Consider the following 57671-nt stretch of genomic DNA (forward strand, 5'->3'; position numbering starts at 1 on the left):
GCCGGACTGGGCATGGACCAGGAGACCAAGGACCGGGCGGCGGCCCTGCTGTCCGTGGACGGTCCCGTCGACATCACCGGTCTCGGCGATCCGCCGCGGTTCGGCTTCGCCGTGTGCGGCATGCTCGCCGCCCGCTACGGCTTCGCCGTCTCCGTCGGTTCCGTTTCCCCCTACGGCGGAGTGCGTGCAGTGATTCGTGTGCCCGAAAGTCTCCTCTCGGCCGACACTCCTGCCCCGGCGGCCGGCGCCCTGGACGACCAGGACGCCGCGGCCCCGGAGGCCGCGCCCCAGCGACTGGCGCCGGTCCCCGTCGTCGGCCCCTCGCACGTGGTGGGAACGACCTCGGGAGGTCTGCCCAAACGCCGGCGGCGCAGCGGCTCCGTCACCGTGGTCCCGGCCCCCGACACCGCCGGCCAGGAGGGGGCTGCCGAGCCGGCCAGCGAGGTGACGGCGTCGCGGATCGGGGCGTTCGCGCGCGGAACTCAGCTCGGGCGGACCACGCAGACCACGGAAGGACCTGACAACCAGTGAAGATCGACCTGTCCTGGGTGCTGAACGACGTGCTCGAAGTACGCGGAGCCCGGCACGCGATCCTCGTCTCGGGAGACGGCCTGCTGCTGCAGCGCTCGGACGACATCGCGCGCGACGATGCCGAGACGAACGCCGCCGCGATGAGCTCGATGCAGTCGCTGAGCCGTGCCGTCGCGGGGTTCGTGGGAGCGGGACACGGAATCTGGAAGCAGACGCTGCTGGAGTACGACGGCGGCTGGATCTTCCTGATCGCCGCCGGCCAGGGCGCGTACCTCGCCGTGTCGGCCGCGCTGGACGTCGACATGGAGGCCGTGTCCTTCCGCATGCAGAAGACGGTGGCCGCCCTGAGCAAGGCGATGAGTGTGGGGCCGCGCTCGGAGAACGGTGCCGGGGTATGACCAGGCCCGGCGAGGAGGCCTCCGTCACCAGCGAGTTCGTCCGCTCCTACGTCATCACCGGCGGGCGGAGCCTGCCGGCCGCGGACGACCTGGCGCTGCACACCCTCGTCACCCTGGCTCCCGAGCGGACCCCTCCGCTGGGGGCCGGCCCCGAGGTGATGGCGATCTGGCAGCTGTGCGCGGGCGGCTACCTGTCGGTCGCCGAGGTCGCGGGCCACGTGGGCCTGCCGGTGGGGGTGGCCAGGCTGCTGCTGACCGATTTATCCGAGCAGGGCCACCTCCTGCGCCGCGCCGAGCCGCCCCGGGCTCAGAACGTTGACAGAGCGACCCTCGAGAAGGTTCTGAATGGACTCCAATCCCTCATCGGCTGAGACGGCCCCTGGATCCATCTACGTCTCCAGCGCGGTGACCAACGCTGCCAAGATCCTTGTCGTCGGGCATTTCGCCGTGGGCAAGACGACCTTCATCGGCTCGCTGTCGGAGATCACCCCGCTGCGCACCGAGGAGAAGATGACGCAGGCGTCCCTCCACGTGGACGACCTCAGGGGCGTGACGGACAAGACCACCACCACCGTGGCCCTGGACTTCGGCCGCCTCACGCTCAGCGACGACCTCGTGCTGTACCTGTTCGGCACCCCGGGACAGCAGCGTTTCATGCAGTTGTGGGAGGACATGGCCCGCGGCGCGCTGGGGGCACTGCTCCTGGTCGACCCGGCCCGGCTGGAGGAGACCTTCCCCGTCATCGACCTCGTCGAGCGGTACGGCCTCGAGTACGCCATCGCGGTCAACGGCTTCGACCCGGGCACGGTCTACGAGGAGGCGGAGGTGCGCGAGGCCCTCGACCTGCTCCCGGACACCCCCGTGATCTACTGCGACGCCCGCGACCGGCAGTCCTCCGCCCACGCGCTGATCGCGCTCGTCCGTCACCTGCTCACCCGAGCCGCCTGACCCGCCCATCCGCCCGGACCGTCTCCCCCCGGACCACCGGCCCGGAGCCAGCAGAAGGAACCCCATGGACCGCCAGTCAGTCCCCGCCCCCGCCGGCGCCAGATGCCCCATGCACGACGCCGCGTTCGCCGCCGACCCCCACCAGGTCTACGACCGGTTGCGCGCCCACGGTCCGGCCGGACCGGTCGAACTCGCCCCCGGCATCGACGCCACACTGGTCGTCGGTCACGAGACGGCCCTGCGCGTGCTGCAGAACACCACGCTCTTCGCCCGGGACTCCCGCCGCTGGAAGGCGCTGACCCAAGGGCACATACCCCTGGACCATCCGGTCCTGCCGATGATGGCCTACCGGCCCAACTGCCTGTTCACCGACGGCGCGGTGCACCTCAGGCTGCGCAAGGCCGTCACGGACAGCCTGGCCCGGCTCAACATCACCCGGATCCGGCGCGACGTCGAGCCCCTCGCCGACTACCTCATCGACCAGTTCTGCGAGCGCGGCCGTGCCGACCTCCTCAACGACTACGCCAAACTGCTGCCGCTGCTGCTCTTCAACAAGCTGTTCGGCTGCCCGGCGGACATCGGTGACACCCTCACCAGCTCCATGTCGGCCATCTTCGACGGCAAGGACGCCCTGCGCGCCAACGAGGAGCTCACCGCCTGCCTCATGCAGCTGATCGCCCTCAAACGCCGGCAGCCCGGCGACGACGTCACCTCCTGGCTGATCCAGCACCCCGCGGGACTGACCGACGAGGAGCTCAAGGACCAGCTGGTGATGCTCATGGGCGCCGGCGTGGAGCCCGAGCGCAACCTGATCGGCAACGCCCTGCTCCTGCTGCTGTCCCCCGACACCAGCGGACGCGACTCCGGGCTGCTGATCGAGGAGGCGATCGACCACGTGCTGTGGAACCAGACGCCCATCGCCAACTACGCCACCCACTACCCGGTCCAGGACGTGGACCTCGGGGGAGTGGTGGCCGAGGCGGGCACGCCGGTCGTCATCAGCTTCGCCGCCGCCAACACCGACCCCGCGCTCACCGAGGCCCGCCGCAAGCACAGCAAGGGCGCCCACCTGGGCTGGGGAGCCGGTCCGCACGCTTGCCCGGCCAAGGACCCGGCGCAGGTCATCGCCGTCACCGCGATCGAGAAACTGCTCAACGCCCTGCCCGACCTGATGCTGGCAGTCCCCGAGAAGGACCTGGAATGGCGGCCGGGCCCGTTCCACCGGGCGCTGGTCGCGCTGCCCGTCGCCTTCAGCCCGGCACCGGCCACCCACATCGCCTCCGCGCTGCAGAGCCGGACCGTCCCCGCCCCGGGGGAGCAGCCGCTTCCGGCGGCACCGGGCGCCGCCGCCCGCCAGGAGCCGGCCAGGAAGAAGGGCTTCTGGAGCACCTTCCTGGACATCTTCCGCGTGTGACAGCTGAGATGTGGTTGTCCCATGTGCGTCATGTGACGGGAGCAACACTGTCGGGTGCATGACGAAGGAGAGGGGAAGGGTAGGTTCCGGCGGTAACGGTAGCGCCCAGCCACAAAGGAGCTTCGCGTGACCGCCGTTGGCGTCATACGCGGTATCACCCCCACCGACCGCCGAGCCGTCATCCCCCTCCTTCGTCGCCTCCGCTCCGCCGAGGGCCGGGCCAACCCCCTCCCGGTCTGGGACGAACTGCGCGCACTGGGCGAAGTGGTACCCGCTCCCTGGGGCGGGTACTTCGTGACCGGATTCGATGCCTGCGACCAGATCCTGCGCGGCAGGGACTGGCTCGTGCCGGATTTCGCCTGGCAGCAACGCCGGCCGGACATGGCTCGCTGGCAGGACCCGGCGACCCGGGAGATGACACGGACGCTGTCCCGCCTCAACCCGCCCGAGCACACCGTGCGGCGCCGCGCCCTGGGCAACCTCTTCGACCGCGGCACCCTCGAGGCCATGCGGCCCCGGATCGTCGCCCATGTCACCGAACTCCTGGACCGCCTCGCCCTACAACTGCGGGCCCACGGCGAGGCCGACTTCGTCACCACGGTCGGCGACCGGCTGCCCATCCACACCGTCGGCCACTGGCTCGCCATCCCGGCCGAGCACTACCCGCACATCCTGGACTTCACCCACCGGCAGGTCCACGCCCAGGAACTGACCCCCACCAAGAGCGAACTGGCCGTCTCGGCCGAGGCCACCCTGGAGATGCGGGCCTACTTCACCGGCCTTGTCGCCCACCGGCGCGCCCACCCCGGCCACGACGTCCTCAGCGGCTGGATCCGCTACTGGGACGCCCAGTACCCCGACGACCGCGCGGCGGCCGACCAGATGCTGTACGACCTGACGATGTTCATCACCATCGCCTCCCTGGAGACCACCGCGACCCTGCTGACCAACGCCGTGTGGTTCCTGACCCAGGACCCGGCCCGGGCCGACTGGCTGCGCCGGCATCCCGAGCACGTCGACGACGCGATCGAGGAGACGCTGCGCTACGACCCGCCGATCCACCTCAACTCGCGCTTCGCCGCCGACGACACCGTCCTCGCCGGTGTGCCCATCGCCAAGGACACCACCGTCCACGTCCTGTACGGCGCCGCCAACCACGACCCGCGCCGCAACCCGGACCCCCACCACTTCGACATCCGCCGCAAGGGCGCCCACCTCACCTTCGGCGGCGGCGTCCACTACTGCCTCGGCTCGGGCCTGGCCCGCCTGGAGGCCCGAATCCTGCTCACCCACCTGCTGGAACGATTCCCCACCCTGCGGCCGACCGCGGGACCGACGTATGCGAACCGGATGGTCTTCCGGCGCATCACCTCCCTGAAAGTGACGACATGACCGCCCTCCCCCTCACGACCCTCCCGGCCGGTGCCGTACGGCCGACCCTGCGGACCCACCGGGAGGGTCCCGTCCTCACCGTCGAGCTGAACACCCCCGAGCAGGGCAACACCGTCACCGACGCCCTGCTGGACGACCTTCTTGCGGTCCTCCAGGACCAGGACCCGGCCGTCCGGGTGCTCGTGCTCACCGGGCGCGGTGACGACTTCTGCCTCGGCGGGGACCGCGGCGAGTCCGCCCGGCACCTCGCCCACGACCCCACGGGCAGCGCCATCCGCATGTCGGGTGCCAAGGCGCGGCGCGTCTGCGAGGCCCTGACCTCCAACCCGGCCGTCACCATCGCGCGCGTCCACGGAAAGGCCATCGGGGCGGGCTTCGCCCTCGCGCTCGCCTGCGATCTGCGGGTCGGATCCGAGGACGCGACCTTCCGGCTGCCCGAACTCGCGCTCGGGCTGCCCACCGCATGGGGCGGCCTCCTGCCGCGCCTCATCAACGAGATCGGCGCCGCCCGCGTCCGCGAGATCGTCCTCACCGGCCGCGCCATCACCGCGGCGGAGGCCCAGTCCCTGTCCATCCTGCAGAAGGTCGTCCCCGCTCACGAACTGGACGCGGCCGTCGCCGCCTGGGCCCGACCCATCGTCCGCCGCCCCCAGGCAGCGCTGCGCGTCACCAAGACCCTGCTCAACTCGCTCTCCGCGGCCTCGCGTCTGGCCGATGTCTCCGCACTGGACGCGGAACTGATGGCAGCGGTGCTCACCGAGTCGCACCACGCCCTCGGCACCGGCTGATCAACGCCTCGCCAGGCGCCGGTCCAGGGACGTCACCGCGTCACGGAAGGCGCGCCCGAGGCCCGCCCGGGCCAGCCCGAGGGCGAACCGGAACGGCGCCGACCCGTCCGCGGCGAAGGTCCACTGCACCCGGGTGCCCGTGCCCCGAGGAGCCAGGCGCCACTCCTCGGCCAGGGCATGCACGCCCGGCGCGTTGGTGGTGTCGACGCGGTAGGCATACACCTCGGGCGCCTTGGCCGCGAGCACCGTCTCCTCGAACCGCGTCCCGCCCCTGAGCCGGATCTCACGCCCCGCGCCGCCGTCGGTGGCACGGGCGAGCGTCACCGCCGAGAACCACTGCGTCCAGCCGGGCACGTCCTCCGCGAGCGCGCGGAAGACCGCCTCGGGGGACGCGGAGACCTCCCGCGCGAAGACCAGACGTACGGGCGCGGCCCCGACGAAGTCGAGGTCCACCGGGCGCAGACGACGAGCCATGGACGCAACCCCCTTGTGCCACTCCCGCCGGAGCGGTCGACCGGGCGGCCACCATAGCTGACAGACCCTCAGATGTCTGCGTCGTCTTCCCCGGGCTCGCCCGCCACCACCACCCGCAGGTGCTCGGAGATCTCCGCACGCGCCTCGGCGGGCAGGCCCGCGTCGGTCACCAGCGTGTCCACCTGCTCCAGCGCCGCGAAGGAACTCAGGCCCACAGTGCCCCACTTGGTGTGGTCGGCGACCACCACGACCCGGCGCGCGGAGTGCACCAGCCGCCGGTTCGTCTCCGCCTCGGCGAGGTTCGGCGTGGACAGCCCGGCCTCGAGCGATATGCCGTGCACACCGAGGAACAGCAGATCGAAGTGGAGGGCGGCGATCGCCTGGTCGGCCACCGGTCCCACCAGCGAGTCCGACGGGGTGCGCACGCCGCCGGTCAGCACCACCGTGGCCGCGCCCTGCCGCTGGCCCGAGGTGCGCTGCGCCGCGTGGAAGACGTCCGCGACCCGCACCGAGTTCGTCACGACGGTCAGGTCCGGCACCTCCAGCAGTTGCTGGGCGAGCGCGTACGTCGTCGTACCGCCGGACAGGGCGATCGCCGTGCCCGGGGTGACCAGCTTGGCGGCGGCGCGCGCGATGTCCTCCTTGGCGGTCAGCTCCAGACCCGACTTCGCCTCGAAGCCGGGCTCGTGCGTGCTGGCCTCGACCACCGGCACCGCGCCGCCGTGCACCTTCTCCAGCACGCCCTGGCGGGCGAGGGCGTCCAGGTCACGGCGTACGGTCATGTCCGACACGCCGAGCTTGCGGGTCAGTTCGTTGACCCGCACACCGCCCCGGCGCCGGACCTCGTCCAGGATCAGGGCGCGGCGCTGCTCCGCGAGGAGGTTCTGATTCTCACTCACGTACGCTCCGGTCCTTTCGCCGCAGTCCGTCCGACACGCCCGGTGCACCGGCCCCGACCAGGAGGTTCCGGCCGGCCGGAGATACGCGGGCGTCCCATCTTGTCACGGGTCGGGACCGGTTGCGCCATCACCTGTCACGACGCGCACATGCCACATCCGCCAGGCCCGCCCCGGGCGGTGTCACACGGATCGGGGAGATTCCGTGACGAGAGGTGTACGACACCCCCGGACCGGAGATCCTGAAGCCCGCATCGACACTGTCCTTCTGTGCGTCACGGGGGTGCGAGAACGGTGGACCACGCACAGGAACCCCGCGGCGCGGGGCAGCCGGACGCCGAGCTGGAACTGCTGGTGCACGGGGTGGGCGGCACCACTCCCGAGGCGATGCTCGGCGACCCGCGCACCGTCCGGGTCACCGGCGACGACACGGCCGCCGTCTTCCGACGCGCCGAGGACGCCGAGGCCGGGAAAGGGAAGGAACCCCTGGACCGGCCCGTCCAGGAGGCGTACGTCTGGTGCAACCTCACCTCCGGCGACAGCAGCCGCGCCCTGTGGCTGTTGCTGCTGCCGTTCATGGTGGTCAACCTCGCCCACTGGATGCGCCCCGCCGCGCCCGGCCGGCACCGCACGGTCCGCCTGTACGGCCTCCTCGTACGGCTTGCCGCCCTCAGCCTGACCGTGCTGCTGGTGGCCGCCGCCTGCGAGGTGGCCCTGGACCTCGTGGCCTGGCAGTGCGCCGGAGTCCGGTCCTGCGCCCACCGCCACTCCTGGCTGGCCTTCCTCGCACCCCCGGCGTCCGTGCCCCCCGGCGGGCACGCCACCTGGTGGAGCCTGCCCGGCCGCCGGCTCGCGCTCGCCGCACTGGTGCCGACCGCGCTGACGGCCCTGCTCTGGTACCTCTCCCGCCGGACCTGGAGCGCGTACGAATCCCATCGGCCGATGGCCTACGAGCCCGGGCCGGACAGCGACGGCAGCGCGCTGACCAGGCCCGGCTTCTGGTACGGGCGCCGCCTCGTGGCCCGGCTGCGTGCCGCGCACACCGCCGCGGCCCTGCTGACCGTCGCCGCCGCCGTCGCGGCCCCCGCGGTCCGCTTCGACCACCGGCCCGGCGGCCCCGCCGTCCTGGACACCCTCGGCCGGCTGGTCACCGCGGCCCTGCTGGCCTGGGCGGCGGCGGCCGCGGGTGTGGTCTGCCGCCGCGGCCGCAGCGAGAACCGCCTCGACCAGCAACTCGACCGCCACCTCGTACGCCTCCTGCCGCTCGGCGCGCTCGCCCTGCTGCTGCTCACCGTGGCCTACGCCGGCTGGACCCGGCCCGGCTGGCGGTCCACCGGCCGGCTGCCGGGCGACCCCGCCTTCGGCGCCCTCATGCTGGCCCAGGGGCTGCTGGTCGTCGCGCTCGCCGTCGTGGCCGGGTGCCTCCACCGCCGCAGCTGCAATCCGCGCGCCGGCATGCGGGGCCTGGGCGGACCGGCCGTCGCGTTGCTCGCCTGCGCGCTGGGCGGCGTGATGTCCGGCGGGGTCGCGCAGCGCGTCGCCGACTGGCTCGACGGCACCCACACCGCGCTCCCCGGGCCGCCGATCCTGCTGACCTGGCAGGCGTCCACCATCCCGCCGGTCCTCGCGGTGCTGCTGCTCCTCGCCGCCCGCCTCGGCCTCGGCGCCGCCCGGCTGGCCCGCGCCGAACGCGAGCGGATCCGCCACGAGCACCCCGGCGAACCCGAGGACCCGGGCCGTACCCGCGCCATCGCCCACGTCCGCGCCATGGCCACGCTCACCGACCGGGCACCCCTCGTCGTCGCCGTGCTCGCCGTGACCACCCTGCTGCTCGGAGCCGTCGCGCTGGCCGTCGCGCTGGCCACCCGGAAGACCCCCGGCGGAGCCGCCCGCCGCACCTACGACGCCCTGCAGGCCGTCGCCGAGACCTCCCAGGCCCTGGGCTCCTGGCTGGTCGGCCTCGGCTTCGTGCTCTTCGTGACCTGGGGCAGGCGCGCCTACAAGGACGCCTCGGCGCGGCGCACGATCGGCATCCTCTGGGACGTCGGCACCTTCTGGCCGCGCGCCGCGCACCCCTTCGCACCGCCGTGCTACGCCGAGCGCGCGGTACCGGACCTGACCTGGCGCATGGCCACCTGGACGCAGCGCACCGGCGGTCGGCTGGTGCTCTCCGGCCACTCCCAGGGCAGCGTCCTGGCCGCGGCCGCCGCCTGGCAGCTGCCCCCGTCCGTCCGCGGCCGGATCGCGCTGCTCACCTACGGCTCCCCGCTGGAACGCCTCTACGGCCGCTGGTTCCCGGCCCACTTCGGACCGCCCGCGCTCGCCGCCCTGCACCGCGACGTCGCCTGCTGGGGCAACCTGTACCGCAGCACCGACCCCATCGGCGGCCCCGTCCGCGTCCCCGACGACGACATGCCCGAGGTCGACCACGGCCCCCTGCGGGACCCGCTCGCCTACGGCCGCACGCCCGCGCATCCCCTCCCGGCGCCCATCCTCGGGCACTCCGACTACCAGGCCGACCCCGTCTTCGCCCGGGAACGCGCCCGCCTGCTGGGCCGGCTGCGCCCGGAGCTGCCGGGGCCACGGCCGGAGCCCACGGAGCACCGGGCCGACACCGGCTAGGCCGTGTGCTCGACGTACTCCAGCACGACTCCGCCCGGGTGCCGCACCGTCGCGTTACGACCCGTCGGCACCTCCCGCGGCCCGTCGAGAACCTCCCCGCCGTGGGCCGTCACGAGCGCGTGCAGCCCGTCCAGGTCGTCCACGAGCACCGTGCTCTGCACCTGCCGGAACGGGGCGAGGGCCTGCTCACTGCCCGCGACCAGCAGAAAGCCGCCGATGCTCGCGACCTCCACCTCGCCGTACGAGAAGCGCGTACGGACGTCCTGGCCGGTCAGCTCGCGCAGAGCGGGCAGCGCCCTGTCCAGGTCGTCCACGAAGAGCCGGGCGAGCGTCGCCAGCGCCTTCATCCGCGTCCTCCAGGAGCTCGTGCGAAAGGCCGGGGTGCCGTGGTGCTCAGGGCAGCTCCGGAAGGTCCTCCGCGTACAGCAGGGTCAGATCGTCCGTGCTGGGGTCCGCCAGCTGGGCGACGCGGCTCGCGTGCCGTTCCACCATCGCCTCGAAGGTCTGCCGGGCGGTGCGGCCGTTGCCGAACGCCGGGCCCTTCGGGATGGCCGTGAAGTACTTCAGCAGCGCCTCGGACGCGCCCGGCGCCAGCCGGTACTCGTGCTCGTCGGTCTGCTGTTCCACGATCCGCAGCAGTTCCTCGGGACCGTAGTCGCCGAAGGTGATGGTGCGGGAGAAGCGGGAGGCGACACCGGGGTTGACGGAGAGGAAGCGCTCCATCTCCGCCGTGTAGCCGGCGACGATCACCACCACCGCGTCCCGGTGGTCCTCCATCAGCTTCACCAGAGTGTCGATGGCCTCCTTGCCGAAGTCACGTCCTGCGTCCTCCGGGGACAGGGCGTACGCCTCGTCGATGAACAGGACACCGCCGCGCGCCTTCTCGAACGCCTCCTGGGTGCGGATCGCGGTGGAACCGATGTGCTCGCCGACCAGGTCCACCCGGGACACCTCCACCAGGTGTCCCTTCTCCAGCACACCGAGGGAGGCGAGGATCTCGCCGTAGAGCCGGGCGACCGTCGTCTTGCCGGTGCCGGGCGAGCCGGTGAAGACCAGATGCCGCTTGACCGAGGCCGCCTTCAGGCCCGCCTGCTGCCGGCGCCGGCCGACCTCGATCATGTCGGTCAGCGCCCGCACCTCGCGCTTGACGCTCTCCAGGCCCACCAGCGCGTCCAGTTCCCCCAGCACGTCCTTCGACGTCCGCACCGGTTTCCCGGGCTCGGCGACGGCGACCAGGGGTTCCTGCTCCGTGCTGCGCTGCCCCGGGATCGAGCCGAGCAGCCCGGGGGAGTGCGACACGGTCTGCACGGCGGTCTCGCGGACCGCGGGCCGCCGCATGCCGCCGCTCTCGTCGCTGGTGCAGTCCTCCACGACCGGGCCCGCCGCCGACGCGGCGTCCGGTCCGGCGTCGGCGAACTCGTAACCGCCGCGCGCGCAGCGCTCCGTGCGGCACTTGCGCAGCGTCGCCCGGCAGCCGTCGATCACATGGAAGCCGTACCCGGCGCTGCCGCTGACCCGGCAGTTCAGGAAGCTGCCGCGGCCGCCCGCGGAGACGTAGAAGCCGGCTTCGGCGGGGGAGTCGACCGTGCAGCGTTCGATGGTCGGGTCGGCGCCCTTGGTGACGATGACGCCGGTCTGGGTGCCGTCCAGGGAGCAGTTGTTCAGCGTGCCGCCGCTGCCGTGGTCACGGAACCACGCTCCGGTCGCCGCCTCCCGGATCCGGCAGTCGTCGAGCTGCGCGGTCGCCCCGTCGCTCACCGACACCGCCGTGTTGCGCACCTGCGACAGGTCGCTGTCCACGACGTCCGCGCGCGAACCGCGGTCCAGCACGAACAGGGCGTCCGGCACGTCGTGCACCCGGCAGGAGTCGAGGACGGCCGTCGCGCCGTCGCTGACCCACACCGCCGGATAGTCGCCCGTGCTGTCGAAGATCTCGCACTGGTGGGCGTCCACCCGGGTCCCCGGATCCCACACCGACAGGCCGTTGCGCCCGAACTGACGGACCGTCGTGCGGGTCAGCGTGAGCACCGAACGGGAGCGCAGGTCGACCGCGTTCTCCGGGATGTCGTGGATGCGGCAGTCGGCGAGCGTGAGCACCGCGTCCGTGTCCAGGGTGACGCCGTCGGCGGTGGTGCGGTGCACATCGCAGTCGGTCAGATGCGCCGTCGCCCGCTGGGTGACCTGCACACCGGAGCCGCGCACCTCGTAGATCTCGCAACCCACTGCCTCCAGCGCGGAGTTCTCGCCCGTCACGGTCACCCCGGTGCCCGACGCGTGGTGCACACGGCAGCGCTCCAGGCGCGGATGCGCACCGCCGCGGACGGCCACGCCAGCCTGCCCGGCGGCGACGACCTCGCACTCCTCGAACACCCCGCTGCCGCCGTCGAGTACGGCGACGCCGATGCCGGCCGGGTTGTCGACGGTGCACCGGCGCACGGTCGGCCGGGCGCCGCCGCGCACCTCGATTCCCGCGGCGGACCGGGTCACGATCCGCACGTCCATCAGCTCGGGCGTACCCTCCTCGACCAGCAGTGCGGGCGCCGCCGCGTCCTGGCCCTCCACGTGCAGGTCCTGCACCACGGCCGAGGCGCGCACGGTGAGCGGCACACCGTCCACGGGTGCGATCCGCACCGAACCGGGGGAGCCCTCGGGGCCACGGAGCGTCACCGCCCGCTGGACCACGAGGTTTTCCCGGTAGGTGCCGGGGGCGATGGTGAGGACGTCGCCGTCGGCGGCGGCCTCCAGGGCAGCGGCGAGCGATGCGTACTCGCCTGTGCGGCGCCGCCACCGCGACGTACCGGTGTGCGTCACCTGGACCGTGCCCTGTGCCATGGCGTTGCTGTGCCCCCACCTCGTCGTACTGATGGCTCGCTCCCTCGGGGGACCTGCCGTCGGCGCCGGGACCGCGACCGTGCTCAGCCCCTGGGGCTGGTGCGCGTTCGCGCTCCCGAAAACCTGCGCGTGCCCCTGCGGTTCGCTCACCCGCGGGTTGTTGCCGAAAGCGCTTCGGCCGGTCCACCGTAGCGTGTGCGTGCACGGTGGGTTGACCAGAGCCGGAAGGCCGTCAGCAGCCGGTGCCCGCCTTGCCCCAGTCCGGGCCCGCCCGGTCCCAGGCCTGGTCCCAGCGTGCGTACCGGCTGCGGAGCATGTGCCACAGGGTCAGCCGCCTGCCGCTCTCGACCAGGCCCGTGGCCAGCAGGGCCGCGCCGATGCCGGCGAGCACCGCGTGTGTCGTGGCGGTGAGGGAGTCCAGCGGGCGGGTCGCTATTCGGCCGTGGGGGTCGGTCCAGAGTCCGAAGTGGTCTCCCGGGTGCGGGGACTTGAGGTGCGCCAGGGCCGTGCCGTGCCGGAGGGTGCCGTCCGGCGCGGTCCAGTCCGCGAGGACACGGTTGCGGGACTCGCGTGCCGCCGTGGTGTCGGGGTCGGTCTCCAGCGGGGTCTCGCCAAGGTCACGCACCACCGTGGCCATGACGAGGTGGCGCGTGTGCCGCTGTTCGCGCACGGAGCGCTGCAGCGAGGCCTGGGCGGCGGCGCCGACCAGGCAGCCGGTCACGGGCGCTGCCACGGCCATCAGCACCAGCGCCACGAGGGCCACCCATGCCTCGGCCAGGTCGGTCGCGCGGCGCAGCGGATTGTGCCGCCAGCGCCACAGGCCACTGATTGCCCCCACGTCCCCCACCCCCTTTCGCTCCGTCATATCCCCCGGCGGAGGAGCGCATCCGCAGCCCGGAGCAAGAGAGAGCGACATCACGTCCACCGCGAGCGGTCACACACGCGGCTTCTCACGAATCTCTCATGTCCTCCCAACGACCGGGACCCGTCCCGGGTTCCCCCCGCCGGCGAACCGGAGTTGTGCGCTACCCCAGCACCCGCACCGGGTCCCCGACCCTGATCGTGCCGCGTGAGAGGGGCACCAGGTTCTGGCCGAACAGCAGCCTCGATCCGGCCTTGCGGTGCAGCGCCAGGGTGCGCAGGGGCTCCCGGCCGCGTACGGCGGTGTCCTGGTCGACGGTGGTCACGACGCAACGTCCGCTCGCCTTCGCGATACGGAAGACCACCTCCCCTATGGAGATCCGTGACCAGTGGTCCTCGGCCCAGGCCTCGGTGCCGGCGATGACGGCGTTCGGCCGGAAGCGGTTCATCGGCAGCGGACCCTCGGCGGCGTGCGCGCCCGCGGCGATCATGGAGTTCAGGGCGTCGAGGGAGGCCGTCGTGGTGACCAGCAAGGGGTAGCCGTCGGCGAAGCTCACCGTCTCGCCGGGCAGGGCGTACTCGGGGTCGACGGGGCGGCGGGTGGCCGGATCGTCCATGTGGACCAGGCGGACGTCCGCTCCCAGATAGGCGCTGCACCAGGCGTGCGCGGCAGTGGCGGCCGGGACCGCTTCGACCTTCGTGCCGAACACGTTCACCGGCACGGTTCCGGCCGGCCCGGGCACGGACACCGTCAAGGGCGCCTGGCCCGGCGCCGACAGGCGAACGCCGCCGCCGGCCAGGGGCTCGGCGGCGGCCAGCGCGAGGCGCGACTGTTCGCGCTGTGTGACGACCTTTCCCCCGTCGTCGATCAGCGTCCAGCGCCGGTCTCCGGCCAGGCCCCAGGGCTCCACCACAGCCTCCCGGGTTGTGTGACCCCGGAACGCCTTGACCGGATGAACGTGGATCGACTGCAGTTCGGCGTTTCCCATACCGCCATCGTGCCAGGAGGCACCGACAGTGACGGGGCGCCGGTCAGTAGCCGCGGTACTGCTGGTTGTTGTACGGGTCCTGGTAGGGAGCCGGGGCGGGCCGCGGCGCGGCGGGGCGCATGGCCTCGTAACCCGTGCCCATGCCCATCGGACGCTGCTGCTGCGGGGCCTGCGGGCCGGGGTAACCCCGCGGGGCGGTGGCCTGCTGCGGGATGTACGCGGCGGGCGCCTGCTGCAGGGGCGCGGGCTGCGGCATCTGCGGGTAGCCGTAGGCGGGAGCCTGCGGGGAGGGTGCCGCCGGGAGGGCGGGCAGGGCCGACGGCAGGGCGGGCAGGTTGCTGCCCGTGTCGTAGGCGGCGGGGACCCGGATCGGGGCGATCTGCGGGGTGCCGCGCTCGGCGACGAGCGAGTCGTAGATCGGGGTGTCCGGGAAGGAGGCGGAGTAGTAGCCGCCACCATAAGTGGAGCGGGGGGAGGTCATGGCACATAAGTTAAGCCCACGATGTGCTCGTTGGGGAGACCGATAAGAGGGTTGTTTTCCGTGCCTGCAGTGACCGGGGATCCCCAATCTGAGCGAATTCGGCAAAAAGGGACGTCGGGCCGCGTTTTAATCGTGTAAAGGGCGAGTTCCTGCGGGGTTACCGGCAGTTGGCCGGGGATCTTCCTGCGCCGGTCGTGGGCGTTGGCCGTACCGGCGAATAGGTTGTGCGGGTAGGGATGACCTGGACGACCGAGGGTGTCCGGAAGCCGACACGGATGGGGGCGGGCATGTCCATGCTGAAAGGGGCGAACGCGCCGGTGCCGAGCACGGCGCTGCGCGTGGAACTGGGCTGGCGCTCGGGACCCGGCGTGCCGGACGCGGACGCCTCCGCGTTGCTGCTCGCCACCGGGAAGGTCCGCTCCGACGACGACTTCGTCTTCTACAACCAGCCCGCCCATCCCTCCGGCGCCGTGCGCCACGAGGGCAAGCAGGCGACCGGCGCGGGAGTCACCGACAGCCTGTCCGTCGACCTCGCGCGCGTGGAGGGCGCGATCGAGCGGATCGTCCTCGCCGCCTCCGCCGACGGCGGAACCTTCGGACAGGTCCCCGGCCTCTACATCGAGGTGACCGACGCCGTGAGCGGCCAGGCGGTGGCCCGCTTCGACAGCCCCGGCGCGACCGTGGAGACGGCCTTCGTGCTCGGTGAGTTCTACCGCCGCCAGGGCGGCTGGAAGTTCCGCGCCGTGGGCCAGGGCTACAGCAGCGGACTCGAGGGCCTGGCAACGGACTTCGGCATCACCGTGGACGCACCCCAGCACGCCGCACCGGCCGCCGCGCAACGCCGGGCGACACCGCCCCCGCCTCCCGCGCCCGCCCCCGTGACACCGCCTCCGCCCCCCGCGTCCACCCCGCTGACACCGCCTCCGCCCCCCGCGCCGACCCCGATGGCGCCGCCCGCACCTCCCGCGCCGTCCCCCGCGCCGCCGCCTCCGACGATGCCGCCCCCGACGACGCCGTCCGCACCCGTGCCCCCTCCGGCAGCCCAGCCGGTCCGCCTGTCCAAGGTCACCCTGACCAAGACGGCGCCCTCCGTCTCGCTCGCCAAGCAGGGCGGCACCTCCGGTGCCATGCGGGTGAACCTGAACTGGCAGATGCACAAAAACCTCTCCGGCTGGGGCGGCCGGTGGGGCGGCGGGCGAGGGGAGCTGGACCTCGACCTGTGCGCCCTGTACGAACTCGCCGACGGCCGCAAAGGCGTCGTACAGGCTCTCGGCAACGCCTTCGGTTCGCTCAACCGGCCGCCGTACATCCACCTCGACGGCGACGACCGCACCGGTGCCGTGGCGAGCGGCGAGAACCTCACCATCAACCTCGATCACCGGCAGGACTTCCGGCGCATCCTCGTCTTCGTCACCATCTACGAGGGCGCCAGCTCCTTCGCCGACCTGCACGCCACCGTCACCCTCCAGCCGCAGCACGGCGCCCCGATCGACTTCTCCCTCGACGAGTGCACCGTGCCGTCCACGGTGTGCGCCCTAGCCCTGATCACCAACACCGGCGGCGACCTCCTGGTGCAGCGCGAGGCGCGGTATCTGGTGCCGGAGCGCGGAGTGAGCCCGCAGCGGACCATAGACCGCGCCTACGGATGGGGCATGAACTGGACGCCCGGCCGCAAGTGACCGGGGTCAGCCCTCGTCCGGCACGGCATCGGGCCGGGCGTACGTGCGGCCCTTCCAGGCGGCACCGCGCCCCCGGTAGTGCTGCACGGCCGAGTCGACCGTCATCAGGAGGTACAGCAGCGCGGTGAGCGGCAGCAGCGGGGCGAGCCACGGCGGCTGCCGGTAGTAGCGCAGCATCGGCACGTACGTCCCCGCCATCACCGCCCACGCCAGAGCGCCGCCGACCTCAGTCACCGCAGAGCCGCCCGCCGCGCCCACGACCACCGCGGCGGGCGGCACCAGGTACACCAGCGCCAGCCCGGCGACCGTACCGAGGAGCAGCAGCGGGCTGTGCCGCAGCTGGGCGTAGGCGCTGCGCGAGACCATCCGCCACAGGTCGTGCAGCCGCGGATACGGCCGCACGCTGTCCACCCGGTCGGCCAGCCCCAGCCAGAGGTGCCCGCCGGCGTCCTTCACCGCGCGCGCGAGCGCCACGTCGTCGATGACGGCCTGCCGGATGCCGTCCGGGATGCGCGCCTCCTCCGCCATGCCCGCACGCAGCAGGACACAGCCGCCCGCCGCCGCTGCCGTACGCGATCCCTTCCGGCCGATCCACCGGAAGGGATACAGCTGCGCGAAGAAGTAGACGAACGCCGGGACCACCAGTCGCTCCCACGCGCTCTCCACCCGCAGCCGCGCCATCTGCGACACGACGTCGAAGCCCCCGGCAAGGGCCGCGGCCACCAGCGTGCGCAGGCTGTCCGGCGCGTGCGCGATGTCCGCGTCCGTCAGCAGCAGATACGCGGGATCACGCGCGCGTGCCAGGCCGATGCCGTGCCGGACCGCCCACAGCTTGCCCGTCCAGCCCGCCGGCGGCTCACCCGGCGAGGCCACGGTCAGCGGCAGCCCGCCCTGCCGCCGGGACAGCTCGCGGGCCAGCTCCCCGGTGCCGTCCGTGCTCCCGTCGTCCACCAGGAAGACCTCGGCCCGACCCGGATAGTCCTGCGCCAGCAGCGACGGCAGGCTCGCGGGCAGCACCGCGGCCTCGTCCCGGGCCGGTACGACCACACAGACCGACGGCCATGCGTCCGGTTCCCGGCGAGGCGGCAGCCGGACGTCCGTGCGCCAGAAGAAGCCCTGGCACAGCAGCATCCAGCACCAGGCGGCCAGCGACACGACGGTGATCCACATCAGGGCGCTCACGCCCGCAGTGTGCCCCACCCGACAGGCCCGCAAGGCCCGATCGTCTATCGTGGCCGGGTGAAGATCGCGCTCATGGACTCCGGAATCGGCCTCCTGCCCGCCGCCGCCGCGGTACGGCGGCTGCGGCCCGACGCGGATCTCGTGCTCTCCTGGGACCCGGACGGGATGCCCTGGGGGCCGCGCACCCCGCAGGACATCACCCAGCGGGCCCTCGCCGTGTGCGAGGCCGCCGCCGCCCACGGGCCCGATGTCCTGATCGTCGCCTGCAACACCGCGTCCGTGCACTCCCTGCCGGTACTGCGGGCCCGCTTCGAACCGGATCTGCCGATCATCGGTACGGTCCCGGCGATCAAGCCGGCCGCGGCGGGCGGCGGGCATGTCGCGATCTGGGCGACCCCCGCCACCACCGGAAGCGCCTACCAGCGGAACCTGATCGAGCAGTTCGCCGCCGGTGCGGCCGTCACCGAGGTGGCCTGCCCGGGCCTCGCTGACGCGGTCCACCACGCGGACGAGAGCGCGATCGACGCCGCGATCGCCTCGGCCGCCGCCCGCACCCCCGAGGACGTGACCACCGTCGTCCTGGGCTGCACCAACTACGAGCTGGTCGGCGAGCGCATCCGGGCAGCCGTCCAGCGGCCCGGCCGTCCGCCGCTCGCACTGCACGGCTCCGCAGGCGCGGTGGCCGCGCAGGCCCTGCGCCGGATCGGCGCGGAGCCGGCCCCGGCCGCCGTCGCCGACACCACCCTCACGGTGCTGCTCAGCGGCCGCGGCGCCACGCTGCCCGACACGGCGCTGTCGTACGAGGAAGGCCGTTTCCTGCAGGCGGTCACCTCCGTCCGCTGACCGGCCGCCGGCGCCGCCCGCGCGCCGACCCGCGCTGGTCCACCCGGGGCAGTCACCGTCTGCCACGCCCTCCCCGCGCAGCGAAACCTGAGTAACCTCATAATCATGAGGGACCCCCGCCACGCCGATGACGGCCCGCAGCCCGAGGTCTGGACCGGGCGCGCCACGAACCGGGTCCAGTGGCTGCTGGCGCTGGTCGGCGCGGCGTGTATGGCGCTCGGCATCGAGCTGGCCGTGGACTCGGCATGGACCTCCGGTGTCGCCCCACTGGCGATGTCGGTCGTGGGCTGCATCGCCGCCGGTCTGCTGGTCCTCTTCGGCACGCTCGCCTTCGTGCACGTCGACCTCAGGCTCGACAAGGAATGCGTCGAGGTGCGCTGCGGCCACATGGGGCTGCCGCGCCGGCGCATCCCTCTCTCCCATGTGGCAGGCGCCGAGTTCACCGCCCTCGTCACCCCCCGGCACTGGGGCGGCTGGGGCTACCGGTGGCGCCCGGAGAAGGGCACGGCCGTGGTCGTACGCCGTGGCGAGGGCGTCGTGCTGAGCCTGTGGGACGGCCACACCTTCACGATCACCGTGGACAACGCCGAGTCGGCGGTACGGGTCATCAGGGAGCGGCTGCGGACGATCACTCCGGGGTCGGGCCGCTGAGGTCGCGCGCCGCGTAGCGGCGGGGGGAACGACACCGCTCAGGGCCGGGGCGCCGCTCCGTCGCGTGCCCATGGCCGTGCCGTCGCCCAGCCGGCCAGCAGCCCGGCGCCCACGGTCACGGTGGTGAAGCTGAGCGCGTCGCTCGCCACTGCGAGCACGGCCAGCGCCGTCAGGGCCGCTCCCGTGGTCAGCGCGACCGGGGTGGAGCGAGGAGAGCGCCACAGCGCGTGCAGCACCCAGCAGAACGCGGCGACGAACAGGAGCACCCCGACGACGCCCTGCTCCGCCGCCGACTGGAGCAGGGCCGAGTGCGGCTTGCCGTCGGCGGACAGGGTCTGCGCGGTCGTGCCGCCCAGCTCGCCGAACCTCCCCGGGCCGACGCCGAGCCCCCGGTTCCGGCCCGCCAGGTGCAGGGCGTCCTGCCACAGCGCGACCCGGTGCGCGCCCAGCCGGCCTTCGAGCACCCGGGTGAGACCGCCCGGCAGCACGTCGGCGGCGAGGGCCCAGGCCGTTCCGGCCGCCAGCGCCGCCGCCACCGCCAGGCCCAGCAGACTCGCGCCCCGGCGGGGCACCGAGCCCGCCGCGAGCGAACACAGCAGTACGGCCGCACTCGCCACGCACCCGGCCACCGACCCCAGCACCGCCCCGGCCAGCACGATTCCGACGGCCGGCAGCCGCAGCACCAGCCTCAGCTCCGGTACGGGCGTTGCCCAGGCGGCGCAGCACGCGGCGCCCGTGGCCAGGGTCAGCAGGGCGGCGGTGCCACCGGCGTGGCCGAGCGGAGCGGCGTACCGGGGACCTGCGGAGAGAGCGGGCAGGGCCACGGTCAGGGACAGTCCGGCCGCCGCCCCGGCGCACGGCGCGGCCACCGGCAACAGGGCCCCGGAGACCCGGCCGACGGCATGACCGGCGGCCACGGCGAGCACTGCGAGCAGGACGCCCTCGGGACGTCCGTCATGTGCCGCCGCGGTGATGAGCGACCAGCCGGCGCAGGCGCCCAGCAGGATCATGCCCGCACCGTCAGAAACGTTTCGTCTGACGTCCGCCGCGCCCGCATCCACACCGGCCGCGGACCTCGTCGTCCCCGTCGCCCCCACGGCTGCCCCTTGTCCCCGGTCCCCAAGCCCTGCCTCAGGCCACGGCCGGGCATGGCGCCGGATCCGGCCGCACTGCCGAGGCTGGGCTCACCGTAGCGGCTGATGACCGGATTGGGCACGAGATGCGGCGGAAAGTGGTGGTGGGGCGGCGGAAACGTCATGTGCCAGGGGCCGGTGCCGGGACTGGTGCTCGTCGTGGGGGAGCGGGTCGGTGCCGCGGCGAGCAGCGCAGGGCGGCGACCCGCGACGACCACGGTCCGCGGAGCCGGTCCCGGCCCTCGAACCGCGCTGTCGGGGGCCCAGGTGGCCGCCGTACACTCACCCGGGTGACCGTCACCGCAACTTCCGTGGACCAGCCGGATCAGCTCCAGCCGTCCCCCGCGCCCAGCGCGTTCCGCGGCCGCCTGCTCCGCCTGGTCCCGGCCCTCGCCTCCGCGCTCTGCGGAGTGCTGCTCTACGTCAGCTTCCCGCCGCGCACCCTGTGGTGGCTGGCGCTGCCCGCCTTCGCCGGTTTCGGCTGGCTGCTGCGCGGCCGTGGCTGGAAGGCGGCCCTCGGCCTCGGCTACCTCTTCGGGCTGGGCTTCCTGCTGCCGCTGCTGGTGTGGACCGGGGTGGAGGTGGGTCCCGGGCCCTGGCTGGCTCTCGTCGCCATCGAGGCGGTCTTCATCGCCCTGGTGGGCGTCGGTGTCGCCGCCGTCTCCAGGCTGCCGGCCTGGCCGGTGTGGGCAGCCGCCCTCTGGATCGCGGGCGAGGCGGTACGCGCGCGCGTGCCCTTCCGGGGCTTCCCCTGGGGCAAGATCGCCTTCGGACAGGCGGACGGGGTCTTCCTGCCACTGGCCGCGGTGGGCGGCACACCCGTGCTCGGCTTCGCGGTCGTCCTGTGCGGATTCGGCCTGTACGAGGCCGGCCGGCTGATCGCCGAGGGGCGCCGGACCCGGGTCCTGCGGCGAGGCGCGGCGGCCGCCGCGCTGCTGAGCGTGGCCGTCCCGGTGGCGGGCGCGGTCGCCGCCCGGCCGCTGGTGAGCGACAAGGCCGAGGACGGCACCCGGACCGTCGCGCTCATCCAGGGCAACGTCCCGCGCTCCGGGCTGGAGTTCAGCGCCCAGCGGCGGGCGGTGCTCGACTACCACGTGCGCGAGACGCTCAGGCTCGCCGCCGACATCAAGGCGGGCAAGGCCCCGAAGCCCGACTACGTGCTGTGGCCGGAGAACTCCTCCGACATCGACCCCTTCACCAATCCCGACGCGGCCGCCGTCATCGAGGGCGCCGCCAAGGCCGTCGGTGTGCCCGTCTCGGTCGGCGGGGTCGTCGAGAAGGACGGCAAACTGCTCAACGAGCAGATCCTGTGGGACCCGGTCAAGGGACCGACGCAGACCTACGACAAGCGGCAGATCCAGCCGTTCGGCGAGTACCTCCCGCTGCGTGGTCTCGTCGGCGCGGTCAACAAGAACTGGACCGGAATGGTCCGGCAGGACTTCAGCCGCGGCAGCACCCCGGGCGTGTTCGACATCGACGGCGCCAAGGTGGGCCTGGACACCTGCTACGAGGCCGCCTTCGACTGGGCCGTGCGGGACACCGTGACCCATGGCGCGGAGATGATCTCCGTGCCGAGCAACAACGCGACCTTCGACCGCAGCGAGATGACCTACCAGCAGCTCGCCATGTCCCGGATCCGCGCTGTCGAGCACAGCCGCACCGTCACCGTGCCGGTGACCAGCGGTGTCAGCGCGGTCATCATGCCGGACGGGAAGATCACCCAGAAGACCGGCATGTTCGTGCCCGCCTACCTCGTCCAGAAGGTGCCGCTGCGCACGTCCAAGACCCCCGCGACGCAGCTGGGCATTCTCCCGGAGATCGCCCTGGTGCTGGTCGCCGCGGGCGGAGTCGGCTGGGCGACCGGGTCCGGGCTGCGCCGTCGGCGCACCGGTGGCGCGTGACCGTACGACCGGCGTAGGACTCCTGAACCGGGCCGTACGCCCCCTGGACCGCCAGGAGAGTGCGGGCCGGGCCGGTTAGGGTCGGGCCCATGGCTACTCCTGACTTCATCCGCACCCTCCGGGCCACCGCCGGCCGGCAACTGCTCTGGCTTCCCGGGGTCACCGCGATCGTCTTCGACGACGAGGGCAGAGTGCTCCTGGGCCGGCGGGCCGACACCCGCAAGTGGTCGGTGACCGGGGGGATCCCGGAGCCAGGCGAGCAGCCCGCGGCCTGTGCCGTGCGGGAGGTCTTCGAGGAGACGGCGGTGCACTGCGTGGCCGAGCGGGTCGTCCTCGTCCAGGCCCTGCAGCCGGTCACCTACCCCAACGGTGACCAGTGCCAGTACATGGACATCACCATCCGCTGCCGCGCCGTGGGCGGCGAGGCCCGGGTCAACGACGACGAGTCCCTGGAAGTGGGCTGGTTCACGGTGGACGCGCTGCCGGAGCTCCACGAGTTCGGCCGCTTCCGGATCAAGCAGGCCATGTCCGAGGCACCCACATGGTTTGACCCTACGACCGTGGGCTGAAGTATGGGCGGCCACCACATGTGGTGACGGGTGGGGGCCACTTAGGGTCGGCACATGACCTCGTCCAGCCCCCCACTCGGCCTTCGCCCCCAGCCCCTCCCCCTCCCCCTCGACCTCGGCGGCCGTACCGCCCTCGTCACCGGTGCTGCAAGCGGCATCGGCCGCGCCTGCGCGCTGCGGCTCGCGGCCGCCGGTGCGCGGGTGCGGGCCGTGGACCGGGACGCGCCCGGCCTGGCCGAGCTGGCCCAGCAGGCGGAACGGGCCGGTGACCTGCCCGGGACCGTCGAACCGCACGTCGTGGACCTGACCGACCTCGATGCCGCCGAGCGCGCCGCCGCCGGCGCCGATGTGCTGGTCAACAACGCGGGGCTGCAACTGGTGCGCCCCATCGAGGAGTTCCCGCCCGAGGTCTTCCACACCGTGCTGACGGTGATGCTGGAGGCGCCGTTCCGCCTCATCCGCGGCGCCCTGCCGCACATGTACGCGCAGGGCTGGGGCCGGATCGTCAATGTGTCCTCCGTCCATGGTCTGCGCGCCTCTGCCTACAAGTCCGCGTATGTGGCGGCCAAACATGGTCTGGAGGGCCTGTCGAAGACGGCCGCTCTGGAAGGCGCCGCCCACGGGGTGACCTCGAACTGTGTGAACCCGGCCTATGTGCGCACGCCCCTGGTGGAGAAGCAGATCGCCGACCAGGCGCAGGCGCACGGTATCCCCGAGGAACGCGTGCTGTCCGAGGTCCTGCTCAAGGACAGCGCGGTTCAGCGGCTCATAGAACCGGAGGAGGTCGCGGAGGCGGTGGCCTACCTGTGCAGCCCGCAGGCGTCCTTCGTCACCGGAACCTCGCTGGTCCTCGACGGCGGATGGACGGCCCACTGAAGCGTCCTGCTCTGCCCGGCCGGGGAGTTTTCCACAGGCCTGACGGGCCGGGCGGGCGATGCGGAATCCTGTGACCATGTCTCGCGATCACGTTCAGTCGGCGCCCAGCGGCAGCACCGAGGCCGCCTACCTCGAGCTGCTCGCCCGCGATGCCTCCCCGGAGGCCTACGAGCAGCCGGTGCTGCTCGCCCGCGCCGAGGGCGGTCCGGCCGAGCGGATCGCCGCGCTGGAGCGGGCCAAGCTGCTCGCCCTGCGGGTCCGGTCCGAGCTGGAGGGGCGCCGGCGCCGCGAGGCGGAGCTGTCCGCGCTGTTCGAGACCGCCCATGACCTCGCGGGTCTGCGTGACCTGGACGCCGTCCTGCAGGCCATCGTGCAGCGCGCCCGCTCCCTGCTCGGCACGGACGTCGCCTACCTCACGCTGAACGACCCGGCGCGCGGCGACACCTACATGCGGGTCACCGAGGGCTCGGTCTCCGCCCGCTTCCAGCAGCTGCGCCTCGGCATGGGCGAGGGACTCGGCGGACTGGTCGCCCAGTCGACCCGGCCGTACGTCACGGACGACTACTTCAAGGACGCCCGCTTCCAGCACACCCTCACCATCGACGCGGGCGTTCGCGACGAGGGCCTGGTCGCCATCCTCGGCGTCCCCCTCATGCTCGGCCCGCACGTCATCGGCGTGCTCTTCGCCGCCGACCGCAGGGCACGGGTCTTCGAACGCGAGCAGATCGCCCTGGTCGGCTCCTTCGCCGCGCTCGCCGCGGCCGCCATCGACACCGCCAATCTGCTCACCGAGACCCGCGCCGCCCTGGCCGGCCTGGAGCGCGCCAACGAGATCATCCGGGACCGCAGCGCGGTCATCGAGCGCGCCTCCGACGTCCACGACCGGCTCGCCGAACTCGTCCTGCGCGGCGGCGGGGTGCACGACGTGGCCGCCGCCGTCTCCGAAGTCCTCGACGGCACCGTCGAGTTCAGCGAGGCCGACGCGGCACCGGCCGAAGCACTGGAGGCGTCCCGCGCCGAGGGACACGCCGTACGGCACGGCAACGACTGGATCGCCGCGGTCGCCGCGGGCGGTGAACTCCTCGGCGCGCTGGTCCTGCGCGGGCATCCCGGCCTCGACCCCGTCGACCAGCGCACCCTGGAGCGCGCGGCGATGGTCACCTCGCTGCTCCTGCTCGCCCGCCGCTCGGCGGCCGAGGCCGAGCAGCGGGTGCGGGGCGAGCTGCTGGACGACCTGCTGGACGCGCGCGACCGCGATCCGCGCCTGCTGCGCGAACGCGCCGCCCGACTGCACGCGGACCTGGACGCCACCCATGTCGTCCTCGCCGCACGACTCGACGGCCCGGCCGCCGACGCCGAGGAGGAGGCCGCGGCCCGCCGCCGCCTGTGGTCGGCCGCCTCCCACCTCGCCGCGACCCGGCACGGCCTGGCCGCCGCACGCGACGGCGGCACCGTCCTGCTGCTGCCGCTCGCCGCCCGCGACACAGCGACGGATCTGGCCCGGCGCGCCGCCCGCCAGCTGGGCACGGCCGTGCACCAATCCGTCACGGTCGGCGCCTCCGCCCCCGTCACCGACCTCGCCACCCATCCCGAGACGGTCGCCACCGCCTACGCCGAGGGTCGCCGCTGCCTGGAGGCGCTGCACCTGCTGGGCCGGGCCGGGGACGGCGCGGCGGCCGAGGACTTCGGCTTCCTCGGCCTGCTCCTCGCCGGCGAACGGGACATATCAGGCTTCGTCGACCGCACCATCGGCCCGGTCGTGTCCTACGACGAGCGACGCGGCACGGAACTGCTGCGCACCCTCGACGCGTACTTCGACTGCGGGATGAGCCCGGCCCGCACCAAGGACGCGCTGCACGTCCACGTGAACACCGTCGCCCAACGGCTGGAGCGGGTGGGCCGGTTGCTGGGCGGAGACTGGCAGACCCCGGCCCGCGCCCTGGAGATCCAACTCGCGCTGCGGCTGCACCGGTTGGCGGCCCCGGACAGACGCTGACCCCCGTACGGGCACCGTACGAGGGCCGGGCATCGGATGTGCGCGCGGGGTGCGACGGCGGCGGGCGGGGGGCGGGGGCGGGGGGCGACGGCGGTTGAGCGGCCCCGCGCCGGCCGGGCGGAGCGCGAGGGCGGTCGGGCGAGCCGCGCCGGCCGGTGCGAGGCCGAGCCGACGGGCACGTCCTCGCCCCCGCCTCCGCGGCCGTTCCGGTCAGACCGTCCTCGCCTCCGCGGCCGTACCGGCAGCGGCGGACTCGCCGCCCTCGGCCTCGATGCGGGCGAGATCCCGGTGCCGCGTCTCCCGGGCCACGCCCACGGCGATCAGGGTCAGCACCGCGGCGGCGATCACATACAGGGCGATCGGAGTGGAGCTGCCGTAGTCGTCGAGCAGGGCGGTGGCGATGAGCGGGGCCGGCGCGCCGGCCGCCACGGAGGCGAACTGGGCGCCGATGGACGCGCCCGAGTACCGCATCCTGGTTGCGAACATCTCGGCGAAGAAGGCGGCCTGCGGCGCGTACATCGCGCCGTGCAGCACGAGCCCGACGGTCACGGCCAGCACCAGGTAGCCGAACGACCCGGTGTCCACGAGGGAGAAGAACGGGAACATCCACAGGCCGACACCGGCCGCGCCGAGCAGGTACACGGGCCGCCGCCCGACCCGGTCGGACAGCGCGCCCCAGGCCGGGATGACGGCGAAGTGCACGGCGGAGCCGATGAGTACGGCGTTGAGCGCGGTCTGCTTGGAGACCCCGGCCGAGGTGGTGGCGTAGACGAGGATGAAGGCGGTGATGACGTAGTAGCTGATGTTCTCCGCCATGCGAGCGCCCATCGCCACCAGCACGTCCCGCCAGTGGTGCCGCAGCACGGAGACGAGCGGCAGCTTCTCCGCCTCCTGTGTGCGCCGGGACTCGGCCCGCGCCAACGCCTCCTTGAACACGGGCGATTCGTCGACGGACAGCCGAATCCACAGACCGATCAGCACGAGCACGCCGGAGAGGAGGAAGGGAACCCGCCAGCCCCAGGCCCCGAAGGCGTGGTCGGAGAGTACGGCGGTCAGCAGCGAGAGCACACCGGTGGCGAGCAACTGCCCCGCCGGCGCGCCGGTCTGCGGCCACGAGGCCCAGAAACCGCGCCGCCGCGGATCTCCGTGCTCCGACACCAGCAGGACGGCACCGCCCCACTCACCGCCGAGTGCGAATCCCTGGACGAGCCGCAGCGTGGTCAGCAGCACGGGCGCGGCGGCCCCGACCGTGGCGTGCGTGGGCAACAGCCCGATGGCGAACGTCGCCCCGCCCATCATCACGAGGCTCAGCACCAGCAGTTTCTTCCGCCCCAGCCGGTCACCGTAGTGCCCGAACACGAGCGCCCCCAGCGGGCGGGCCGCGAATCCGACCGCATACGTCAGGAAGGACAGCAGCGTCCCGACGAGGGGATCGGAGTCCGGGAAGAACAACTTGTTGAACACCAGCGCGGCGGCGGAGCCGTAGAGGAAGAAGTCGTACCACTCGATGGTGGTGCCGATGAGGCTGGCGGCGACGATACGGGGGAGGCTGGCGGGGGGTGGGGGAGCGGTTGTTGCTTCGGATGCCATGTGCGCCACTTCCTCGTGTGCGGTGGGGACGGGTAGGTGTTGGCACACCGTAGGAAGATGCAGGTCAGGGGCACATGTGGTGGGGCACCATAGTTCGGGGGTTGGCTATGCGTGCGGCCACCATGCTGGATCACGGAAGGGCGGTTCAGGGGCTTGGACGTAGTCGAAACGAGTACTGTCCGGGACGCGTGGTTCGACGCGATTTGACGGCGTGGTGCTTACCAACGGCCCACGTCATCACCCGTGCTCGCCCCTCCCGTGCTGACTTGGTGCTGACTGCGCTCCGTTGAACTCGGACATCTTGGGGCCGATCGGCTCAGGGCCGTTGCGTGGTAGGCGACCTGAACGAGAGGTCGACCCCGCTTTGCCGCTCGGCTCTGCGGGCAAGGACAAGGCGTTGCGCCTGCACGTGGTAGGCGTTCGGCCCAGCAGATTCTTCGTCTGCTGGTGGTACAGCGCAAGCAGCTCGCTGACCTGCGAATATGGCAGCCGTGGGGATCTTGCCGGGACTGCTGGCCCGGGAATGGTCCGGGATCTTGACCGATGCAGACCTTGGGGCTGCGGCTCTGTTGGATTGGCCGTAGGTGCCCGCTCCGAGCTGACGGTCCCACCTGGCACATGTCGTAGAAACCGTCTTCGGGCGTCCACGTCAGTCCAGGCAGGGTGCGTAATACCAGGTCAGGGCGTCGCGGTCCGGGGGAGTCGGAGTAGTTGGTGACAGACGTGTGACAGCGCCTGTGAGAGAGGCGTTCGACGGCAAGCCCCTGCAGACGCGGCCGGCGGGGGCTTCCGGGCGGGTGTGCTGCAGCTCCGGCGTCGGCGTCGTTGCCTTCGGGTTCTCCGCCCTGCGCCCTCGCGTCGAGTGCTCGGCAAATCGGGCCGGGGCCCTTGGCGACCAACAGTCACAGCCTTCGCCCCTGCAAAGTAGAACGCCCCTGGAGGTGTCTGAGGCGATGCCTGCCCCCGCCGAGGGGCGCACGGGCTTCTCGTCCGCGGGCTGTTCATGGTCGCGGAAACTGCGACCTGTTCCGCCTCATGGACGCTGCCGGCCGACATCGTCCGCACCCTGCAGGCCCGCGAGGTGCGGGTGGACCGCGAGATGCTCGCCCTCGGGTACGCGGGCGTGTACTCCGGTTTCCTCCGGCATGCCGTTGCCGCGGCGCGCCGTCACGGCCTGGACACCCGGGCGATCCCTGTCGAAGCCGGCCGGCGCAGGATGGTCGGCGGCCAGGCGGGCATGATCACGGACATTGTGCTCGACCTCGCGGCGGCCGGTTGCGTCGACTGACGTGAGTGATCGGTGCGGTGGCTGTGGCGGCCCGGCGGGGCCGGTGCCACCGCTGTCCACGTCAGAGGGCGGACGGCGATGTCAGCGGCTCGTGTCGGCGTCACCTTCGTCATTCGGAGGGTCTCCCTGTCTCCTGCCGCCCGGAGGGGAGCCGTCCCCGTGCTCTTCCAGCAGCTCGAGAAGCGCGGCGTCCGCTCTCCTCTGATCTTCCTTCGTCAGCTCGACCGGTGCGTTGTTGTAGACGGTGTAGCGATCTGGATCGATGATGTTGGCGGCCCTCAAGCTGAACGTCAGCAGGGGGCGCCAACCCTTGCGGTGGCCGACCCGAACTTGGAGCTGGGCCTTGTAGTCACGGGCCTCCGGGAGGAATCCGGAAAACGGTGCCTCGAACTCGAGGAAGAGTTGTTGCGCTTCTCTGCCGGGCACGACGAATCCGGCGGGCAGCTTCGTCTCCTCGTCCGGCCCCGGTTGGAGCCGGGACGTGGAGGACACCCACAGGAGCGGCAGATGAGAGGCGGGCTCATCGGGGAAGGTCAGGATGAGGTCCTGCACGACGATCGGTTTGGGACCGGTGTTGTGCAGGACGAGCGGCAGTCTTAGGCGTGCCGTGGAACCGTGGACGATCGCCGCGAAGGAATGAGGTTCCCACGCCTTCAAGCGTCCCTGTCGGGCGTTGAGCCACCAGAACGACGCGACGGTGAAGAGCAGTGCGCAGACTGATACCACACTGGCGCCGGTAAGCGATGAGGACGCGATCTCATCCGCCGCGACCATCAGCGGAACCACAGAGTCAGTCTGCCAGCTCCGCCGTGGGCTCGCTAACAGGACGAGTGGCCGCCGACAGTCTCCCGGAACGGGTCAGAGGCCGGCGAGGAGTACGAGATACCAGGCGACCAGGGCCGCGCATGTCACCGCGGGGAGGAGCTTGGTCAGCCCGTCGCCCTTGCGTACGTGCGTCGTCACGGCACCGGCGAGCAGCATCAGCAGCCCGATACCGGCCAGGCCGCCGCACAGCGGTACGACCGGGCCGAGGGCCACGCCGATGGCGCCCGCCAGCTCCAGCCCGCCGATGACCCGGTAGGCCGCAGTGGTGAAGCCGGCGTGGGCGGCCAGCTCGGGCATCGGACCCAGGGCCAGGATCTTGGCCGCGCCCAGCAGGGCGAAGATCAACGCGATGAGACAGGTCAGCGAGGCGGAGAGGATCACGAGACGCCCTCGGGGGTGTGCGGACAAGGGGCCTGGCGGCGTTCGGCTCCCAGGCCGGCGAAGTAGGCGATCAGGTCGGGGTTGTCGACCGCGGAGGGATTGAGGACCTGCTCGGCGGGTGCGCCCTGAAGGAGGCGCTTGACCGGGACCTCGAGTTTCTTGCCGGTCTTCGTGTGCGGGATGGCCGGCACGGCGAGGATCTCGTCGGGGACGTGGCGGGGTGAGGCGCCGGTGCGGATCGCGTCGCGGATCTTCTCGCGCAAGGAGTCGTCCAACTCGCTCCCGTCGGCGAGGACCACGAAGAGCGGCATCCAGTAGCCGCCGTCGGGTTCCTCCGCACCGATGACGAGGGCCTCGGCGATCTCGGGGAGGCGTTCGACGATGTCGTGGATGTCGACGCTGCCCAGGCGTACGCCGTTGCGGTTGAGCGTGGCGTCGGAGCGGCCGTGCACGATCACCGAGCCGTGGGAGGTGAGAGTGATCCAGTCCCCGTGCCGCCACACGCCCGGATAGGCGCCGAAGTAGGCGTCGCGGTAGCGGCAGCCGTCAGGGTCGTTCCAGAAGTACAGCGGCATCGACGGCATGGGGCGGGTGACGACCAGTTCGCCGACCTGGTCGACGACCGGCCGGCCCGCGCCGTCGTACGCCGCCAGCGCCACGCCGAGGTTGGGGGCCGACAGTTCACCCGCCCACACCGGGGTGGTGGGGGCGCTGCCGGCGAAGCCGGAGACGACGTCCGTGCCGCCGCTGGTGGAGGCCAGCTGGACGCCTGCGCCGACGTGGTCGCGGACCCAGGGGTAGGCGGAGGCGGGCAGGGCGGAGCCGGTGCAGCCGATGACGCGGATCGCCGACAGGTCGTGCACGGCGGGGTCGACGCCGAGCTTGGCCATGGCCAGCAGGTACTGGGGACTGGTGCCGAAGACGGTGACCTTGTGGCGGGCCGCCAGTTCCCACAGGACGTCCGGGCGCGCCACCGGCGCAGGGCTGCCGTCGTAGGTGCAGGTGGCGGCACCGGTCAGCAGGGTGGAGACGACCAGGTTCCACATCATCCAGTGGGTAGTGGTGTACCACAGCAAGCGGTCTCCGACGCCCAGGTCGCAGTGCAGGCCGAGGATCTTGAGGTGTTCCAGCAGGACGCCTCCGTGACCGTGGACGATGCCTTTGGGTAGCCCGGTGGTGCCGGAGGAGAAGACGATCCACAGCGGGTGGTCGAACGGCACCGGAGTGATGGTGAGGTACTCGGTGCGGCCGGCCGCGTCCTCCCAGGGAACCGTCAGCCTCGCGGCCGGGGTCGCGGGCCACGCGAGGCCCAGGTGATCCACGAGGATCCTGGCCTTGAGCGTGGGAAGGGCGGCGGCGAGGTCGAGGGAGGCTGCGCGGCGGTCGTGGCGGGTGCCGTTGAAGAGGTAGCCGTCCGCGGTGATGAGCACGCTCGGTTCGAGTTGGGCGAAGCGGTCGGCGGCGGCCTTGGGTGCGTAGTCCTGGCCGCACACCGACCACACCGCGCCGAGGCTGGCCGTGGCGAGGAAGGCGATGACGGCGTGGGGGGTGTTGGGCAGGTAGCCGACCACCCTGTCGCCGGGTCCGACGCCCAGGTCGCGCAGTGTGGCGGCGACGGAGGCGACCTGGGCGCGCAGCTGTCGTCCCGTGATCTCGTAGGCGGCTCCGGTCTCGTCCAGCGCGGTGATCGCGGGTGCGTCCGGGTGCAGGTTGCGCAGGGCGTGGTGGGCGTAGTTGAGGGTGGCGCCGGGGAACCAGCGGGCGCCGGGCATGGTCTCCTCGGCCAGCACTCGCTCGTACGGTGTGGCGGCGTCGATGTCGAAGTACTCCCACACCGCGGCCCAGAAGCCTTCCAGGTCGGTGACGGACCAGTGGTGCATGGCCTGGTAGTCGGTGGGGTCCTGGATGCCGTCGGCGCCCTGGTGTCGGGCGGCCCAGCGGGCGAAGTCCGCGATGCGGCTGCCGGCGGCCGCTTGGAGGTCGGGCGGAAGGAAGGGCTCCGGGCAAGGCGTGGCGTGCGGGGTGGTCATGGTCTGGTGTTCCTCGTCAGCGTGCGGGCGGGGCTTCGGCGGGGCGGCGGGCCGTGTGCAGTAGGGGAGCCCAGGCGGTGGCGTCGGTGAAGTGGCCGGTGCCGGTGGGGACGGTGTCCAGTACGACGCGGTCGGGGCGCAGCAGGGCGGCGTCGGCACGGCCGCGTGCCAGCCAGGCGGCCAGGGTGCCGTCGTCGCCCAGGTCGCCGACATGGATCACGGATGCGCCCAGGGCCGTGGCCACACCCGTCATCCGTGCCGTGGGCGGCACGGCGGTCAGCACGGCGAAGGAGTCCCCGAGGATGTCGTCGAGGCGCTCTCGCGTGCCGTCGTACAGCACCCAGGGCTGTGGGCAGAAGGTGCCGGCCAGTGAACGGCCGGTCAGCCGGGGGCGGCGTCGTACGAGCGGGCTGGCGGTCAGCGCGGGGCTGAGATCGCGGCTCACCGCCGCGGTCACGCCGGGGATGCGGCAGGCCGCGCCCACCACAGCTCGGCGGATGGCCGCACCGCGGTCCTGTCCGCCGGTCATGGCCCAGCCGACGGCGACCGCGACACGGATCACGTGGCGGGCGTGCGGCTTGCGCTCCCGCTGGTAGGTGTCCAGCAGTCGGTCGTCCGCGCCCTGTTGCAGAACGCGGGCGAGTTTCCAGGTGAGGTTGTGGGCGTCGCGCAGGCCGGAGCACAGACCCTGCCCGACGAAGGGCGGGGTCAGGTGGGCGGCGTCGCCCAGCAGGTAGACACGCCCCCTGCGCCACCGGTCGGCGAGACGGGCCTGGAAGGTGTACTGCGCCTGCCGTATCACCTCGAAGTCGTCGCTCTGCGAGGCCGGCAGGTCCACCCAGGGGGCGACCAGCTCGCGCAGGCGCTCCCATCCGTCCGGGCCCTGCAGGTTCTGGTCGTCGGCCAGCCGGAACTCCCAGCGGTAGCGGTCCTCGCTGATGCGCATGAAGGTGGCCGGCCGGGTGGGGCAGCAGATCTGCTCGGCGCCTTCCCAGGTCCGCACCGGGCGGCTGGTGCGCACGTCGATGACCCGCCAGCTCTCCTGGAAGTGCAGGTCCTCCCAGGCGGCGCCGATGGCGTCACGGGTGAGGCTGCCCGCACCGTCGCAGCCGAGGACGGCATCGGCCCACAGGTGCTCCTCCTCGTCACTGCCGCCGCGCCGGAAGGTGACCCGGACGGGACCCGTCGGATCGTCGGGTGCGTCGGTGTTCGGCGTGCCGGACTCGGTGACGGACACGACCTCCACCCCGCTCCACAGCTCGCACTCGGGGCGGCGCGCCAGGGCGTCGCGCAACAGACGTTCCAGGTCGGGCTGGTTGAACATGCTCAGCTGGGGGAAGCCGTGGTGTCCGTGCATGGACCGCGGGAACTCGCTGATCACGCGGCGTCGGGCGTCCAGCAGCCGTAGCCCGGGAGCCGGCCGGGCGATGGCGGCGAACTCCTCGTGCACGCCGACGCTCTGCAGGATCCTGCGGACCTCGTCGTCCACGACGACAGCACGCGGCAGGGGGTAGATGTCCCGGTGGCGTTCGAGGAGCAGGCTGGGCACTCCGTGCCGGGCGAGCAGGAGCGCGGCCGTGACTCCGACGGGTCCCGCCCCGATGATCACCACCGGTCTGCGGGTGGTGGCGCTCACGTCGCGTCCGCCACAGCGGTCCGCTGCTCGCCCAGGTCGATCCGCCCGTCGGGGGTGGCGATCGAGGCGGTGACGAGGTCACCGTCGCGCAGATACCGGGGGTTCTTGGCCTGGCCGTTGAAGAACGCCTTCCACTTCAGCGCGGGCGGCAGCAGCGCGGCGATCTTCTCGACCGGCTTGGGCGGGGCTTTCAGGGCCGTGCCGCCAGGAGTGCCGGTGAGCAGCAGGTCGCCCGGGTCGAGGGTCTGGAAGCGGGCCAGCAGGGTGAGCGCCTGCGCGGGCCGCACGATCATGTCGGCGAGAGTGCGGTCCTGGCGCGTTACGCCGTTGACCGACAGCCGAAGCCGCAGGTCGATCAGACGGGCGAAGTCCTCGGGCTCCAGCAGGGCCAGATACGGCCCCGTCGGGGTGAAGGTCGGGTAGGACTTGCTCTCGTAGAACTGGGTCTTGGTCAGCTGGACGTCGCGGGCGCTGACGTCGTTGGTGAGGACGAGCCCGGCGACGTAGTGCGGCAGGTCCGTCTCCTCGACGACGGTGCCCACCGGCAGGGTTGCGCCCATGACGAGGCCGAGTTCCACCTCGTAGTCGAGGAACTTCACGTGCGCGGGGCGGACGATCGTGTCGTGGGGCCCGCTGACCGAGCCGGACGCCTTGCGGAAGAAGGTGGGCGGGATGTCACCGGTGAATCCCGAGTCCTTGGCGTGGCTGCGGTAGTTGACCATCTGGGCCACCACCCGGCAGGGGGTGGTGACCGGGGGCAGCGCTACCAGATCGGCGACGGGCGTGCCGATCTCGCCGGAGGCGGCGGCCTCCCGGACGGCGGCCCGGTCGGCGAGCAGTTCGGCGGTGGTGACCGCCTCGGTCTCGATGCGGACGGCCCGCTCGTCGCGGACGACCCACCAGCCGTCGGGGGTGCGCAGCACGTTGGTGCTCATGAGCTCATCGCTTTCATCAGGCCCAGCAGGCGTGCGGGGTCGAGTTCGTTGTCGCCGCGCAGGGCCGTCATGACCTCGCGGAGCTTGGCGGGGGAGGGGCTGGCGCCCAGGAAGTCGCGGGTGACGGGCGGCCCCCACTGGGCCAGGCCGCTCGCCGACATCGGCGCCCAGCCGGGTTCGAGGTCGCAGGAGAACAGGTCGCCGTCGGCGAAGTGCTCCAGCATGAAGCGGTCGGGGTCGCGCCAGTAGTCGAAGAGCTGGCTGCCCTGGATGTGCCGGCCGATCCCCCAGCTGCGCCGGTAGCCGCGCTCGGCCAGGTACTCCCCACCGGCCGCGATCGAGTCGAGGTCGGTGACCTGGTAGGCGGAGTGGACGTAGCCGGTACCGGGCCCCAGGTGCAGGGCGAGAGTGTGGTGGTCCACGGGCAGGCTGCCCTGGTCGCAGCGGATGAACGCCATGGTCGGCCCGCGCCCGCGCTGCCCGTCCAGGAACAGGAAGTCGGACACGATCATCCCGAGGGTGTCCAGATACCAGTTCAGGGCCCGCATGAACACCCGTGTCTCCAGCACCACGTGCCCGAGGCGCTGTATACGCGACGGCTCGCGGGGCGGCCGCTGGGTGGCGTTCGTACGGCGGTGCTCGGTACCGGTGTTGAGGATCAGCGGCTGCTGCTCGGGCAGCGCGGGCAGCTGCTCGGCGCAGTGCACGACCCGGACCGGGAAGCCGGAGGGATCGAGCAGGGTGACCGACTGTCCGCCGCCGGGTACGTCGATGTCCCGGACGGTATTGCCGGTGGCTGCGGCCAGCCGGTCGAGATCGGCGCGCTCCGCCGCGCGGAACGCCGGCCCGGCGAAGCGGGACGCCTGCCCATGGCGGATGACCATGCACGGGGAGCCCGCGAAGGTGCCGCGCAGCCACAGTTCCCGCTCGGTGCGCGCGGCGATGGCGAACCCGAAGTCGCGGGCGAACACCTCGGCCCGGTCCAGGTCCGGCTTCTCGAACTCCAGCCAGGCCAGGTCGGCCACCTTGATGACGGGGTTTCTCGCTCGTCCGGGGTGTTCACCGCGTAGGGCGCCCAGCTCGCTGTGGAGATCTTGGTGGGGCGTCTGCAGATCGGCCCTGTTAACGGGGGTGTGGGACATGGTGCCCTCCAAGCAACACTGCCGTAATGAGGAAATCATCAACTTTGCCGTCGCTCATCGTCAATAGAGCAGAGCCAAAGAATTGAGGTAATCATCATTCATGGGGGTGTCATCGGCACGGTTGTTACACTCGTCGTATGCCGACGTCAGCCCCGCCCCGCAACCGCTTCGAACGGCGCCGCGCCGAGACCCGTCAGGCACTCATCCGTGCGGCGCGGCAGATCCTCGCGGAGACCGGGGACACCAGCGCCAGCATCCAGGCCATCGCCGAGCGCGCGGACGTCGGTTTCGGCTCCTTCTACAACCACTTCGAGTCCAAGACGGCACTGTTCGACGCCGCTGTGACGGACGCCCTGGAGGAGTTCGGTCAGGTCATCGACGAGCATGTGGAAGGCATCGACGACTCCGCCGAGCTCGTCGCTGCGGGTTTCCGCCTCACCGCACGGATGGCGGACTCACACCCCGAACTCATGCGGATCCTGCGCGACCGCGGCCTGGCCCACATCCACTCCGATCGCGGCCTGTCGCCACGAGCGCTTCGTGACCTGGAACGCGGCATCGCCTCGGGACGCTTCACCGGCACCGATCCCACCATGGCCCTGTCCGCTCTGGGCGGGACCCTGCTGTCCCTGGTGGCGCTGAGGCTGGCCCGCCCCGACCTCGACGGCGACGAGGCCGCCTCCGACCTCGCCGCGATGGTCCTGCGCATGCTGGGCCTCTCCTCGGAGGACGCCCGTGAGGTCACCCGGCGCCCGCTGCCGGGCCTCGACTGAGGAGTCGGTGGGATCTGCGCCGCCGGCCAAGGCGCGGGGGGCCTCGTACGACGGCACCGTCGCCCTGCAGGCCGGGCCACAGCGAGACACGATGCGGTGGACACCGGTTGCACGGGGCGGCCCCTGCCTGCGGACCGGATCACCTCCGGTGGCATCCGCCCGGATCCACGCTGCTGTCGCCAGTCGGATCCGTCGTGATATCGGCCAAGGGCCCGCGGCGGTTGCCATGATCATCGACCTCTCAGTCGGAGCGCCCGCCCCGCTCGGCGGTATGCACGGCGGTGCGGTGGCCCTCCCGTGTGCCTCTGGCGGCCGGGCGCCAGTGCCGCCAGAGGCACAGCCCACGGGCGTGCTTGTCGGGGCGCGCCAGTCACCCCTGTGAGCTGGTCCACTGCTCCTCGAGGGCCGCGGCGACCTCGGCCGGTTTCTGGATCGGCGTCCAGTGGCTGCTGTCGAGCCTCAGGAAACGGGTGGCGCGCACGGAAGCGGCCATCTTCTCGCCGAACTCGATGGGGCAGACTGGGTCGAGCGCCCCCCAGAACACCAGGGACGGTCCGGCCAGGTTCGCCAGATCCGGTTCCCACTCCGCACCGACCGTCAAGGCGGAACGGTATAGCTTGAGAATGCTGTCGCGCATGGTCTCGTCCACGCGGCCGGCTGTCTGTTCGGCCAACTCAGCCGGGATCTGGAGATTGTCGGTCAGGTCCCTGGCGAACGCGGCGGCGTCGTACTCCATGGCCCAGCGGTCGCCCGCGACGGGGTCCTGCCACAGCTTGGCCAGCGGATGCCAGTCGTACTCGGCGCTGACCGGACCGTTGCTGCCGGCCCACGTGCGGATCAGATCCGGCCGTACGGAAGCCACGCGCGCGGTGAGGAGGCAGCCCCAGTCATGGCCGACCAGGTCGACTGGCTCACCGATTCCTTCCAACCGCTCGATGAGCCAGGAGACGTATTCCTCCTTGGTGCAGGTGAAGCCCTCGGGCCGCGGCGAACCGAAACCGGGCAGGTCCCAAGCCTCCACGTCGCTGCGGGTCAGATGCTCGCGCACGCCGTCCCACACATGGTGGGTGTCGGGTACGCCGTGGATCAGAATGGCAGGCATGAATGAACTCCCACAGGGGGTGAATCTCCGGACAGAAGTGGAGCGACGACACAGGGAGGAGGGGGAATGGGGACGCCGAGGGCGGCATCGGGTCACCGAGGCGTAACGCTTGAGGACCATTGGCCTGGGCCAAGCACCGTCCCCTCCGGGCCGGCTGACCGCGCAGGTGGATGGTGAACTGGCCGCAGCGTATGCGTCCGGGGCAGGAGAGTGGACCCTTGGACGCGCCGGCTCTACGCCTGCCCGAGGGGACCCCAGTGGCCAGGCAGCGTTCCGGGAGTCGCCCTTACTCGCGCAACACGGCTCGAACCCGGCGCGATGCGATGTGTGGTGCTACTCCGGCGGCGACGAGGAACGCGGTCACCGCAGCCTCACCCGCAGGGTCCGCCCAGGCGGAGGTGGTGTTCTCCTCGGCGAGGGCCAGCATCAGGGCTTCCAGCGCCTGAGCGAGGATGGGCGCGGGGACGTGGTGCGCGAACACGCCTTCGTCCTGGCCACGTCGTATGGCCGCCACGGCCTCTTCGCGAGCGGGTGCCAGAGTGGCGCGGATCGTCTCCTCTCCCAGATGGTGTTGCCCCAAGGAGATGAGCATGCGGTACTGGTCGCCCACCGCCCATGCCGCAAGGGCCATCCGCGTCATCGTCTCCAGCGGGTCGGCATCTGGGACACGGGTTGCAGCGAACGCCTGTCGCAGTGCCCGTGCTGCTTCCTGCGTCAACTCGGCGATCAGCGCTTGACGGTTGGAGAAGTGACCGTAGAGGGTGCGTCGTGCGATGCCGGCCGCCAGGGCGATGCTGTCGAGACTTGCGTCGGGGTCGTCCCGCAGTTTCTGCCGGGCAGCGGCGAGGATGCGTCGGCGGTTCGAGCGAGCGTCGCTGCGTTGCGGAGTGCGGCGCGGGGCGTCGGTCGTGTGCATGGCTCCATCTCCACGGGTTCTGGCTGCGGGAAAGCCGCGGGCGCCGGTGCACCCTCACACACCGGCGCCCACTCACCCCTGCCCAGGGTGGCTTGTTGTCCTGCTGACGGGCGTCAGGGGACGAGGATGAGGCGGATCGGGTCGCCGATCTTGTTCTCCAGCCGGTGGACGGCGTCGGCGGCCTCGATGAGCGGGATGTGGTCGGTGATGGAGGGGGCCAGGTCGAGGCGGCCGGCCGCGGTCAGCTGTACCAGCTCGGAGACGGACTCGGGGAAGCCGCCGTAGTGGCCGCGCACCTGCTTCTGCAGGTAGTTGAAGGTCAGGCCCTCGGTGATGGTCAGTGGCCGGGGTGTGATGCCCACCAGGATCAGGGAGCCGCCCAGGCCGAGCACAGAGGCGGCCTGGTCGCGGACGGCGGGGACCCCGGCGCAGTCGAAGGCGAAGTCGAGGCCGCGTCCGCCGGTGGCTGCGCGGACCTGGTCGGCGAAGTCGGGGGCTGCCGGGTCGAGCGCGAGGTCTGCGCCGAAGACGAGGGCGCGCTCGCGGGCGCTGGGCAGCGGGTCGACGGCGATGATCGGGGCGGCGCCGACCAGGCGGGCGAGGCGTACGTTGTGCGCGCCGACTCCGCCCACGCCCCAGACGCCGACGGACTGGGCGGCCCGGACGCCGGCGGTGGCGACGACGGCGGCGTAGGGGGTGGAGACAGCGTCGGGGATGATCGCGGCCTGGTCGAAGGGGAGGCTGTCCGGGATGGGGATGAGGGTGTCCTCGCGGGCGATCACGTACTCGGCCCAGCCGCCGTCGTAGTCGATGCCGGCGGTGAGCATCTGGGTGCAGGGGCGGTGGCGCACGCATCCGGCGCACTTGCCGCAGGTCTTGCCGGCCTCCAGGGTGACGCGGGTGCCGACGGGCAGGCCGCGCTTGAGGTCGGGGCCGAGCGTGTGGATCACACCGGAGACCTCGTGGCCGACGGTGACCGTCTCGGAGGTGGCGAACAGCGGGACGAGGGAGCCGTCGAGGAGGTGGACGTCGGAGAGGCAGACGCCGGCGGCCTTGACCTCGATGAGGACCTCGCCCGGGCCCGGCACGGGGATCGGGACCTCTTCCACGGCGAACTTCTTGCTGTCCAGGTGGAAGCGTCCGGCGAGCATGGTGTCCATGAAGATCTGCTTTCGGTGAGCGGCACCAACCACGGGTATCCAGGGGTGCCATGGGGTGTGTCTGGAGGGGCTTGTGGCGGCCGGGAGGCGTACGGCCGGCAGCGGGGGTGCCGCACGCCTCCCGGCGGTTGGGGTCAGCACGCCTTGACGGCGTGCGACGGTCAGGCGAAGACGTCCTGCTGGTAGCGCTCGTCGGCCTCGAGCTGGGCGAGCCACTGTTGGGCGGCCTCGTCGTCGCTGCCGGTCTTCTGGCGGTGGATGGCGGCGAGTGCCTCGCGGACGGCGGGGGCCATGCGGCGGCCGTCACCGCAGACGTAGATGTACGCGCCGTCCTGGATGGCCTGCCACACCGTGTCGGCGGCACGGGCGATGGCGTTCTGCACGAAGCGGGCCGGGTGGCCGGTCACCGCGGAGAAGGCGGTGTGCACCTGGGCTATGCCGGTCTGCTCCCAGTCCTGCATCTCCTGGCGGTAGAAGTAGTCGTGCTCCGGGTGGCGGCAGCCGACGAACACTTGGGACAGGCCGACCTGGGTGCCGTTCGCGTGCTGGGTCGCCCGCTCCTCCAGGAAGCCGCGCAGCGGTGCGATGCCGGTGCCGGGGCCGATGAGGATCAGTGGCGTGGCGGGGTCGGCGGGCGGGGCGAAGGTCGGGGAGGGCACGCGGACGTAGCCGTAGACGATGTCGCCGGGATCGAGGGCCGCGATGTAGGCGGAGCAGGTGCCGCGGTACTGGCCGTCGCCGGACAGGGCCGGGCCTTCCAGCAGGCCGACGGTCAGGCGCACGTGGCGCGGGTTGGCGGACGGGGCGGAGGAGATGGAGTAGAAGCGGGGACGGATGGGGCCCGTCATCTCCAGGAAGACCGCCAGCGGCAGCTCGACGGCCGGGAAGCGCTCCAGCAGGCCCAGGACGGAGATGCGCTTGCCGAGGATTTCCTTGCTGTAGCGCTCCTCGGCCTCCTCCGTTTCGGCGGTGTACGCCAGCAACTGCGGCCGGGTCCACGGGCACTCGGTGTACTCGGCGAGCGTCTGGATCTGGGAGCGAGTGGCCACGTCCTGCAGCTCCAGGAACTCGGTGAGCAGGATGCCGGCGGTGACCGGGGTGCCGACCGGCAGGTGGGTGCGGCCACCGGCCGGCTGGTCGAGCCGGAGCACCTGGTCGTAGTCGACGCCGAGCCGCCTCAGCGCGCGCTCCACCAGGGCGAGTTCGTTCTTGGCGAAGACGGCCAGGTGGTTGCCGGTGTCGTAGGTGACGCCGTCGGGCAGCTCGACGGTGATGGACTTCGCGGACGGGCGCGGCGGCTCGATGGCGAAGTCCCACAGGCCGGTCGCGTCGGCCACGAGCTCGTCGTTGGCCACCACGGTGAGCGGGTACGCCTGCTCGGAGACGATGGCGGGGCGCACGTCGGACTCGGTGAGCAGCTGGACCTCGTAGCGGGGGCCGCTGGCCTGGGAGGTGTCGGCGGCGTACTCCTCGGCCAGGGTGGCCCACAGGTTGTCCATCCACCGCGTGGCCATGCCGTCGAAGTCACCGGCGGCGTCCGCGATGCCGCGCTCGACGATGGGGGTGGCGCCGGCGGCCAGCAGACCTTCCTCGATCCGCTTGGGGAATGCCTGGTAGGTGGCCACCCACTGGGTGTTGCCGGCGCCCAGCAGCGCGTACCGCACGTTGGACAGTGAGCCCTCCGGCAGTCCGGCGGCGAGCAGGTCGTCGAAGTGCTGGGCGTTGTCGGGGGCCTTGCCGTTGTAGCTGGCGGCGACCACCACGAGCAGGCCCTCGGTGGGCAGGTTGTCGCCCAGCTCGTCCAGGCTCACCAGCGTGGTGCCGAAGCCGGAGCGCTCACTGCGGTCGGCGATGGTGCGCGCCAGGTCCTCGCAGGAGCCGAGGCTGGAGCCGTAGGCGACGGTCAGGTTCACACCGACACCGCTGACCACTGCCTGCGCCTGCGTGTCGCCGGTCTGCAGGTCCGCGGCGCCGAAAACGGTCCGCTCGTGCTCCTGACGGCGACGGACGATCAGCTCGAAGTTGCCGGGCTTGCGCGTCAACGCCTCCCGCACGTCCATCTTGTAGTCGCTGGTGTCCGAGAGCTTGAACTTCTGCAGCACCAGCGCCAGGGCCAGGCGGGCCTCGGTGAGCGCGAACTGCCGGCCGATGCAGGCACGTACGCCGTTGCCGAACGGCTTGTAGGCGTGCGGGTGCTGCTGAGCCCGGTTCTCCGGCAGCCACCGGTCGATGTCGAACTCGTCCGGACGCTCCCACGCCTTGGGGTGGGTGTGCAGCGGGCCTTCAAGGATGCTGACCCGCGTGCCCTTCTTCAGCTCGTAGCGGCCGCCGATGACGGTGTCCTCGATGGGCGCCTTGGCGATCATCGGGATGGGAGCCCACAGCCGCAGGGTCTCCTCCAGGATCCGCGGGATGACGTCCAGCTGCATGATCGTGTCGTAGTCCGGGACGGTGTCGCCGGGCATCAGCCGGTCCACCTCGGCATACGCCTGGGCCAGGACATGCGGGTTGCGCATCAGCGAGTACGTGGCGAACGACAGCAGACCACTGGTGGTCTCATGCCCGGCGATCAGGAACGTCAGCACCTGGTCACGCACGTTGTCGACGTCCAGCCGCTTGCCGGTCTCCGGGTCCGTGGCCTCAAGCATCAGGCCCAACAGGTCGTCCTCACCGCTGCCCTTGCCCTCCTGGCGCTCCTTGATCACCCTCTCGACCAGCTCGCGCATCACCTGGATGTTCTCGCCGTACTTCTTGGCATCGGCCCTGCGCAGCTTGGTCATCATCGGCAGCTCCTGAGAGCGCCGCATCGACTCGGTCAGCGCGCCCAGCATCGCGTTGAGGAACGGGTGCAGCTCCTCCTTGTCGAAGGACTCGAACCGGTAGCCGAACCCCGACAGGGCGATGGTGTCGAGCGTCAGGCGGGTGTAGTCGTCGGTGATGTTGACCGGCTGACCCTCCCGGCGCTCCCACTTGCCCGCCAGGTTCTGGGCGATCTCCAGCATCTGCCCGGAGTAGTTCCTCATGGCCCGCTGGCTGAAGGCCGGCAGCAGGATCCGGTGTGCCCTGCCCCATTCCTCTTCGTGCTGGTGGGCCGTGAACAGGCCGGCGCCGGCGAAGTCCCGGATGTGGTGCAGCGGCGTCTTGTCGATCTGCTTGAAGAACCGCGTCTCGTCGCTGACCTCGGCCACCAGGTCCGGGTCGTAGACGAAGACCTGCTCGATGCCGGCGATGTCCATGCCGTAGATGCCCTCGGGGAACTGCTTGGACAGCTCACCGAAGTACTCCACCGGGTTGGTGTCGGGGATCTGCGGCGTGTTGCCGAGCAGGGGGATCCCACGCGGGGACCGGATGGGGCGAAGGTCGTTCGCGGAGTGCGTGGTCATGTCTTGCTCCTCTGCGCGGAGGGGGTGGAGGGGGATGGGCAAGGGCGCGCTGCGCAGGTCGATGCCGTGGCGCCGTACGGAAACATACGCCGTATGGAATTAGAACCATACGCGGTACGGAAAGTGGAGTGCAACCCCGGGAGCCCAGGTGGGGCTGTGGTGAAGCTCATTTTCATACTCCGTACGGAACTGGTACCGTACGAGGTATGGAAAAGAAGGTGAGACGTCCCCCGCGGGGAACGAGGAAGAGAGACGTACCTCTGACCGAGGCCGGGATCTACGTCGCCGCCCTGCGGCTGATCGACGCGGACGGTGTCGAGGCGCTCACCATGCGCAAACTCGCCACCGAGCTCGACGCGAATCCGATGTCGCTGTACCACCACGTGCCGAACAAGGAAGCCGTGCTGCGCGGCGTGACGAGAATGGTCGGAGCGCAGTTCCGCACCGTGACACTGGAGGACGCTCCCTGGCAGGAGCGGATCCGGCTGCTCGCCATGGACTTCCGGGCCCTGGCGCACCGTCACCCCAAGCTGCTGGCGTACTCGTTCAGCCACCAGCCGGACTTCATCCAGCCCGACGATCCGTTCTGGACCGCTCTCACCGCCATCGTGGCGGCTGCCGGTGTGCCGCAGTCAGAGGTCTCGAAGATCGCCGCACTCGTGGTCGCCGTCGTCATCGGTGTCCTCACCGCAGAACTCAACGGCGCACTCCACCAGTGGTCGACCCTCAAGCCCCACGGCCCTGAAGCCGACGAAGACGGGGCCGCGGACGCAGACCCTGGCTCTACGGGTGCGGCCCCTGAAGGCCCTGACCAGGACCACATGTTCCGCCTCGTGATGGACACGCTGATCACGGGCCTGGAAAGCCGGCTCACCGCCGGTCGTGACGGCCGGCACGCCGGCCATTGAGCCAGTCAGCCTCAGACGCTGCGCCCCAGGCGCTGGCCCCTGAGGCGCGCCCGCAGTCGGGCGATATCAGGCTGCGACACAGGGGAGCCACCCCGTCACACCGGGTGAGACCGCCCAGCGGGGTGGCTCCACATCCAGCCTCTACACGGCAGCCGTATGTCAACGCTGAACCGTGAAATGACCATAGTGGGTTGGCTTGTTCCTGGTCTCTGTCCTGAAGGGGGAGACCATCGGCCTCGTCGAGCTGAATCACCCGCGTCATCCGTTCACCGAGGCGGCTACGCCGCCGAGTGCTCCCGCCCATGAGCGCGAAGTGGCGCCCCGTACCGGATGAGACCTACCCGATCTCTCGATCCGTTCTTTTCTCTCTTCCTCCATCCCCCATCCGGAGGGCTGCCCCCATGTCCCAGAACGCCACCGTCGGTGCTTGCGGCGCCGAGACCGCAGCTGAGAATGTGCCCGACCCGTCGCACCGGCGTCGCTGGTGGATCCTGTTGGTCATCTCCCTGTCGATGCTGATGGGTGTCCTCGACGGCACCATCGTGAACATCGCCCTGCCGTCCGCCCAGCACGACCTGGGCTTCTCGGACGCCGACAGGCAGTGGGTGGTCACCGCCTATGCGCTGGCCTTCGGCAGTCTGCTGCTGCTCGGCGGCCGGGTCGCGGACCTGGTCGGGCAGAAGGCGACCTTCCTGGTGGGTCTGGCCGGCTTCGCAGCCGCCTCCATGGTGGGAGGAGCGGCAAACGGTTTCGCCATGCTCGTCATCGCGCGCGCCGTCCAGGGCCTGTTCGCCGCCCTGCTGGCCCCGTCCGCACTGTCGCTCCTGATGACCACCTTCACCGATCCGCGTGAGCGGGCGAAGGCGTTCACCGTCGCGGGATCGGTCGCGGGTGCCGGCGGAGCCATCGGCCTGATCCTCGGCGGAGTGCTGACCCAGTACCTGGACTGGCGCTGGACCATGTACGTCAACGTGGTCTTCGCGGGGGTGGCGTTCGTCGGTGGTGCCGCGCTGCTGCACCGTATCCCGCGCGACACGTCCTCCAAGCTCGACGTCCTCGGCACTGTACTGGTCTCCATCGGCCTGTTCTGCCTGGTCTACGGGTTCTCGAACGCCGAGACGCACGGCTGGGGTTCGATTGCGATCTGGGGCATGCCGGCGGCCGGCGCCGTACTGGTTTCCGTCTTCGTGTGGTGGCAGACCAGGGCGGCGTACCCGCTGCTGCCCTTGCGGGTCCTCCTGGACCGAAATCGTGGTGCTTCCTTCGCCGCCCTTTTCGTCACCGGCGCCGGCATGTTCGGCGTGTTCCTGTTCCTCACCTACTACCTGCAGCAGAGCCTCGGCTACAGCACCCTGAAGACGGGCTTCGCCTTCCTGCCCATGATCGTGGCGTCCTCTTCCGCCTCCGCGGTGGCCAACAACGTCCTGGTGCGGCGCATAGGTCCCAAGCCGGTGGTTCCGCCGGGGATGGCCACCGCGGCCGCCGGCCTGATGTGGATGACCACGCTGGACCTGGGCAGCGGATACATGACGCAGGTGCTGCCCCAGCTGGTGCTCGTCGGCATCGGGCTGGGCACGGTGATCGCGCCCGCGATGAGCCTGGCCACCTCCGGTATGGCCGCGGCCGATGCCGGAGTCGCGTCCGCCGCCGTCAACACCGTCCAGCAGGTGGGTGGTTCCATCGGCGTCGCCCTGCTCAGCACGATGGCCTCCGACGCCGCCACGAACTATCTCTCCGGCCGTGCCCCCCAAGGACCCCGGCGTCCTGGCGCAGGCTGGTCTCGAGGGCTACTCCACGGCCTACTGGTGGTCGACAGCCGTCTTCGTGTTGGGTCTGGTGGTGACCGTACTGCTGTACCGCCGTGGCGTGCCGCAGCACGACGAGAGCGCCGCACCCGCCGTTCATATGTAGCGGGACAAGCAGTGCTTTGAGGGCCCACCTTCGAGGCGGGTGAACAGGGTCTTTGCGGTTCCCCTCCCCTGCTCAATGGATGTCCCATAGTGGCTGCGACTCGGGTTCTATCAGCGGAAGGTGTACCAGGTGGGAGATCGAACAGATCCGCGTCTATTGCGTAGTCGTGAGGCCATGGTCGCGGCGGCCACCGCGTTGCTCACGGAAGGTGGGCTGGAGGCCGTGACACATCAAACGGTTGCGACTCGTGCCGGCGTCGGCAGGGCAACCGTCTACCGGCACTGGCCGAGCCTTCTCGACCTCCGCCTGGCCGCGCTGGAGGCCGGCATGCCCCCTCTCCCTCCGGTACCCGAGGAGCTTCGGGCCGCTTCGGGCAACGATCCGCGAGCGGAGCTCATTTACCGTCTGAACGTGCTCGCCGAGCGTTGGGACGACGAGCAATCGGGGGCCGTCCTTGCCGCGGTCCTAGGGGGCTCACGGCACGACGAAGGTATGCGCCGCCTCCGGGAGTCACTGCTGAACCAGATCGCCGACGCCCTGCGTCCTGCGGTTGCCACAGCCGTCGAGCGCGGCCAGCTCCGGCCCGACATCACCCCCGAGACATTCGCCATGGCCACCGCCGGGCCGCTGTTCTTCGAGCGTTTCTTCGTCGGGAACCACCTGGGGCGCGACACCGTGAACGCCGTCGTGGACGCCGCTTTGCGAGGTTGGTCCTAAGGTGTAGCGGCTTGCGGCAGCGAAGCAAGCCGGGCCATCCGTCCGACAAGGTCTCCGGCCTTCAATTCTTCGCAGCCGGTTACGCCTTCCTTCCGCAGCGGCTTCGCCGACCATGTTTGCCGATGCTCTGCTCGCCTGGACGATGTACATGGCCCCGGTCTCGTAGGGCTCCAGGAACCGCAGCGTCTGGCAGTGACCAGGACGCTGGGCGCCAGCGTTCGGGTCGCTCGCTCCGGATCACGGACCCGCTCGGACCTCGGCGGCACCGCCTGGAACCAGTTCCTCCGCTGACCTGCCGGCGCGCGCGGTCCGGGTCTGCGGCCGGCGGGCGAGATCTCTTCATCGGAGCAGCCGCCCGTCCCAGTAGCCGTCCATGAGTCGAGCAGTTCAGCAGGCTCGGCCAGCACTCCGGCTGACCTCAACTCGGCCGTCGTCCACCAGCGGGCTTGCGGGACGAGCGCGAAGCGGACCAACGGCGGCCGGACTTCCGCTGCAGGGCGCACCCCGACGACGTAAATGCCTTCAGGTGCGTCCCTGCGGTAGTGCCTGCCGATGAGCGGCGAGCTACAGAGCGCGGGAAGGTGGGCGATGCGACGCAGGTAGCGGGTTGCCGCGTGACGGCTGGTCTCACCGGGGCGGGTCGGCCGCGGAGTCGCGGCGAACATCCTGACTGAGGCCGGCATCGACCCGGCCGCCCTCGACGCCACGACTGCGGATATCCACTCACCATGGCGGTGAACACCGAGGCGCAGACGTCAGTGTGCCTGCCTCGGGTCGCACCCTGACAGGACTCACCCTTCGGCGAGGAAGTGCGCCGGCAAGCGGTCGAAGTCGCTGTGGCCGAGCTCGGCCCCCCGGGGCACCACTGCCTCCGTTTCCTGCAGGAACGCCTTGAATTCCTGCGCTGGGGCTTTGAGCAGGGCCGTACCGGACGGCGGGTTGAGAAGGATGTACAAGTCGCGGCGGCCCTCCTCGCCGGTGGGCCATATGCGAACGTCTCCCTCGCCGGCGGGGCCCTCCAGGCCGTCGATCAGCAAATCGCGCCCGATGATCCATTCCGCCGGCTCGTCGCTGTCGACATCGGTGGTGAATGCGGCATGGACCACATAGGGATCACTCGGCTCGTACCGCAGATTCATGATCATGGGCAAGGACGTCGCATGAGCGCCGACAAGCTTCACAGGCATCCCCTGGATCACAGTTCTCAATGACTTCATTGGGTCTTACTCCTGGTGCTTTGAGTCATCCGGGGAGGGCCATCGGAAGGGCTGTCGTCGGATTCAAAGAGGCTGCACAGACGGAGACGTGGCCAACGGTGGTTGCCGGACAAAGGGCGCCCTTTGTCTCAGCGATCGACGCTGAACCGGTTGTGGTGGTAGTGAACCGACTCGTCACGGTCCCCACCTCGACGCCGGCCGCGGTTGCCGGGGCCCGGTCACGCAGGGCAGAGCCGTCCTTGGACCGGAACGGCACGCTGCCCGAGTCCGAGGAGACACATATGACCACACAGGTGCCCTGCTCATGGGTCGGTATCGATGCCAGCAAGGGCCACCACTGGTGGGTCGCCATCGACGACACCGGAACCACCATCGCAGGGCCGCCGGATACCGGCCCTTCTGGCCGCGTCACTCGTCGCAGGCCGACCGTCAGCGCAAGGGTGAGTCCACGGTGGGCGTCAGCAGGGTCTCGTCGAGGCCGACGATCTGGCTGATGTCGAAGCCCTCCATGTCCGCGCGGAGTTCAGGACTCGACAGGTACGCATCCAGGCGCTCCTGAACGTCGTCGGCGTCCCTGTAGGAAACGAGGGCGTACAGCCGGGGGGTGTCGCTTCCGGGCGCCGCGGGCACCGTCCAGACGCCGTGGGTGGTGATCCGGTGCTTGGCCATACCGGGAATGTGCCGGGCCCAGATCTTCTCGTAGGCGGAGAGCGCGTCGGAGCTGCGCAGGGTGTAGACGCGAAGCTGGTACTGCGACATGACACTGGTTCCTTTACTTCTGAGCATGGATGGTCGGCGGTCAGCCTCGGGGGAGGAGGTGTGCCAGTTCGGCATCCCAGTCGATGAGTCCGGACTCGGTACCCCGTGGCACCAAAGCCTGGGTGTCCTGAAGGAAGGACGAGATGTCCTGCACGGGGACCTCGAGCAAGGCGGTGCCTGCGGAAGAACCGAGGGCGATGTAGATCGACTCGTCACCCCGCCCTGCGGCCGACCAGATCCGGACCTCCCCATCACCTGCGCAACCGTTCAGGCCGTCGGCCAGAAGGTCACGCCCCAGGACCCATTCGACCGGCTCGTCGCTGTGGACGAAAAAGGCGGCACGGACGACGTAGGGATCTGCAGGCTCGTACCGCAGCCGCATGCACAAGGGCTGTGAGTAGGTGCGCGAGACGACGAGCTGCGCGGTCACCGCCCGAACCACGGTCCTCGAAGACTCCATGGGCATTCACTCCAAGGCACCCCCCTTGCCTCGGCTGCGCCCCGGCGCTCGTGGCGACAAGCACGCATCGAATCAGGAGGTGTTCAGCAGGGCCCGGGCGCCGGACAGCATCGGCGGACCGTGCGGGTCGTGGCGTCGCGGCAGTTGAAGCGACGCGCGCCTGTGGCACGTGGTGTGGTGGTGCCGCAGGCAGGTTCAGAGGGGGAGCAGGATGCAGGCCCTCGCTCGATCGCCCGCCCGGGCGGCGGTCAGGGGACCGCTGATCCGTGACCAGCGGTCGCATCCCCGCGCCGACAGGCATTGAGGTGAGAGGTACAGCCTCCGCTCAGGGGCACAGGCGGGACCCGTCCTACCGGTCACCGTGGTTCCGGCCGTAGTGGTCCCATCCGTAGGAGTCCCAGCCACCGTGGTTCCGGTCGTAGTGGTCCCAGCCGAAGTAGTCCCGGTCACCGCGGTTCCAGTCGTGGTGGTCCCAGCCCCGGCCGTCGCTCTCGTAGCGGTTCCAGTCGTGCCGGTAGGACCTGTCGGACTTCCACCCGCGCCCCTCATCGTCCCAGCGGTAGCAGCGACCGTCGCGGCTGTGCCAGAGGGAGCCGGCGACATGGTCGTCGTGGTGCCAGCCACGCTTTCCGTCCCAGCAGTAGCCCTGCTCAATCAGGTAGCCCACGCCGTGGTCCCAGCGGTAGTCGGCGGGGTTGACCTCGGCCGACCGCTGGACGTGTACGGAGGCGGGAGTCGCGGCCGAAGCGGTGCCCCCGGCACCGACAACGGCGACACCCGCGACCGCCACGGAGGAAACGGCGACAGCAATCCGCTTCGTGAGCTTTTTCATGATCTTTCCTTCCGGTTGGTGCGATCTGCACCAACGGCTGCTTTTGCAGGCGATGTGAGGCGCCTGGCGTTGTGTGGCGTTGTCCGTCAAGCAGTTCCATACGTCGTATGGAATTGCCCTGCCAGGATAACCATACGACGTATGGAAATGGGTGGACAGTGACAGTGACTCGGGTCACCCGGACCACCTGGTCGAAGGAGACGCACCCGAACGCTTCTCAGTAACTGGAGCGTCGTTGCCGGGAGTTCATCTCCTTCCCCCTCACCCTGCCGGCCCGAATACCAGCTCTCGATCACAAGGCATGCAGGGCCTCAGCTCTGGCCCCATGCTGGAGAGGAGGGGGGTGTGACAACGGAGGAAGAAGTGGTGGAGATGCGGACCGTTGTCGACCTCACACGCTGCCAGGGCTATGCACAGTGCGTGTTCCTCGCGCCGGAGGTGTTCCAGCTGCACGGCGAGGAGGGGCTGCTGTAGGCCACGGCCGTGCCCGACGATCAGGTGGAGCGTGTGCGCCAGGCCGCGGCCGCGTGTCCGGTGCAGGCGATCCTCCTGGGGGAAGAGGTGAGCACTGGTGCCCGGTGACCTGAAAGACGGCCGCATCGTCATCGTCGGCGCCTCGCTGGCCGGGCTGAGAGCAGCCGAGGCGCTGCGCGAGGAAGGATTCACGGGTTCACTGACGGTGGTGGGGGACGAGCCCCATGCGCCCTACGACCGGCCGCCGCTGTCCAAGCAGGTGCTGCTGGGCCAGGCGACGGCGGACACCCTCGAGCTGCCGATGCGCCGGGACCCCGAGGCCGAGTGGCGGCTGGGCGTGCGCGCCACCGGTGTGGACCTGCTGGCCAAACAGGTGCTGCTGGCCGACGGCGAGTCGCTGCCGTACGACCGGCTGCTGATCGCCACCGGCACCCGGGCGCGGCCCTGGCCCAACCCGGAGGAGGGCGCCCTGGACGGGGTGTTCACCCTGCGCACGCGCGAGGACGGGCAAGGCCTGGCCGAGCGGATGGCCGCCCGGCCGGAACGGGTACTGGTGATCGGCGCCGGCTTCACCGGCTCGGAGATCGCCTCCGCCTGCCGGGAACTGGGACTTGAGGTGACCGTCGCCGAACGCGGTCCCGCACCCCTGGTGGGCGCGCTCGGCGGCACCCTGTCCAAGCTCGCCGCCGTCATGCAGCAGCGCGCCGCGGGCCTCAGGACAGGCCGAGCATGTGCAGGAGCATCTCGGCCATGCTGTCCGAGGCTTGCCTGTTGTCCGCTTCGGGCCGGGTGAGTCACAGCTCCAGTAGCGGCGGCAGAGCCCCATGATCTCCGGGTGCGATCCGGCCATACGGGCGCACGTTCGGCTTGCCCGTGAAGTGGTGGAGCACCGACGAAATGCGCTGGTCATGCCTTACGCGAGGCTGGAAGAGATCGTTTCCCGCGCTGGCGGGTCGATTTTCCCGCACGCCAGGTCCCAAGCTCGGTCAGCGGTGGCAGCAGGCCGCGAGGTGTATGCGGAGCAGCGTCGCAACAGCGAGTGCGATGTCCTGGGGGCCTGCGCGCGAAAAAGGAGTAGAAAGAACATATGCGTCTGCGGGGTGTCTGGCGGGACCGGCTCCCGGAACAGCGGCGCGGTCTGTTGGTGACGGCGCTGGCGCTGATCGTGGCCATCGCTGCGGTGGACATCGGTATCGGGACCAGTGTTCATCTGGGCCCGCTGCTGGTCATCGCGCCGACGTTGACCGCCGCCTTCGCCGGTCCGCGGCTTACCGCTCTGGTCGGGGCTCTGGCGGAGGTCGCCTTGGTGATCATCGCGATTTTCCACGGCGGGCTGACCACGACCAACCACGTGGCGCAGCTGATCGCCCTGGCTGTGCTGTCAGCTCTGGTGGTCTTCGTCTGTTATGTGCGGGAGCGGCATGCCCGGGAGCTGAGCCGGTTGCGGTCGGTGGCTGAGACGGCGCAGCGGGTTCTGCTGCGGCCTCCACCTCGCCGGATCGGGCCGTTGCAGGTGGCCTGGCTGTATCTGGCCGCCGAGGACGAGGCCCGGATCGGGGGCGACCTGTTGGCGGTCGCCCGCGCCGATCACCCCTGCACCCGGGTACTCATCGGCGACGTACGAGGCCATGGTCTTGCCTCCGTCGGCGAAGCATCGGTGGCGATGAGTGCGTTCCGTGAGGGCGCGCACCGGTACCCCTCCTTGCCCGAGCTCGCCACCGCCGTCGAAGAGAGCATCTGCCGGAACCTGGAGGAGGTCGCCGACACCGCGCACGATGCCGGCGAGCACTTCATCACCGCCATCATGATCGACATCCCCGATCAGGGCCCACAGGCTGAGATGCTCAATTGCGGCCATCCGCCGCCCCTGCTGATCCGCGGTGACCAGGTATCTGCCCTGAACTCCCGCCGTCCCGCACCCCCATTGGGCCTGCGTGCTCTGTGCGTACTCAACGACCGGACCGACTGGTTCGCATTGGAACCGGGCGACATGCTGCTGCTCTACACCGACGGCGTGATCGAAGCCCGCTCACCGACCGGAGCCTTCTACCCGCTCGCCGAACGCGTCGCCTCCTTCCCCGCCTCAAGCCCCGACGCCTTGCTGCACCACATTCACCGCGACCTGCTCGCGCACACCGGCGAGCAGCTCACCGACGACGCCGCTTTCCTGATCATCGAACGCACCCCGTCACACCATCTGCACCGGCCGCTCGTCGCGTCCCATGCCGACGCTCGCACTCGTCCACAGCCAGCTGGCCGTCACGGTCTGGCCGGCTGAACACGTTCCGCGCATTCCCCCACCCCGACGAGCGAGTTTCGCCGGTTGCCCGGGGTTGGAGAAGGAGCCGAGACCCACGTCCGCGCACTCAAGTGCCCGCCAGGTCTCGGAGCGACGGCGTTCGAAGCGATTCCAGCATGACTGGCATCGGCCTGCCTGACGCCTCCGTCCGGCGCGCAGCGGGGGACGACATGTCCCCGACAGCATTTGATCGTTTAGTCAGGGGGCTTGACGATGAAAGGATTACATCTGACTATTTCATCATAAATGGGCGGAATGTCGTACCCAGACCACGCCCCACGTGTGCCGCTCGACCGGACAACGCCGTTCATCACCGCTGCACACAGGGCCGCAGCACTAGCCGACGCCCTCTTCACCTCCGCACCGATGGGATGAACTGCGATGACGTACATCGACCACACCCCCTTCGCCGAGCCGGTGAGCCTTCCTGAGGTGCCCGACGCCGCGATAGCGATGATCGATGCCGAGGGCATCGTCGTGGGGTGGACGCACGCCGCCCAGCAGCTCGTCGGCTATACGGCCGGGGAGGTCGTGGGCCGGTCCGCCGTACACGTGCTGCCGCCTCCCGAGGACGCACGGCGGGCTTCGGCGTTCTCCGAGCAGTGCCGTGAGCGGGGCGGCTGGTCCGGCACCGTCGCGATACGCCACCGCGACGGCCACACGCTCAGGATGACGCTGCGGGTCTCGCTGCTACGGGGGCAGGACGCCGGCACCCGGTGGCTGGCGTCCGTGACGGACATAGGTTCCCTGTCGTCGGGGGCGACCGGGGGACCGGTGCGGGAGTCGCTCCTTGCCCGAGCCCCGATCGGCATCGTCGTTTATGACGCGCAGCTGCGCTGTGTCTGGGTGAACGACGCCATGGAGCGGCACGACGGCGTGCCTCGTCACCGACGCTTCGGACGCGGTCTGAAAGACTCACTGCCCGCCGTCGAGGCCGAAGCGCTCAAGGTCGTGATGCGACAGGTGCTGGAGAGCGGCACGACGACGGTGCACGAGTACCGTGCGTGGCCGCCTGCGGACCGGCCCCGGGAGCATGCGTTCTCCGCCTCCTTCTTCTGTCTCCAGGGCGCGGACGGCACCCCGTTGGGCGTGTGCTCCATGACCGTGGACGTCACCGGAAACAAGCGGGCGCGCGAGCGCCTCGCCATCCTCAGCGAGGCCAGCACGCACATCGGCAGCACCCTCGACGTGATGCAGACCGCCCAGGAACTGGCAGAGCTCACCGTGCCCCTGCTGGCCGACCACGCCCTGGTCGATCTCGTGGAGTTCGTTCCGTTCGGCGTCGAGCCGCCGGCACGGACCGGCACGACGGGTGGCCGACCGCCGCTGCTGCGCCGTGCCGGTCTGGCCTCCGTCGACCTGGGTCTCCTCGAGTTGCCGTGGGTGCGTGAAGAAGTGGTCCACCCCCACCCGGACTCGCCGTTCTTCGCCGCCATGCGCACGGGACGGTCGTACCTGGAGCCGATGCTGGACACCCATTCCGGCCCCTGGGTCGACCATGACGCGGTGCGGGCGCAGAAGGTACGCGACAGCGGCGTCCACTCCTTGATGGTCGTACCCATCCGTGCCCGGCGCTGCGTGCTGGGACTGGCGCTGTTCGGCCGTTCCACGGAACAGGCGCCGTTCCAGGAGGACGACCTGCTCCTCGCCGAGGAACTGGTCACCCGGGCCGCGCTCTGTTTGGACAACGCGCTCCAGTACGCGCGCGAGCGCACCGCCGCTCTCACGCTGCAACGCGACCTGCTCCCTCACCGGGTGCAGGGCGGTGCTGCCGTCGAGGTCGCCTCGCGCTATGTGCCCGCCGACATGGACCACGGTGTGGGGGGTGACTGGTTCGATGTGGTCGAGCTGTCCGGCGCACGGGTGGCCCTGGTCGTCGGCGATGTGGTGGGACACGGCATCAATGCCGCGGCGACCATGGGCAGGTTGCGCACCGCCGTGCGCACGCTTGCGGACCTCGACCTGCCCCCGGACGAACTGCTGGCGCGCCTCGACGACACGGTCCGGCGACTGAACGACGAGGACGCCGACGACACCGACCGGGTTCCCGCGGTGGTCGGTGCCACCTGTCTGTACGCCGTCTACGACCCGGTCTCCCGACGGTGCACGATGGCGCGGGCCGGGCATCCGCCGCCCCTGGTCGTCGACGCACAGGGCGGGGTCACCGTCCCCGACCTGCCGGCCGGAGCCCCGCTGGGCCTCGGTCTCGGCCTGGTGCCTTTCGAGTCAGTGGAACTGGAACTGCCCGAAGGAAGCGTGCTCGCCCTCTACTCCGACGGCCTGGTGGAGTCCCGCGGCGAGGACATCGACGTCGGCCTGCGGCGTCTGGGCTCCGCCCTGGCGCTGCCCGGTGCCGCCCTGGAGGACCTGTGCTCGCGGGCGATGGAGACCTTGTCGGCGCAGGCACCGGCCGACGACGTCACCCTGCTCCTTGCGCGGACGCGTGCCCTGCCACCCGCCCAAGTCGCGTCCTGGGATCTGCCGAACGAACTCGTCACCGTCCCGACGGCCCGGCGTCTGGCCGCCCGTCAACTCCGTGAATGGGGTCTGGAGCCGCTGGTGACGGCCGTGGAGTCGCTCGTCAGTGAACTGGTCACCAATGCGATCCGCCACGGCGACGGCCCGATCCGCCTACGGCTCATCCAGCACCGGGTGCTTACCTGCGAAGTCTCCGACACCAACACCGGTCAGCCACGCTCCCGCCATCCCGGCAATCTCGACGAGCACGGCCGCGGCCTTTACCTGGTCGGTCGGCTGTCGCGCAGGTGCGGTTCCCGCTCGGTAACAGACGGCAAGGTCGTCTGGGCCGAACAGGACCTGCCATCCCCAACAGGTGGCCGCTGAGCGCCGACAGCCGCCACAGGATCCCCATCTGCCGTAGTCGTGGAACCTCGTAATGAAAGCCAGAGACATGGACCCATCGGATGTTGAAATCGCCGACCCGGCAGGCGCCTTTCGAGGTGCGACGAGCCTCTTCGGCGCCGGCCCCGGCGGCCGGCCGCCCGCCTTCGACGGTCTGGCCGCGGCCGTGCTCGACGATCGGGGCACGGTGGTGGGGTGGACCGGCACAGCACAGGACCTGACCGGGTTCTGCGCCGACGAGGTCCACGGCCGCCCCGTGCGGGAGCTCGTGGCCGACCTCCCGCACGACCTGCGCAGGGCCGCACACGTGCCGGCGACCGGCCGGGTACGACTGCGTCACCAGTGCGGCAACACGATCGACGTCACATACCGGACCACACGGGTGAGCGGCTCGGCGGACTTCCTCGTGCTCGCAGCCCCCACTCCTCACGTCGCCGACCATCGGCACGGCGCAGCCCTCCTGCGCGCACTGTCCGCGCAGAACCGGATCACGATCGCCCTGCACGACACGGATCTCACCACCGTGCAGACGAACGCCGTGCCGGACACTCCCGACGGCCGTCCCATACAGCCCGGCGCCCGACTGAGCGACGTGCTGTGCGCCGAGGACGCCGAGACCATCGAAGTGGTACTGCGGCAGGTGCTCGAGACGGGCGTCCCGGTGATCCACAGGCACCAGCGAGTGAGCTGGCGACACCATCCGGCGCGGCGACACGCGCTGTCGCTGTCCGCCTTCCGACTGGAGGACGCGCGAGGACGCCCCGCAGGAGTCGCAGCCCTGTACATAGACGACACCGACCAACTGCGTGCCCGCCGACAGCTGGATCTTGCCCACGCGGTCGCCGAGCGGGTGGGGGGCTCCCTGGACGCCGTGCGGACCGCCCAGGATCTCGCGGACGCCCTCGTACCCCCCTTCGGTGATCTCGCAGCAGTCGACCTTGCGGACGCCGTCTTCGACGGTGGCGAACCCGCAGAGCGGCTGGGGGGCGGAGATCCGCATCTGCGCATCGCTGCCCTGGCGCCGGCCACCGCGGACTGGCCGCCCGGCATCCAGCGCGGCAACCTCGTCCCATCCCTGTCCGACCACCCCCTCCTGCGCCGCTTCCAGCACGGCGAGACGGTCGTCTACGACCGGGACGACTACATCGCCCTGATCGGCGGCCCACATCCGGCCGAGCAGTTCCTCCCGCACGACATCCAGGCGGTGATGGTGGCACCGCTGCACGCCCGCAGCCTCATCCTCGGCGCGATCGTGGTCTGGCGCACCGGTCCGTCCGAACCGTTCACCGAGGACGAGGTGGATCTCATGAGGCAGATCGCCTCACGGGGAGCACTCGCCATCGACAACGCCCGCCGCTACACGCGCGAGCACAGAGCGGCCATGGCCCTGCAGCAAAGACTCCTTCCCCCGGCCACGACCGACACTCCGGCAGCCGAGACCGCCGGCGTTTACCTGCCCACAGACCGTGGGGGCGGCACCAGCGGCGACTGGTACGACGCCATACCCCTGCCCGCTCTCCGGCTGGCCCTGGTCGCCGGAGACGTGATCGGCCGCGGCATACCCGCCAGTGCCACCATGGGCCGTCTGCGCGCTGCCATCCAGACCCTCGCCGACCTCGAACTGGAGCCGGACGAGTTGCTCACGCGTCTCGCTGACCTGGTCCAGCGCCTCGCGGCGGAAGCACCTCCTGGCGACCATGACGTCATGGGCGCCACCTGTCTGTACGCGGTCTACGACCCGGTCACCCGACGCTGCGCCATGGCCAGTGCCGGGCACCCGCCGCCCGTGCTCGTACGGCCCGACGGGCGTGCCGAAGCCGTCGACATTCTGCCGGGGCCACCCCTCGCCGTCTGCGGCATGCCGTACGAGACCACCACGATCGACGTCGAGCCGGGCAGCGTCCTCGCGCTTTACACCGATGGCCTGGTCCAGCAAGCCACACACGACGTCTGCGACGGGCTCCAGCGGCTGACCGATGCCCTCGCCACCTCCTGCCGCCCGGACCGCGCGCTGGAGGAGACCGGCAGGACCCTCCTCGGCAATCTGGTGGACGAAGCACCGCGTGACGACGCGACCCTGCTGCTGGCACGCACCCGCGCCGTACCGGCCAAGGACACCGCCCACTGGCAGATACCGGCCGATCCGGCTGCTGTCTCGGACGCCCGGGAATGGGCGACCCGCCAACTCACCGCATGGGGGTTGGACGATCTCCTCTTCCCCACCGAGCTCATCGTCAGTGAACTGGTCACCAATGCCATCCGCTACGGTCGTCCGCCGGCGGAGCTGCGACTGATCCGGCACAACGTTCTGGTCTGCGAGGTCACCGACTCCAACACCGCCCAACCCCGTCTGCGCCGCGCTCGCACCACCGACGAGGGTGGACGCGGCCTGTTCCTCGTTGCCCAACTCGCCGAGCGCTGGGGCTGCCGCCACGGCCAGAACCACAAGACCATCTGGTCCGAACAGCCCCTCGCGCGGGCCCACTGATCACGTGCTGTGGCCATCTCACTCCGTTGCAGCCGCGTAGGCGGCTCCGGCATGTCTGTCACGCGGCCGTCCGGGCGCGGGAGGCGAGCTGGGATGCAGGAAGGTGCGGCACGGGCCCATGCGCGGG

45 protein-coding genes and 4 pseudogenes (1 of these 49 running past the window's edge) are annotated in these 57671 nt (G+C 71.1%); 25 read left to right on the top strand and 24 right to left on the bottom strand.

What is annotated here, in order from left to right; translation table 11 throughout:
• The 7 genes from LMU33_RS04160 to LMU33_RS04190 form a co-directional block, all read left to right on the top strand.
• On the top strand, nt 1-531 hold the end of the coding sequence (locus tag LMU33_RS04160) for an ATP-binding protein (protein WP_228617437.1). It extends 681 nt beyond the left edge of the window; the window shows 531 of its 1212 coding nt (coding positions 682-1212); the start codon falls outside the window, past its left edge; its stop codon occupies nt 529-531.
• Complete coding sequence (locus tag LMU33_RS04165) at nt 528-929, top strand: roadblock/LC7 domain-containing protein (protein ID WP_228617438.1); 402 nt, start codon at nt 528-530, stop codon at nt 927-929. Before LMU33_RS04160 ends, LMU33_RS04165 begins: the two co-directional genes overlap by 4 nt.
• On the top strand, nt 926-1300 hold the full coding sequence (locus LMU33_RS04170) for a DUF742 domain-containing protein (protein ID WP_228617440.1): 375 nt from the start codon (nt 926-928) through the stop codon (nt 1298-1300). The genes LMU33_RS04165 and LMU33_RS04170 overlap by 4 nt, the downstream gene beginning before the upstream one ends.
• Nucleotides 1275-1877, top strand: a complete 603-nt coding sequence (locus LMU33_RS04175) for a GTP-binding protein (protein WP_228617441.1) — start codon at nt 1275-1277, stop codon at nt 1875-1877. Before LMU33_RS04170 ends, LMU33_RS04175 begins: the two co-directional genes overlap by 26 nt.
• A gap of 109 nt (nt 1878-1986) precedes the next feature.
• Nucleotides 1987-3291 (top strand): cytochrome P450 family protein, encoded by a 1305-nt coding sequence (locus LMU33_RS04180; protein ID WP_228617635.1) that lies wholly within the window; start codon nt 1987-1989, stop codon nt 3289-3291.
• A gap of 126 nt (nt 3292-3417) precedes the next feature.
• The gene (locus LMU33_RS04185) at nt 3418-4683 is read left to right on the top strand and encodes a cytochrome P450 (RefSeq protein ID WP_228617442.1); all 1266 of its coding nucleotides are present in this window, start codon (nt 3418-3420) and stop codon (nt 4681-4683) included.
• Nucleotides 4680-5471 (top strand): enoyl-CoA hydratase/isomerase family protein, encoded by a 792-nt coding sequence (locus tag LMU33_RS04190; protein WP_228617444.1) that lies wholly within the window; start codon nt 4680-4682, stop codon nt 5469-5471. Before LMU33_RS04185 ends, LMU33_RS04190 begins: the two co-directional genes overlap by 4 nt.
• Here LMU33_RS04190 and LMU33_RS04195 read toward each other — a convergent pair whose 3' ends face one another.
• Nucleotides 5472-5945 (bottom strand): SRPBCC family protein, encoded by a 474-nt coding sequence (locus tag LMU33_RS04195; protein ID WP_228617445.1) that lies wholly within the window; start codon nt 5943-5945, stop codon nt 5472-5474. It abuts the gene before it with no gap.
• Between the two features lie 68 nt (nt 5946-6013).
• Entirely contained in the window at nt 6014-6844 is an 831-nt protein-coding gene (locus LMU33_RS04200) for a DeoR/GlpR family DNA-binding transcription regulator (protein ID WP_228617447.1), read from the bottom strand.
• A 291-nt stretch (nt 6845-7135) separates the two neighbouring features.
• On the opposite strand from LMU33_RS04200, the gene LMU33_RS04205 reads away from it, so the two are divergent.
• Complete coding sequence (locus LMU33_RS04205) at nt 7136-9463, top strand: hypothetical protein (RefSeq protein WP_372477869.1); 2328 nt, start codon at nt 7136-7138, stop codon at nt 9461-9463.
• On the opposite strand, the gene LMU33_RS04210 is transcribed toward LMU33_RS04205, so the two are convergent.
• The 5 genes from LMU33_RS04210 to LMU33_RS04230 form a co-directional block, all read right to left on the bottom strand.
• Nucleotides 9460-9810: a VOC family protein gene (locus LMU33_RS04210; protein WP_228617449.1), complete on the bottom strand. Its 351-nt coding sequence runs from the start codon at nt 9808-9810 to the stop codon at nt 9460-9462. The two genes, LMU33_RS04205 and LMU33_RS04210, sit on opposite strands and share 4 nt — an antisense overlap.
• 46 nt (nt 9811-9856) lie before the next feature.
• On the bottom strand, nt 9857-12295 hold the full coding sequence (locus tag LMU33_RS04215; RefSeq protein ID WP_228617451.1) for a right-handed parallel beta-helix repeat-containing protein: 2439 nt from the start codon (nt 12293-12295) through the stop codon (nt 9857-9859).
• Nucleotides 12296-12527: 232 nt separating this feature from the next.
• Nucleotides 12528-13133 carry an Rv1733c family protein gene (locus LMU33_RS04220; RefSeq protein WP_228617453.1) on the bottom strand — a complete coding sequence of 202 codons (606 nt, stop codon included), beginning with the start codon at nt 13131-13133 and terminating at the stop codon, nt 12528-12530.
• 187 nt (nt 13134-13320) lie between these two features.
• Nucleotides 13321-14145: an MOSC domain-containing protein gene (locus LMU33_RS04225; protein ID WP_228617454.1), complete on the bottom strand. Its 825-nt coding sequence runs from the start codon at nt 14143-14145 to the stop codon at nt 13321-13323.
• A 43-nt stretch (nt 14146-14188) separates the two neighbouring features.
• On the bottom strand, nt 14189-14626 hold the full coding sequence (locus LMU33_RS04230) for a DUF6643 family protein (RefSeq protein ID WP_228617456.1): 438 nt from the start codon (nt 14624-14626) through the stop codon (nt 14189-14191).
• A gap of 293 nt (nt 14627-14919) precedes the next feature.
• Here LMU33_RS04230 and LMU33_RS04235 point away from each other — a divergent pair, with 293 nt between their 5' ends.
• Nucleotides 14920-16305 carry a TerD family protein gene (locus tag LMU33_RS04235; RefSeq protein WP_228617637.1) on the top strand — a complete coding sequence of 462 codons (1386 nt, stop codon included), beginning with the start codon at nt 14920-14922 and terminating at the stop codon, nt 16303-16305.
• 6 nt (nt 16306-16311) lie between these two features.
• On the opposite strand, the gene LMU33_RS04240 is transcribed toward LMU33_RS04235, so the two are convergent.
• Complete coding sequence (locus LMU33_RS04240) at nt 16312-17475, bottom strand: glycosyltransferase (protein WP_228617638.1); 1164 nt, start codon at nt 17473-17475, stop codon at nt 16312-16314.
• Nucleotides 17476-17544: 69 nt separating this feature from the next.
• Between LMU33_RS04240 and LMU33_RS04245 the strand changes: the two genes are divergently transcribed.
• Nucleotides 17545-18330, top strand: coding sequence for a glutamate racemase (locus LMU33_RS04245; RefSeq protein ID WP_228617458.1), 786 nt, complete (start codon nt 17545-17547; stop codon nt 18328-18330).
• Between the two features lie 105 nt (nt 18331-18435).
• The gene (locus LMU33_RS04250) at nt 18436-18981 is read left to right on the top strand and encodes a hypothetical protein (protein ID WP_228617460.1); all 546 of its coding nucleotides are present in this window, start codon (nt 18436-18438) and stop codon (nt 18979-18981) included.
• Nucleotides 18982-19019: 38 nt separating this feature from the next.
• Here the strand turns inward: LMU33_RS04250 and LMU33_RS04255 are convergent, their stop codons facing one another.
• On the bottom strand, nt 19020-19991 hold the full coding sequence (locus tag LMU33_RS04255; RefSeq protein WP_228617462.1) for an O-antigen ligase family protein: 972 nt from the start codon (nt 19989-19991) through the stop codon (nt 19020-19022).
• A gap of 413 nt (nt 19992-20404) precedes the next feature.
• Between LMU33_RS04255 and lnt the strand changes: the two genes are divergently transcribed.
• The 4 genes from lnt (at nt 20405) to LMU33_RS04275 (ending at nt 25456) form a co-directional block, all read left to right on the top strand.
• On the top strand, nt 20405-22015 hold the full coding sequence (lnt, locus tag LMU33_RS04260; protein ID WP_228617464.1) for an apolipoprotein N-acyltransferase: 1611 nt from the start codon (nt 20405-20407) through the stop codon (nt 22013-22015).
• A gap of 89 nt (nt 22016-22104) precedes the next feature.
• Nucleotides 22105-22584 (top strand): NUDIX hydrolase, encoded by a 480-nt coding sequence (locus LMU33_RS04265; protein WP_228617465.1) that lies wholly within the window; start codon nt 22105-22107, stop codon nt 22582-22584.
• Between the two features lie 54 nt (nt 22585-22638).
• Nucleotides 22639-23460 (top strand): 3-hydroxybutyrate dehydrogenase, encoded by an 822-nt coding sequence (locus LMU33_RS04270; RefSeq protein ID WP_228617467.1) that lies wholly within the window; start codon nt 22639-22641, stop codon nt 23458-23460.
• A gap of 76 nt (nt 23461-23536) precedes the next feature.
• Nucleotides 23537-25456, top strand: a complete 1920-nt coding sequence (locus tag LMU33_RS04275; protein WP_228617469.1) for a helix-turn-helix domain-containing protein — start codon at nt 23537-23539, stop codon at nt 25454-25456.
• Nucleotides 25457-25666: 210 nt separating this feature from the next.
• Here LMU33_RS04275 and LMU33_RS04280 read toward each other — a convergent pair whose 3' ends face one another.
• Complete coding sequence (locus tag LMU33_RS04280) at nt 25667-27046, bottom strand: MFS transporter (protein WP_228617471.1); 1380 nt, start codon at nt 27044-27046, stop codon at nt 25667-25669.
• A 1017-nt stretch (nt 27047-28063) separates the two neighbouring features.
• On the opposite strand from LMU33_RS04280, the pseudogene LMU33_RS04285 reads away from it, so the two are divergent.
• Nucleotides 28064-28334, top strand: a pseudogene (locus LMU33_RS04285) (4-hydroxy-2-oxovalerate aldolase family protein); the annotation flags it as partial.
• Nucleotides 28335-28415: 81 nt separating this feature from the next.
• Here LMU33_RS04285 and LMU33_RS04290 read toward each other — a convergent pair.
• The 6 genes from LMU33_RS04290 to LMU33_RS04315 all read right to left on the bottom strand — a co-directional run bounded on the left by LMU33_RS04290 (nt 28416) and on the right by LMU33_RS04315 (nt 35283).
• The gene (locus tag LMU33_RS04290) at nt 28416-29120 is read right to left on the bottom strand and encodes a hypothetical protein (RefSeq protein ID WP_228617473.1); all 705 of its coding nucleotides are present in this window, start codon (nt 29118-29120) and stop codon (nt 28416-28418) included.
• Between the two features lie 72 nt (nt 29121-29192).
• Entirely contained in the window at nt 29193-29540 is a 348-nt protein-coding gene (locus tag LMU33_RS04295; RefSeq protein ID WP_228617475.1) for a DoxX family protein, read from the bottom strand.
• Nucleotides 29537-31570 (bottom strand): acetoacetate--CoA ligase, encoded by a 2034-nt coding sequence (locus tag LMU33_RS04300; RefSeq protein WP_228617477.1) that lies wholly within the window; start codon nt 31568-31570, stop codon nt 29537-29539. Before LMU33_RS04300 ends, LMU33_RS04295 begins: the two co-directional genes overlap by 4 nt.
• 16 nt (nt 31571-31586) lie before the next feature.
• The gene (mhpA, locus tag LMU33_RS04305) at nt 31587-33206 is read right to left on the bottom strand and encodes a bifunctional 3-(3-hydroxy-phenyl)propionate/3-hydroxycinnamic acid hydroxylase MhpA (protein ID WP_228617479.1); all 1620 of its coding nucleotides are present in this window, start codon (nt 33204-33206) and stop codon (nt 31587-31589) included.
• Nucleotides 33203-34141 (bottom strand): fumarylacetoacetate hydrolase family protein, encoded by a 939-nt coding sequence (locus LMU33_RS04310; protein ID WP_228617481.1) that lies wholly within the window; start codon nt 34139-34141, stop codon nt 33203-33205. Before LMU33_RS04310 ends, mhpA begins: the two co-directional genes overlap by 4 nt.
• On the bottom strand, nt 34138-35283 hold the full coding sequence (locus LMU33_RS04315; protein WP_228617482.1) for a VOC family protein: 1146 nt from the start codon (nt 35281-35283) through the stop codon (nt 34138-34140). The genes LMU33_RS04310 and LMU33_RS04315 overlap by 4 nt, the downstream gene beginning before the upstream one ends.
• A gap of 137 nt (nt 35284-35420) precedes the next feature.
• On the opposite strand from LMU33_RS04315, the gene LMU33_RS04320 reads away from it, so the two are divergent.
• Nucleotides 35421-36056, top strand: coding sequence for a TetR/AcrR family transcriptional regulator (locus tag LMU33_RS04320; RefSeq protein ID WP_228617484.1), 636 nt, complete (start codon nt 35421-35423; stop codon nt 36054-36056).
• A 370-nt stretch (nt 36057-36426) separates the two neighbouring features.
• On the opposite strand, the gene LMU33_RS04325 is transcribed toward LMU33_RS04320, so the two are convergent.
• From LMU33_RS04325 to LMU33_RS04340, 4 genes are all read right to left on the bottom strand, one after another.
• Entirely contained in the window at nt 36427-37158 is a 732-nt protein-coding gene (locus LMU33_RS04325; RefSeq protein ID WP_228617486.1) for an alpha/beta fold hydrolase, read from the bottom strand.
• Nucleotides 37159-37444: 286 nt separating this feature from the next.
• Complete coding sequence (locus LMU33_RS04330) at nt 37445-38074, bottom strand: TetR/AcrR family transcriptional regulator (protein WP_228617488.1); 630 nt, start codon at nt 38072-38074, stop codon at nt 37445-37447.
• A gap of 113 nt (nt 38075-38187) precedes the next feature.
• A complete protein-coding gene (locus LMU33_RS04335) occupies nt 38188-39234 on the bottom strand; it encodes a zinc-binding dehydrogenase (protein WP_228617489.1) in 1047 nt (348 codons plus the stop codon).
• A 161-nt stretch (nt 39235-39395) separates the two neighbouring features.
• Nucleotides 39396-42617, bottom strand: coding sequence for a bifunctional cytochrome P450/NADPH--P450 reductase (locus tag LMU33_RS04340; RefSeq protein ID WP_228617490.1), 3222 nt, complete (start codon nt 42615-42617; stop codon nt 39396-39398).
• A 206-nt stretch (nt 42618-42823) separates the two neighbouring features.
• Between LMU33_RS04340 and LMU33_RS04345 the strand changes: the two genes are divergently transcribed.
• The 3 genes and pseudogenes from LMU33_RS04345 to LMU33_RS04355 all read left to right on the top strand — a co-directional run bounded on the left by LMU33_RS04345 (nt 42824) and on the right by LMU33_RS04355 (nt 46153).
• A complete protein-coding gene (locus LMU33_RS04345; RefSeq protein WP_228617492.1) occupies nt 42824-43525 on the top strand; it encodes a TetR/AcrR family transcriptional regulator in 702 nt (233 codons plus the stop codon).
• Between the two features lie 401 nt (nt 43526-43926).
• Nucleotides 43927-45436: pseudogene (locus tag LMU33_RS04350) on the top strand (MFS transporter).
• Between the two features lie 174 nt (nt 45437-45610).
• Nucleotides 45611-46153: a TetR/AcrR family transcriptional regulator gene (locus tag LMU33_RS04355; protein ID WP_228617493.1), complete on the top strand. Its 543-nt coding sequence runs from the start codon at nt 45611-45613 to the stop codon at nt 46151-46153.
• 791 nt (nt 46154-46944) lie between these two features.
• On the opposite strand, the gene LMU33_RS04360 is transcribed toward LMU33_RS04355, so the two are convergent.
• The 4 genes from LMU33_RS04360 to LMU33_RS04375 all read right to left on the bottom strand — a co-directional run bounded on the left by LMU33_RS04360 (nt 46945) and on the right by LMU33_RS04375 (nt 49421).
• Nucleotides 46945-47370, bottom strand: a complete 426-nt coding sequence (locus LMU33_RS04360) for an SsgA family sporulation/cell division regulator (protein WP_228617495.1) — start codon at nt 47368-47370, stop codon at nt 46945-46947.
• Between the two features lie 429 nt (nt 47371-47799).
• Nucleotides 47800-48129, bottom strand: a complete 330-nt coding sequence (locus LMU33_RS04365; protein WP_228617496.1) for an NIPSNAP family protein — start codon at nt 48127-48129, stop codon at nt 47800-47802.
• 40 nt (nt 48130-48169) lie between these two features.
• Nucleotides 48170-48559: an SsgA family sporulation/cell division regulator gene (locus tag LMU33_RS04370; protein ID WP_228617498.1), complete on the bottom strand. Its 390-nt coding sequence runs from the start codon at nt 48557-48559 to the stop codon at nt 48170-48172.
• Nucleotides 48560-48938: 379 nt separating this feature from the next.
• Complete coding sequence (locus LMU33_RS04375; RefSeq protein WP_228617500.1) at nt 48939-49421, bottom strand: hypothetical protein; 483 nt, start codon at nt 49419-49421, stop codon at nt 48939-48941.
• Between the two features lie 372 nt (nt 49422-49793).
• Between LMU33_RS04375 and LMU33_RS04380 the strand changes: the two are divergent.
• The 5 genes and pseudogenes from LMU33_RS04380 to LMU33_RS04400 all read left to right on the top strand — a co-directional run bounded on the left by LMU33_RS04380 (nt 49794) and on the right by LMU33_RS04400 (nt 57544).
• Nucleotides 49794-50003: pseudogene (locus tag LMU33_RS04380) on the top strand (ferredoxin).
• Nucleotides 49993-50619, top strand: a pseudogene (locus tag LMU33_RS04385) (NAD(P)/FAD-dependent oxidoreductase); the annotation flags it as partial. The pseudogenes LMU33_RS04380 and LMU33_RS04385, both read left to right, overlap by 11 nt.
• 363 nt (nt 50620-50982) lie before the next feature.
• Nucleotides 50983-52173, top strand: a complete 1191-nt coding sequence (locus tag LMU33_RS04390) for a PP2C family protein-serine/threonine phosphatase (protein ID WP_228617502.1) — start codon at nt 50983-50985, stop codon at nt 52171-52173.
• 402 nt (nt 52174-52575) lie between these two features.
• The gene (locus tag LMU33_RS04395) at nt 52576-55038 is read left to right on the top strand and encodes a SpoIIE family protein phosphatase (RefSeq protein ID WP_228617503.1); all 2463 of its coding nucleotides are present in this window, start codon (nt 52576-52578) and stop codon (nt 55036-55038) included.
• Nucleotides 55039-55105: 67 nt separating this feature from the next.
• Nucleotides 55106-57544, top strand: coding sequence for an ATP-binding SpoIIE family protein phosphatase (locus LMU33_RS04400; RefSeq protein ID WP_228617505.1), 2439 nt, complete (start codon nt 55106-55108; stop codon nt 57542-57544).
• The last annotated feature ends 127 nt before the right edge of the window (nt 57545-57671 follow it).

Origin of the sequence: Streptomyces barringtoniae (assembly GCF_020819595.1) — a bacterium.
GTDB lineage: Bacteria > Actinomycetota > Actinomycetes > Streptomycetales > Streptomycetaceae > Streptomyces > Streptomyces barringtoniae.

Coding starts and splice junctions, on each gene's coding strand:
- LMU33_RS04170 (WP_228617440.1), top strand. CDS start 926: ATGACCAGGCCCGGCGAGGAGGCCTCCGTCACCAGCGAGTTCGTCCGC.
- LMU33_RS04175 (WP_228617441.1), top strand. CDS start 1,275: ATGGACTCCAATCCCTCATCGGCTGAGACGGCCCCTGGATCCATCTAC.
- LMU33_RS04180 (WP_228617635.1), top strand. CDS start 1,987: ATGCACGACGCCGCGTTCGCCGCCGACCCCCACCAGGTCTACGACCGG.
- LMU33_RS04190 (WP_228617444.1), top strand. CDS start 4,680: ATGACCGCCCTCCCCCTCACGACCCTCCCGGCCGGTGCCGTACGGCCG.
- LMU33_RS04195 (WP_228617445.1), bottom strand. CDS start 5,945: ATGGCTCGTCGTCTGCGCCCGGTGGACCTCGACTTCGTCGGGGCCGCG.
- LMU33_RS04210 (WP_228617449.1), bottom strand. CDS start 9,810: ATGAAGGCGCTGGCGACGCTCGCCCGGCTCTTCGTGGACGACCTGGAC.
- LMU33_RS04215 (WP_228617451.1), bottom strand. CDS start 12,295: ATGGCACAGGGCACGGTCCAGGTGACGCACACCGGTACGTCGCGGTGG.
- LMU33_RS04225 (WP_228617454.1), bottom strand. CDS start 14,145: ATGGGAAACGCCGAACTGCAGTCGATCCACGTTCATCCGGTCAAGGCG.
- LMU33_RS04230 (WP_228617456.1), bottom strand. CDS start 14,626: ATGACCTCCCCCCGCTCCACTTATGGTGGCGGCTACTACTCCGCCTCC.
- LMU33_RS04235 (WP_228617637.1), top strand. CDS start 14,920: ATGCTGAAAGGGGCGAACGCGCCGGTGCCGAGCACGGCGCTGCGCGTG.
- LMU33_RS04240 (WP_228617638.1), bottom strand. CDS start 17,475: ATGTGGATCACCGTCGTGTCGCTGGCCGCCTGGTGCTGGATGCTGCTG.
- LMU33_RS04250 (WP_228617460.1), top strand. CDS start 18,436: ATGAGGGACCCCCGCCACGCCGATGACGGCCCGCAGCCCGAGGTCTGG.
- LMU33_RS04255 (WP_228617462.1), bottom strand. CDS start 19,991: ATGATCCTGCTGGGCGCCTGCGCCGGCTGGTCGCTCATCACCGCGGCG.
- LMU33_RS04265 (WP_228617465.1), top strand. CDS start 22,105: ATGGCTACTCCTGACTTCATCCGCACCCTCCGGGCCACCGCCGGCCGG.
- LMU33_RS04270 (WP_228617467.1), top strand. CDS start 22,639: ATGACCTCGTCCAGCCCCCCACTCGGCCTTCGCCCCCAGCCCCTCCCC.
- LMU33_RS04275 (WP_228617469.1), top strand. CDS start 23,537: ATGTCTCGCGATCACGTTCAGTCGGCGCCCAGCGGCAGCACCGAGGCC.
- LMU33_RS04280 (WP_228617471.1), bottom strand. CDS start 27,046: ATGGCATCCGAAGCAACAACCGCTCCCCCACCCCCCGCCAGCCTCCCC.
- LMU33_RS04300 (WP_228617477.1), bottom strand. CDS start 31,570: ATGACCACCCCGCACGCCACGCCTTGCCCGGAGCCCTTCCTTCCGCCC.
- LMU33_RS04310 (WP_228617481.1), bottom strand. CDS start 34,141: ATGAGCACCAACGTGCTGCGCACCCCCGACGGCTGGTGGGTCGTCCGC.
- LMU33_RS04315 (WP_228617482.1), bottom strand. CDS start 35,283: ATGTCCCACACCCCCGTTAACAGGGCCGATCTGCAGACGCCCCACCAA.
- LMU33_RS04320 (WP_228617484.1), top strand. CDS start 35,421: ATGCCGACGTCAGCCCCGCCCCGCAACCGCTTCGAACGGCGCCGCGCC.
- LMU33_RS04325 (WP_228617486.1), bottom strand. CDS start 37,158: ATGCCTGCCATTCTGATCCACGGCGTACCCGACACCCACCATGTGTGG.
- LMU33_RS04330 (WP_228617488.1), bottom strand. CDS start 38,074: ATGCACACGACCGACGCCCCGCGCCGCACTCCGCAACGCAGCGACGCT.
- LMU33_RS04335 (WP_228617489.1), bottom strand. CDS start 39,234: ATGGACACCATGCTCGCCGGACGCTTCCACCTGGACAGCAAGAAGTTC.
- LMU33_RS04340 (WP_228617490.1), bottom strand. CDS start 42,617: ATGACCACGCACTCCGCGAACGACCTTCGCCCCATCCGGTCCCCGCGT.
- LMU33_RS04345 (WP_228617492.1), top strand. CDS start 42,824: ATGGAAAAGAAGGTGAGACGTCCCCCGCGGGGAACGAGGAAGAGAGAC.
- LMU33_RS04355 (WP_228617493.1), top strand. CDS start 45,611: ATGGTCGCGGCGGCCACCGCGTTGCTCACGGAAGGTGGGCTGGAGGCC.
- LMU33_RS04360 (WP_228617495.1), bottom strand. CDS start 47,370: ATGAAGTCATTGAGAACTGTGATCCAGGGGATGCCTGTGAAGCTTGTC.
- LMU33_RS04365 (WP_228617496.1), bottom strand. CDS start 48,129: ATGTCGCAGTACCAGCTTCGCGTCTACACCCTGCGCAGCTCCGACGCG.
- LMU33_RS04375 (WP_228617500.1), bottom strand. CDS start 49,421: ATGAAAAAGCTCACGAAGCGGATTGCTGTCGCCGTTTCCTCCGTGGCG.
- LMU33_RS04390 (WP_228617502.1), top strand. CDS start 50,983: ATGCGTCTGCGGGGTGTCTGGCGGGACCGGCTCCCGGAACAGCGGCGC.
- LMU33_RS04395 (WP_228617503.1), top strand. CDS start 52,576: ATGACGTACATCGACCACACCCCCTTCGCCGAGCCGGTGAGCCTTCCT.
- LMU33_RS04400 (WP_228617505.1), top strand. CDS start 55,106: ATGGACCCATCGGATGTTGAAATCGCCGACCCGGCAGGCGCCTTTCGA.